Raw genomic sequence first — 57,671 nt, 5'->3', positions numbered from 1 at the left:
AACTCCAAAGGACACTTTATCAACTTCAACGGTACCGCTGGTATCTGGAGAAAACAATGCATCCTCGATGCAGGCAACTGGGAAGGTGACACCCTTACCGAAGATTTGGATTTGAGCTACCGTGCTCAGTTGAAAAACTGGAAATTCAAATATTTGGAAGATGTGGAGACGCCCGCCGAGCTTCCTGTTGTGATCAGTGCCGCCCGTTCCCAACAATTCCGTTGGAACAAAGGAGGGGCCGAAAACTTCAGAAAAACGGTTTGGAGCGTCATCAAGGCGAAGAACATTCCGTTCAAGACCAAGTTCCATGGTGTTATGCACCTCTTGAACAGCTCCATGTTCCTTTGTGTGTTCATCGTGGCTCTCTTGAGCATTCCCATGCTCTACATCAAAAATACCTACGGGCATTTGGGCTGGGTGTTCGAAGTGACCAGCTTCTTCATCGTCAGCACCATTATCCTGTTCATCTGCTATTGGTTCACCTACAAGAGTATCCAGGGCAGTAGTTTTGACAATTTTGTGGATTACATCAAACTCTTCTTTACCTTCTTCTCCGTGGCATTGGGCTTCTCTTTGCACAACACCGTGGCCGTTTTGGAAGGACACCTTGGGAAGCGAAGCGAGTTTGTACGTACCCCAAAGTTCAACATCAACAGCATTACAGACACTTGGAAGGGCAATAAATACTTGACCAAAAAGCTGTCTCCCAACATGATCTTGGAATTTGCCCTGATGGTCTATTTCCTATTCGGAATGTACAGCGCGGTTCCCTTGAACGACTACGGATTGTTCCCTTTCCACTTGATGTTGTTCCTAGGCTTCGGATTTGTGTTCTTTAAATCCTTGACATCCAAGGCTTAAAAACATGCTCTCTTACTGGCGACTGCATAAATACCCGATACTTTTTGTTATCGGCTCCGTGTTGTTCTACGCCAGTTTTGCCTATGACCTTGTCCGTACCGATTTCCTGAAACTTTTCATGCTCTTTGCGGCACTGTTCTTTCTTTGCCACAAGATCATGCAGTTTGAAAAATGGAACTTCAATTTCCTATTGGTCACCGGAATTTTGTTCCGGTTGGTGTTCCTCGTGGCCGAACCCAATCTCTCCCAAGACTTTTTCCGTTTCATATGGGATGGGGAACTCATAAAAAATGGCATCAACCCTTATCTGCACACCCCGGACCAACTTATGGAGCAGGGCAATGTGCCCATAGCCAATGCGGACGAGCTCTATGCCGGCATGAGTGAACTCAATGCAAAGCATTATAGCAATTACCCCCCAGTGAACCAATTGTTCTTTGCGCTGGCGGCCCTTTTGGGAGGCGGGAGCATCCTCGGTTCCATCATCGTAATGCGATTGACCATTATCCTTGCAGACCTTGGCATCCTGTACTTTGGCAGAAAACTGTTGAAAAACCTCAACCATGCCGACCACATGGCGTTTTGGTACCTTTTGAACCCCTTGGTGATCATAGAACTCACAGGAAACCTGCATTTTGAGGGCATCATGTTGTTCTTTTTTGTGTGGTCCCTCTACCTCATCTCGAAAAAACAATGGCTGTGGGCCGCACCTGTCTATGCAGTTTCCATCATGGTGAAACTGGTGCCCCTTTTGCTCCTGCCCATGTTCCTCAAATACCTGGGAATCAAAAAAAGTGTGATTTTCTATGGTGTGGTAGGTATTTCCAGCGCCCTCATGCTGTACCCTTTTTATTCCTCTTTTTTTATTGACCATTATTCGGAGACTGTTGGGCTCTGGTTTTCCAATTTTGAGTTCAATGCAAGTGTGTACAATGTGGTCAAAAAAATTGCCGTGGAACACTACGAGGCCAAGCCTTGGGAACTCATAGAGGCTTATGGCTCCATGATCATCAAGGCCATGCTTGTGGTCGTATTGTTGATTGCCCTTCTTCGGAAAAACCAGAAATTACAAACAGTGATCAGCTCAATGGTCTTGGCCCTGGCGTGCTACTATTTTCTATCCAGCACGGTCCATCCTTGGTATGTGGTGTTCCTGTTGGGAATCGCCATTTTCACGGAATATCGGTTTGTATTGGTCTGGTCGTTTGCCGTCATCCTGAGTTATTATGCCTATACCGACCCGGACTATACGGAAAATCTTTGGCTACTGGCCGTTGAATACATTTTGGTGATTGGCTTCTTTCTTTATGAAATGATGGCCAAAGGGCCAAAAAAGTTATATTTCTTCAAAAAATGACCCTCAATCACGGGTCTATTCGGATTAATTTGTACTTTTATACCATAATGAAAGGACAAGAATACATATCATTTACACTGAGCGTTCCAACGCCCATCAGTCCATTTTCTCCTCGTCGCCGCCCGTAAGGGTGCAAAATTATCTATGGAAATAGGTGAGTCCATTTCCGCAAAAACCAACAACTTTTTTTAATAATTTTTATCAGTCTATACGCTTGCAATGGAAATTGTAATTGCCAACGAATCACATTTTAAATACGCACAGATCATCTGTGACACCATCGCGGAATCGGCCAAGATCAGAGGGACCGGTATTGCCAAACGCACTCCTGAATACATCATGAAACGGTTACAGAACGGGAATGCCATCATTGCTTTGGATGGTGATAAATTTGCCGGGTTCTGCTATATCGAGGTCTGGGGCAACAAGGATTTTGTCGCCAACTCCGGATTGATCGTACACCCCGATTACAGGAACCAAGGATTGGCCAAACAGATCAAAAAAGCCGTTTTTGACCTGTCCCGGAAAAAATTCCCCGATGCCAAGATCTTTGGGATCACCACTGGTTTGGCCGTGATGAAAATGAACTACGAGCTGGGGTACAAACCTGTTACCTTTTCCGAGCTTACGGACGATCCCGAATTCTGGAAGGGCTGTCAGACCTGCAAAAACTTTGACATCCTGACCCGAACAGAACAGAAAATGTGCCTCTGCACCGGAATGCTGTACGACCCCAACGCCAAAAAAGTAGAAGAACCCAAAAAATTGAACAGCAAGGCATTCCAAAGACTGAAGCAGATCAAGGAAACCCTTTTTCTTAAAAAGAAACAAAAGTAAGTGTCCCCTTGAGGGGACTTTAGGGGTGTAAAAAAACACCCATGATACATAAACATCGTTTTCCATTCTTTGGGAACAAAGACAAAATAAATTCGAATGAAAAAATTAGTATTGGCCTATAGCGGCGGATTGGACACTTCCTATTGTGCAAAATACCTATCCCAGGATGAAGGCTTTGAAGTCCATGCCGTGAGTGTGAACACCGGTGGGTTCAGCAAAGCTGAAATCGAAGAAATCGAAAAAAAGGCCCTGGCATTGGGCGCCTCCACCTATACTTCCATCAACGCCATCAACACCTTCTATGACAAGGTGGTAAAATACCTCATCTTCGGAAACGTGTTGAGAAACAATACCTACCCCCTTTCCGTGAGTGCCGAACGGATCGTTCAGGCCATCGAGATCGTGAACCATGCCAAAAAAGTGGGTGCCAAATATATTGCCCACGGCAGCACAGGTGCCGGAAACGACCAAGTACGGTTCGATATGATCTTCCAGATCTTGGCACCGGACATCGAGATCATCACCCCCATACGTGACAAAAAACTGGCCAGGGAAGTGGAAATCGAGTACCTGCAGAAAAACGGGATCGATTATTCTTGGGAAAAGGCCAAATATTCCATCAACAGGGGACTTTGGGGTACCTCAGTGGGTGGTTCCGAAACCTTGACCTCCCATCTGTCCCTACCGGAAAATGCATTTCCGAGCCAATTGGAGAAAGAGCTTCCAAAAGAACTGAAGCTGACCTTCAGCAAAGGAGAATTGGTGGCCGTTGATGGGGAAAAGGGCACTCCAGTGGCCAACATTGAAAAACTTGCAGAAATCGCTTCCAAATACGCCATCGGAAGGGACATCCACGTGGGCGACACCATCATCGGGATCAAGGGAAGGGTCGGTTTTGAGGCCGCTGCCCCATTGATTATCATCAAAGCGCACCATTTGTTGGAAAAACATACCTTGAGCAAATGGCAGCAATACCAAAAAGAGCAAATGGGCAATTTCTATGGCATGTTGCTCCATGAAGGCAACTATCTGGACGAAGTGATGCGGAACATCGAGGCATTTCTGACTGATACCCAAAAGCACGTTTCCGGGGATGTGTACCTGACGCTACACCCCTACCGATTTGAACTGAACGGAATCTCATCCAAGCACGACCTCATGAACGCTTCCTTTGGAAGTTATGGGGAAATGAACAAAGGATGGACCGCAGATGATGCCAAAGGGTTCATCAAGATCTTGTCCAATTCGGGCAAAATTGCGAACCATGTAAATCAAGACCATGATTAAAGCGGGAATCATAGGAGGTTCTGGATATACGGGCGGGGAACTGATCCGAATATTGCTCAACCATCCTAACGCCAAAATCGATTTTGTGTATAGTACCACGAGGGCCGGAAAACCTATTGCTTCGGCACACCAAGATCTTTTGGGACTGACCGATCTTACATTTTCCGGAGAGATCAATCCGGCTGTTGATGTGGTCTTTTTGTGTTTGGGCCATGGCAATTCTACCTCATTTTTGAGCGAACATGCATTCTCGGCAAGTACCAAGATCATCGACCTCAGCAACGATTTCAGACTGCAGGCCGATTCCACCTTCAACGGCAAACGTTTCATTTATGGACTTCCCGAATTGAACAGGTCTGCCATTGCATCTGCCGAGGCCATTGCCAATCCCGGATGTTTTGCCACCGCGATACAACTGGGTCTGTTGCCCTTGGCAAAGGCCAATCTGTTGGCAAATGAAGTGCATGTGAATGCCGTGACGGGAAGTACAGGAGCCGGCGTAGGCCTGTCCGACACCTCCCATTTTAGCTGGAGGAACAACAACGTTTCGTGGTACAAACCCTTTACCCACCAACATTTGGGGGAAATTGGGGAAAGTCTCAAGTCCTTCGGCAACAATGTGGGCAAGCTGCTGTTTTTGCCAAACCGGGGAAATTTCACCAGAGGTATTCTGGCCACGTCCTATACCCATTTTGAAGGTTCCTTGGACGAAGCCAAAAAATTGTATTCGGATTTTTATGCCGATGCCGTCTTCACCCATATGTCCGAAGCGGAAATCCATTTGAAACAAGTGGTGAACACCAACAAGTGCCACATCCATTTGCACAAGCATGAGGACCTTTTGTTGGTGACCTCTGCCATTGACAATTTGTTGAAAGGTGCCTCTGGACAAGCGGTACAGAACATGAACCTGATGTTCGGTTTTCCCGAGACCGAAGGTCTATTGTTAAAAGCGGGGGTATTTTAAAAATTGTGTCACCCTGAGCGCAGTCGAAGGGTCACTACTTTAATGTAAGATAGATTTTTGCGTGTACAGGAATCAATAATAAGAAAACCATGAAAATAGCGATCATAGGAGCAGGAAATTTGGGACTGGCCATTGCCAAAGGGATTTTGCACACCAACGGGGCCACCACCATGTACCTGACCAAAAGGAATACCAAGGGCATCAAGGATTTTGAGAAATATGGAAACGTCACGGTCACCTCGGACAACCTAGAGGCCGTAAAAAATTCCGACATCCTCATCTTTGCCGTACAGCCGGGCCACTTTGCCTCCATTTTGGAACAGAGCAAGGAGCTCCTTACCGAAAAACATGTGATCATCAGCACCATCACGGGTTTTGGCATCGCCAGGATCGAAAGTATCATCGGTGCCGATAAGTTCATCATCCGCAGTATGCCCAACACGGCCATTTCCGTGGGCAAATCCATGACCTGTATCTGCAGCAACGAACTGGGCAAAAAACGGGTAGATCTGGCCAAGGCCATTTTTAACCGGATGGGACACACCATGGAAATTCCCGAAGAGCAAATGCAGGCCGCCACGGTGATCTGTGCAAGCGGTATCGCCTTTTGGATGCGCTTGATCCGTGCCACGACCCAAGGGGCCATCCAGTTGGGATTCGATGCCAAGGAAGCCCAGGAGCTCGCCATGCACACCTGTAACGGAGCTGCAAGCCTGTTGATCGAATCCGGTAGCCATCCCGAAGAGGAAATCGATAGGGTGACCACGCCAAGGGGCTGCACCATAGAAGGACTGAACGAAATGGAGCATCAAGGGCTCAGCTCTTCCCTCATCAGGGGCATTGTGGCCTCCTACGAAAAAATCAGCCAGATCAAAAAAGGATAAAACATTCGACCATGATCGAGACGACAAACAAAAAGACCATGAAACTATTCGACGTTTACCCCCTATATGACGTGACCCCGGTATCGGCAAAGGGCATTGAAGTCTGGGACGACAAAGGACAAAAATACCTGGATTTCTATGGTGGTCATGCCGTGATTTCCATTGGGCATACCCATCCCCATTACGTAAAGCGCATCGAGGATCAATTGGAAAAAATCGCTTTTTACAGCAATTCCGTGCAAAATCCGGTTCAAGAAGCATTGGCCGAAAAACTGGGAAAAGCATCAGATTGCGAAAATTATACCCTATTCATGTGCAATTCCGGGGCGGAGGCCAATGAAAATGCACTGAAAATGGCTTCGTTCCACACCGGAAAGGCAAAGGTCATTGCCTTCAGGAACAGTTTCCATGGCAGGACGTCCGCTGCCGTTGCCACCACGGACAACCCGAAGATCAATGCCCCCATCAACCTGCAACAGGAAGTGACCTTTCTGCCCTTGAACGATTTTGATGCGTTTGAAAAAGCCATCGCATCGGAAGGATACTGTGCCGTGATCTTGGAAGCGATCCAAGGCGTGGGCGGTCTTGACGAACCCACCACCAAGTTCTACCAATTCATCGCCGAAAAATGCAAGGAGAATGGCGTGGTCCTTATCGCGGACGAGGTACAGTCCGGTTATGGGCGAAGCGGAAAATTCTTTGCGTTCCAGCACCATTCGGACACTGAGCGGAGTCGAAGTGTCCAACCCGATATCATTTCCATCGCGAAAGGAATGGGGAATGGTTTTCCAGTGGGCGGTATTTTGATCCATGAATCTTTTGAAGCTTCCTACGGTCTTTTGGGCACCACCTTTGGTGGAAACCATTTGGCCTGTGCCGCGAGTTTGGCCGTTTTGGAGGTTTTGGAAGATGAAAATCTCGTGGACAATGCCGCAGAACTTGGCATCTATTTTAGAACAAAGGCGGCGGCCGTTCCCGAAATCATCAAGGTGAAAGGCCGGGGACTCATGATCGGACTGGAGTTTGATTTTGAAGTGGCCGACCTGCGCAAAAAACTGATCTATGATCATTATATGTTCACCGGGAGTGCCAACAACAAAAAACTGCTACGGTTTTTGCCCGCACTCAACATCACCAAGGAACACATAGACCTATTTTTTGAAGCCCTCCAAAAAGCATTGAAATGAAACATTACCTGTCCATAAACGATATTGACTCCCTCCCCGATTGGGTGGATGAAGCGATCAACCTCAAAAAAGACCCTTATCAGTTTGAAGGTTTGGGCAAACGTAAAACCTTGTGCCTGCTGTTTTTCAACAACAGCCTTAGAACCCGTTTGAGTACCCAAAAAGCGGCCATGAACCTCGGCATGGAGGTCATGGTGATGAATTTTGGCAGCGAAGGTTGGGCCCTGGAGTACGGAGATGGGACCATTATGGACAAAGGTACCTCGGAACACATCAAGGAAGCCGCACAAGTGGTCTCCCAATATTGTGACATTGTGGCCATCAGGGCTTTTGCCGGTTTGGAGGACAAGATAAAGGACGAAGCGGAGGAAGTGATCAATGGATTTGCCAAATATGCTTCCATCCCCGTGGTGAACATGGAAAGTTCCGTGGGGCATCCGCTCCAAGCGTTGGCAGATGCCATCACCTTGGCCGAGAACAAGACCAAGGACCGGCCCAAGGTCGTGCTGTCCTGGGCACCACACCCAAGGGCGTTGCCCCATGCCGTGGCCAATTCGTTCGTGGAAATGATGAAACGCCAAGATGCGGAATTTGTGATCACGCATCCCGAAGGATATGAACTGAACCCAGAGATCACCCAAGGGTGCCGGATAGAACATGATCAGGACAAGGCCTTGGAGAATGCAGATTTTGTATATGTGAAGAACTGGAGCAGTTATACAGATTATGGAAAAATCGTGAGCAAGGACCCCAACTGGACCATGACCAAACAAAAATTGGGCACGGCCAAATTCATGCACTGTTTGCCTGTCCGCAGAAATGTGGTGGTTGAAGATGCCGTGTTGGACGGAACACAATCCTTGGTGGCCCAACAAGCCAAAAACCGGATCTATTCGGCACAAATCGTCTTGAAAAAAATCTTGGAAAATCTATGACCCAGTCCCGATGAGGCCAGACACATTAAAAATCAACATATAAAATGAAACAAAAGTTATCCGTAGTTAAAATAGGAGGCAATCTCATCGAAGACCCCAAGGGATTTGAACATGTCTTGGACCTGTTTTCCAAAATGCACGGAAACAAGATCTTGGTCCATGGCGGTGGCAACAAAACCACTGAAATGAGCCAAAAAATGGGTATTGAACCTAAAATGATCAACGGAAGAAGAATCACGGACGCCGATACCTTGGACATTGCCATCATGATCTATGGCGGGCTTGTCAGCAAAAAGATAGTGGCCAAGCTCCAGGCTTTGGGCACTGATGCCATCGGGATGAGTGGTGCGGATGCCAATGCCATCAGGGCCCACAAAAGGCCTGTCATCAAAGTGGATTTTGGTCTTGTGGGCGATGTGGACTCCGTTAATGCCTATGGCATCTTCAAATTGCTCCAAGCAGGGTTCACCCCTATTTTTTGTGCCCTTACGCACGATGGACAGGGACAGTTGCTAAATACCAATGCCGATACCATTGCCGCAGAACTTGCCATTGCCATGTCCGATCAGTTCGACACCACGCTTTACTATTGTTTTGAGAAGAAAGGTGTGCTACAGGATATTGAAGATGAAAACTCGGTGATTCCCCATATCGATTCCAAAGGCTACGATGAACTTTTGGCCTATGGCATCATCTCCGATGGAATGCTTCCCAAAATGCACAATTGCTTCTACGCACTCAAGAACAACGTTTCCAAAGTCTGCGTGGGCAACAGTGGCATGCTCGAAGCCGGAAATCCTGAATACACAACGCTGACCTTATGAAATTGACCCAAGAAACATTGACCGAAAAGGCCATTGCGCTGCTGAAGCAACTCATTTCCATTCCTTCCTTTTCCGGGGAAGAGGACAAAACAGGAGATGCCATTGAAGCCTTCTTGCAGGGTTTTGACATACAAACGGAACGCCAATATCACAACATCTACGCTTTCAACAAGTATTTTGATGAAAGCAAACCCACCCTATTGCTCAACTCGCACCACGATACCGTAAAACCGAACAGCGCCTACACCAAAGACCCTTTTCATCCGCATGTTGAAGATGGGAAATTGTATGGTTTGGGCAGCAACGATGCGGGCGGATGTTTGGTTTCTCTTCTGGCCACTTTCGTCCATTTTTATGATAAGGAAGGATTGAGCCACAACATCATCATGGCAGCCACAGCGGAAGAAGAAGATGCCGGGGATAAAAGTTTAAGGGGTCTGTTGCCCATCCTCCCAAAAATTGATGTGGCCGTGGTGGGAGAACCCACTTTGATGGACCTTGCCATTGCCGAAAAGGGCCTCGTCGTTTTTGATACCGTGGTGGAAGGCACCCCTTCACATGCCGCGCATCCGAACGACAACAACTCCATTTACAACACCATATCCGTGTTGCAATGGTTCAAGGACTACAGATTTGAAAAGATTTCCGAAGCCTTGGGTGAAGTCAAGATGACCGTTACCCAAATCAATGCCGGAAAACAACACAATGTGGTACCCGCACAGGTGGATTTGGTAGTGGACGTTCGGGTGAACGACTGTTATACCAACCAAGAAATTGCAGATATGCTGCAACGGGAGGCCCCCTGCAAAATGACACCTCGATCATTGCGATTGAATTCGTCCTGCATTGACCCTAATCACGACTTGGTAAAAAGTGGTCTGGCCTTGGGCAGAAAAACCTATGGTTCCCCTACCTTGTCCGATCAGGCGGCATTGACTTGCCAATCGGTAAAACTAGGACCTGGCGACAGCACGCGTTCCCACTCCGCCAACGAATTCATTTTTGTGGATGAGATTGAGGAAGGAATCACTTTATATATTAAAATATTAGAAGGTTTTCTGAAAAAATAAAACACAAATACAAGTTTCAAGCACCAAAACCCTGTACTTGAACTTGACAATTGAACTTGAATTATTCAATATGAAACTCTGGGACAAAGGTTTTAGCACCGATAAAAAAATAGACCATTTTACCGTGGGCAACGACCGCGAACTAGATCTGGTACTCGCCAAATATGATGTGATCGCCTCTACCGCACATGCCAAAATGCTGGGCAAGGTGGGATTGATCACCGAAGAGGAAGCCAAGGACTTGGTAAAGGCGTTGGGTGAAATCGGCAAGGATATCGAAAAAGGGAACTTTACCATTGAAAACGATTTTGAGGACATGCATTCCAAGATCGAATTTATCCTGACCGAAAAATTGGGTGATACCGGCAAAAAAATACACTCGGCGCGATCCAGGAACGACCAGGTTTTGGTGGCCATGCAATTGTACCTGAAGGAAGAACTTACCGAAATCAAAGAACAGGTGAAATCCCTGTTCGACCTGTTGATGGATTTGGCCGAAAAGCATCAAAAAGTGTTGTTGCCCGGTTACACCCACCTTCAGATTGCGATGCCCTCCTCCTTTGGACTTTGGTTTTCCGCCTATGCCGAAAGCTTGATCGATGATCTGTACTTTGTACAGGCCGCCCATAAGATCGCGAACCAAAACCCGTTGGGAAGTGCTGCTGGTTACGGAAGTTCCTTCCCCATAGACCGAACGTTCACCACTGCGGAAATGGGTTTTGAAACTTTAAAATTTAACGTTGTGGCCGCCCAAATGGGACGTGGAAAGGTGGAAAAGGCCGCTGCTTTTGGCATTTCCAGCGTGGCCGCCACCCTATCCAAAATGGCGATGGACATCTGCCTGTACATGAGCCAGAACTTTGATTTTATTTCGTTCCCGAACGAACTCACCACGGGCAGCAGCATCATGCCGCACAAGAAGAATCCCGATGTGTTCGAGTTGATCCGTGCCAAGTGTAACCGAATCCAAGCGGTGCCCAACCAACTCACTTTGATCACCAACAATTTGCCCAGTGGCTATCACCGTGACCTGCAATTGGTAAAAGAAGTGATTGTACCCGCTTTGCAGGACATGCAAGCCTGTTTGGAACTGATGACTTTTAGTTTGAAGGAAATCAAAGTCAACCCCAAGATTTTGGACGACCCCAAATACGATTACCTTTTTAGTGTGGACACCTTGAACGAGCTCGTAAAAAGTGGAATGCCGTTCCGGGATGCCTATAAAACTATGGGCAAGGCCATTGAAAATGGCAATTTCAAACCCAAAAGAGATATTGAACATACGCACGAGGGTAGTTTAGGGAATCTGTGTTTGGAGCAAATTAAAGCCAAAATGGAAGTCGCACTAAAATCATGACTCTTTTCTTTTCATAGGCATATAGCCTAAAAACCATCAACCCAAAAAGGCCATTCATCAATTGGTTTGGGGCATCTGTCAATTTGCATCAAATTGACAGATGAAGTTTTATATTTTAGAATCTACATACATGATCAATAATGAAAAACCATTATTACCTACTCATGATTTGTTTTTTTCTAGCATGTTCGGATGATAGTGAGGTTTCGAGTCATGATCCCCCTGTCCAAGCGGATATCGACATTTATACCCTCCCTATAGTAGTGCATATTATCCATAATGGTGAAGAAGTTGGCGAAGGAACTAATTTATCCATTGAACGGATAATGAAACAGGTTGAAATATTAAATGAGGATTTTCGCAAAAAAAAGGATACCAGAGGTTATAACAATCACCCTGACGGTGATGACGCAAAAATACAATTTGTCCTGGCAAAACAAGACCCAGATGGAAATCCCACAAATGGTATCGTAAGAAAACAAATCAGTACGGTACCAGACCATGTCCCCAACTCAGAGTATCATAGTTTCGCCTATCTGAGTTATTGGGATTCTGACCACTATATAAATATTTGGACCGCACCATATCCCGAAAGTATGGTTGAAATTTTACTTGGGAAATCTACAGGGCCGGAAACCGACTTGCCAGGCATTTATATATTGCCTGAACCCGACAACATAGAGGGAATAATCATTAATTGGGCCGTATTTGGGGAATCAGATTTTGATACCATCCACAATCTGGGGAGAACACTTACCCATGAAATGGGACATTATCTTGGACTTATGCACACATGGGGGTCTGGAGATTGTGAATTAAACGACTATTGTGAAGACACTCCCGCAGTTGACCACGTGGTATGGGCCGCTTCGCCTTATTTAGGATGTCAAGATGAAGAAGTCCAGGTTGCCAATTATATGAACTATTCTCCTGATGATGTCATGAATATGTTTACAAAAGACCAAATTGGTAGAATGCGCTACGTTCTTGAAAACAGTCCCAGAAGGAATTCATTGTTAACTTCAAAAGGATTGGATAACCCAAAATAACCCAGTTAGGATTTGTTAGCTAGATAGGCTACACTATACCCCATTTCCTTCTTGATCCATGTCGTTCGCAAAAATCATTAAGACCTTTACTTTAAATTAGGTATCTTGAACCGTCAATTCTAGTGGTTTAGTCATACAACAAAGAATCCTGACTTCCCTTCTGGCTTTTGCCTTGGTTTGCTTTATCGCAAACGCCCAAGATATTATATCCCAAAACTTGTAAATCGTTCCCTTGAATTTGACGAAAAGCTCCCCAAAAGCCTCATCCATAAACTCAAAAGGGGTATCCATCAATTGGCGGCATCCGCATTGGTCGGTTTAACACATCTTTGTTTTTCAAATCTTACCAATGCATTGAAAAATTATGAGTAACCTACTTAAATCTTATATTAAACAAAAACATAGGGAATACCGGAAAAAAAGAAAGGAAAGAATATTTAAAGGAAACATTGTCCACTGCACCATTTGCAATTCCGAGTACAGGGAATTTGGCCCCTTTGGCAAAAAGAAAAGGAAGAATGCAAAATGCCATAATTGCGGTTCATTGGAAAGGCACCGATTGGTTTGGGAGTATATTCAAGATAGAAAACTGATCAACAAACCAATGCGTTTGCTACACTTTGCTCCTGAAAAAGTTTTTTATGGTATTTTTTCAGAAATGCCCGAGATAGATTACTTCCCATGTGATCTACATCCAAACATATACGACTACAACGGTAAAACCAAAGTCAGGAAGGCCGATATCACCAACATTCCTTTCCCTAACGACCATTTTGATTTTATTCTGTGCAACCATGTGTTGGAGCATATTCCGGATGACGCTCTGGCCATGTCGGAACTGTACCGGGTAATGAAACCAAATGGTATGGGCATATTCCAAGTTCCCATTGATTACAGTCTTGACACAACTTATGAAGATTTTTCCATAACCTCTCCCAAAGCAAGTTTAAAGGCATTTGGAAGACGTGACCATGTAAGATGGTATGGTAAAGATTATAAAGATCGATTGAAAAAGGCTGGTTTTGAGGTTATGGAGGATCCTTTTGTGGATTCGTTCTCGGAAGAAGACCAGTTTAAATATGGGTTTGACACCACAGAGCTGATCTACCTTTGTAAAAAAACTGTTTAGGGGGAATAATGCGTACGGAAGAAATACGTAAACCCCACAAAAAATCACCACAGCTCTTGCCCAAAATTGTATCTTGAACCATCAACTCATGTGGTTTCGTTATGCAACAAAGAATTTTGACCTCCCTTCTGGCATTTGCCTTGGTTTCTCTCTTGGGAAATGCCCAAGATCTGTATCCAAAAAATGAACAGGTAGATATCCAAAACTATGTTTTCGGACTTAGTCTAAACGATGAAAACAACGAAATAAAAGGTGAAGCCGAGATCACGGTTTCCTTCAAATCCGGAGCAGTTCCATTTGCCTTGGACCTTATTCAAAAATCGGGGGAATTTGGCATGGAAGTCACCGAGGTTTTGGAAGGAAAAGCACTTGCCAATTATTCATACACCAATGACAAGATCAATATTGTTTCATCTGCACCCGCTGGTAAAACCTTAACATATACCGTAAAATACCACGGTGTTCCCGAGCGTGGCCTGGTCATTTCGAGTACCAAATTTGGAAATCGTTCCTTTTTTGGGGACAACTGGCCCAATTTGGCGCGGCACTGGCTTCCGTCCGTGGACCATCCGTACGACAAGGCCAGTGTGGAGTTCCGGATAACCGCTCCCGACCATTACGATGTAGTGGCGACCGGCAAAAAACAGGAAGAGAGCCATCTGGAAAACGGTTACAAGCTCACCACATACCAAGAACCGGCCCCTGTGGCCACCAAGGTGATGACCATCGGGGTAACCGAATTTGCGTCTAGGTTTCTTGGTGAGGTCCATGATATCGAGGTCTCCGCTTGGGTGTATCCACAGAACCGTTTGGAAGGTTTTGGCGATTATTCGGTCGCGACAAACGTGCTGGACTACTTTATCAACCACATTGGGCCCTATTCGTATGCCAAATTGGCCAACATGCAGGCCAAAACGCAATGGGGCGGACTGGAAAATGCGGGCACCATCGCCTATTTTGAAAATTCCGTGACCGGGAACAAGACCGTGGAGCCCTTGATCGCCCATGAAATCGCCCACCAATGGTTCGGCAATTCGGCCACAGAGAAAAGCTGGAACCATGTTTGGCTCAGCGAAGGATTTGCCACCTATTTCTGTATTCTTTATCTGGAAAGCGTATATGGCGATGAGCGAAGAAAAGAGGAATTGGCCATTGACAAAAAAGAAATCTTTGAGTATTACCTCAAAAATCCATCCCCGATCGTGGACCTTACCATCCAAGACCCGATGAAGGTACTGAGTACCAACACCTACCAAAAAGGGGGTTGGGTACTGAACATGCTCCGCCATAAGTTAAGTGAAGATACTTTTTGGAAAGGCATCCGAAAGTATTATGCCACCTACCAAAACAGCAATGCCCTCACCGACGATTTCCGCCATGTGATGGAAGAGGTATCGGGGCAAAATCTGGAAGCTTTTTTCCAGCAATGGCTGTTCACCAAAGGTCACCCCCAACTCAAATGGAACTGGGAATACAAAAAAGGGAAGGTCATTCTCCATTTAGAGCAAATGCAGGAGCACCATGTGTTCCAATTTCCTTTGGAAGTTGGTGTGGTAAAGGATGGGCAAACCATCATTGAAACCATACAACTGGACGAACGTTCCAAAAGTTTTGAGATCAAGGCCAAGGACCGCCCCGATTCCGTGGTATTGGACCCCAATCAATGGACCTTGTTCGAGGAGATGGGGAAATTATAGCCTTGGTCATTCCGGAACCTTCTTTGGTCCTTCTAAAAATATCTATTTGATAATTAGATTGAGGAAAATTGGGTTCATTGTTAAAAAACAAAGTAAATTATTACATTTACGGCACTGAACAAACCATGAACAACCTCCACCTGACCACTTCCGTTTCCATAGCATTTGCTATGCTTTTTTGTACGTTCGTCCTTGCGCAAAAGAAAAATGCCGAATTCAAAATCCATCTGTACCAAACTGACGAAACTTTCACCATTGATGGTATCGGCAACGAAGCTACTTGGCAAAAGGCAGAGGCCGCCCAAGACTTTTTTATGGTATTACCGATGGACGACCGTAAGGCCACCCAGCCTTCAGAGGTAAAAATGGCCTATGACGACAGGCAACTCTATCTATTGGCCACATTTTTTAAAACACCTGGAAATACCTATGTGGTGGAATCGCTCCGTAGGGACTTCTCCTTTGGGGGAAACGATAATTTTTTGTTGTTCATGGACCCGTTCAATAACCAGACCACTGGGTTCAGTTTTGGGGCCAACGCCTATGGTGCACAATGGGACGGGACCATGTTCAATGGTGGCAGTGTTGACCTGAACTGGGACAGCAAATGGGTATCGGAAGTGCAGAACTATGAAGACAAATGGGTGGTGGAAATGGCCATTCCCTTTAAATCCATCCGATACGAAAAAGACGTCCGGGAATGGGGTGTCAATTTTTCTCGATTGGACCTAAGTACCAACGAAAAATCGAGTTGGACGCCCATACCCCGACAGTTCCCAACAGCTTCGCTGGCCTATACCGGCACCATGGTCTGGGACAAACCACCTCCAAAACAGGGCCTCAACTATTCCATTATTCCCTATGTATTGGGAACAGTGGGCAATTCGAGTATCGAAAATCTGTCGTTCGATGACGAGTTTAAGGTTGGGGGCGATATCAAATTGGGATTGACTTCTTCCTTGAACCTCGACCTGACCATCAATCCGGATTTTTCGCAAGTTGAAGCTGACCGACAAGTGGCCAACTTGACCCGTTTTGAACTTTTTTTCCCAGAAAGACGGCAGTTTTTCCTTGAAAATGCGGACCTCTTTGCCAGTTTTGGCTATGATGAAATCCGACCGTTTTTCTCCCGCAGGATCGGACTGGGTGTGCCCATTATTGCAGGAGCTAGGGTCAGCGGAAACCTGAACCGCAATCTACGTATGGGTGTTCTGAACATGCAAACGGATAAACTGGAAGAAACAGGGCTCCCCAGTCATAATTTTGCCGTACTCTCCCTGCAACAAAAGGTGTTCTCCCGTTCCAATATCGGGTTGATGTTCGTGAACAAAGAATCACTGGATTACAATGCCCTCTCCGATAGCTTACGCACACAGTATACCAAATTCAACCGGAACTTAGGTTTGGAGTACAACCTTGCCTCTGGCGACAATACCTATAACGGAAAGCTTTTCATGCTGAAATCGTTTGGCCCCAATGATTCTTATAACGGTATTGCCCAAGGTGCCCATTTGGCCTATAGCAGTCGAAACTGGAACTGGCGGGTGCAACAGGAATATATTTCTGAAGACTATACCTCGGAGGTGGGTTTTGTGCCCCGGAACAACTATCTCAAATTTGAGGGTTCGGTAGGATACCAATTCCTGCCTGCTAGTGAAAAAGTAGTGAGCCACGGCCCGCAGTACACCGGTTATTATTATTTCAACCCAAACATGAACGCTACGGATTATGTGTCCATTGTAGGCTATGGTGTCGATTTTATGGACCGCAGTTCACTGAGTGTTGATGTTTTTAACGAATATGTACGGTTGCTTGCTCCTTTTGACCCTACCAACACAGGCCAAGAGCAACTGGCCGCGGGTACCCGCCACCACTGGAACGGTGTATACTTGTCCTACAATTCGCGACCCAAAAGTTTGTTCACCTATAATCTAACTACTCGATTGGGCCGGTATTTCGCCAACGGGTACCGTACCAATTTGAACGCTGAACTGGGGTATCGATTTCAGCCTTATGTGAGTTTGGGTGCTGTATTGAGTTATAACAATTTAGATTTGCCAGCCCCATGGTACACTACGGATTTTTGGTTGGTGGGTACGGAGGCGGACATCACCTTTACCAACAAATTGTTCTGGTCCACACTACTGCAGTACAATGAGCAGAACAACTATTTTGGCATCAACTCGCGATTGCAATGGCGCTACGCTCCTGCTTCCGACCTTTTTTTGGTGTTCAACAACAATGAGCAGCTCTCCCCTCTTGAAGGGAACCTATGGTCGTTGACGCTCAAGTTTACGTATTGGTTCAACCGATAATACACAAATATTCGCCAATTGAAGACTCAAGGTGAGCAAGTATTTCCCTTTTAAATTGATAGCTTTTACACTTCTCTCTTTAGGGATAGGGTAGCAATCAAAATGTTCAAAAAATAAGCCACTTGCCCTAATACAAATCCTCCTAAGCTCAAAATAAAGAATCCTTGCGCCACCGGTAATCGATTCATCTGTTCGGGCCCATGGGTTCCTTGGTAATATACGAGGACGGGCAAAAGGACAAAAGGCAAAATGCTGAGGATTACATGCGCCCAATGGGGCCATTTGTAGAGCTTGACGCCTTTTTTTGAGACTATCCAATAGCCTAGACCGCAAAGGGCAAACCAAATACCAAACAGCAGGAAGAAATCGAAGTAGGCCACCACATAATAGGTGTCATGGACGTTGACATCTATCAGGCTTTGGTCCGAAAAAACATAAAAATAGAATGCCAAGGCAAAAAATACCAAGGACAACATCCAAAATCTGATATGGTATCCTAAACCCTTCAACCCTTTATTTGATCATTTTCAGATTGATGACCTCCTGTTCGGTAAGGTGTCGCCAGTGGCCCCTTGGTAAGTCTTTTTTGGTGAGTCCAGCATAAATGACACGGTCCAGTTTCACGACCTCGTATCCCAAATGCTCAAAAATCCGACGTACAATTCGGTTTCGTCCGCTGTGGATTTCCACCCCGATTTCCTTTTTGGGTGAGCCTTGGATAAAACTGATGCTGTCCACCTCTATGGGACCATCCTCCAGTTCCAGACCTGCCTCGATCTTGTGCAGATCCGCCAAGCTCAAGCCCTGGTCCAAATGCACGTGATAGATCTTTCGGACACCGTGTTTGGGATGGGTCAGTTTTTTGGTCAGGTCACCATCATTGGTAAAGAGCAAAAGCCCTGTTGTGTTACGGTCCAATCGGCCAACGGGCAGCAATCGCGCCTTTGTGGCACTGGAAATCAATTCCATTACGGTTCGTCTTCCCTTTTCATCACTGGTGGTGGTGATAAAGTTCTTGGGTTTGTTCAAAAGGATATATTCTTTCTTTTCCGGATTAAGGCGCTTGCCATCAAAACGGACATCATCGGAGCGTTTTACCTTGTAGCCCATTTCGGTAACGGGCTTTCCGTTTACCGTAACATTTCCTGCTGCAATAAACGTATCGGCTTCCCTTCGGGAACAGATGCCAGCATTGGCGATGAACCTGTTCAATCGAATTTCATCGGGATTGGATTTTTTCTGGGGTGTGACAGGTTTTTGTTTGTTGATAGGTTTCTTGGAAAAGGGTTTTCGTTGACCTTCTCCTTGGTCCCTTCGGTTACCGGAAGGCCTATTGCTTCGGTTATTGTCTGATTTCGCCATCAGTCATCAATTTTTTGCAAATGTAGTCTTTTTCAGTTCCAAAAAACCACTGTACCAAAGAATTACAGAATACGGTTCAATACCAAATCCAAATCGATCAGAAGGATACTGAAAACCCCTGCCACGATAATGAATTTCAATATATTGTGCAGCCACACATAATGTATTTTGCTCCCTGATATCCACAAGAGCACCAAGAATAGCACCAACAGGGCAATACAGGCCATAAAGTAGAGATACATGTACCCCACATCGAACGTTTTGATGAGCAATAGGGCCGGTACAAGGGTCAGTACAATCAAGAAAGTGATGATGGATTTGGACACTTTGGGACCGTAGATAATGGGAATGGTCCGGTAGTTTTGGGCCATATCGCCCGCCATGTTCTCCAGATCTTTGATCATCTCACGGGCCAAAATCAGCAAAAATAGGAACATGGCATGCACAAAGATCACTGTCTTAAAATTTTGGTAGTACACGAACACCACAAAAAATGGGGCAATGGCCAAGGTGGACGAGACCAGGTTGCCCACGAAAGGAATCCGTTTGAGCTTGTGCGAATAGAACCAAATGCCAAAAATATAGGCCGAAAAGAACAGCACCGCCTTAAAGGAGATATAACTGGCCACGAACACTGCCAAAAAATTGAGGATGAAGTAGGTCGTCAGCTTAAAACGCTGGCTCACCAAACGGTCCAACATACTCTTTGTGGGTTTGTTGATCAAATCCTTTTCCGCATCATAGAAATTGTTGATGATGTATCCACTGGCAATGGTAAGGGCCGATGCGGTGACAATTAGAAAGAGGTTTAGGTCAAACACCACTTCCCGAAGGGGGATGTCCGGCGACAGGATATAGATGGACGCCAAGTACTGCGCCAAGGTGATCATCAAAATGTTATAGCCCCTCACCACGGAAAACAGACTCAATAGCTTAAAAAGCAAGAGTTTGTTTTTTCTATTAAGCATGGGTTTGCTTTTAGAAGTTGTACACTACCTCCAGATTGTAGTCCTTGAGTGCTTTTTTGGCCTTTTCCAGATCTTCGGTGAAGCCCAGGATATAGCCACCGCCTCCAGATCCGCAGAGTTTCAGGTAGTAATCATTCGTCTCGATGCCCTGTTGCCAGAGTTGGTGGAACTTGGCCGGGATCATGGGTTTGAAGTGATCGAAGACCACATGCGAAAGTTGCTTCAGATTGCCAAACAGGGACTTCACGTTGCCGTTCAGGAAATCCTCCACACAGGCATCGGTATGCTTGATGAACTGGTTCTTGACCATGTTCCTGAAACCTTCCTGTTTCATTTTCTCCATGAAAATCTGGACCATGGGAGCCGTCTCGCCCGTCATTCCGCTGTCCAACAAAAACACAGCGCCCTTGCCATTGGTGTTTTGGGAAGGAATGCTGGTGGATTCAATATTGTCCTGGGAATTGATCAAAATGGGCAGGCTGAGATAGCTGTTCAAAGGGTCCAGTCCCGATGACTTACCATGGAAAAAGGACTCCATTTTCCCAAAGATCTTCTTGAGTTGCAAGAGTTTGTCCCGGGTCAGGTTTTCTAGTACCGTGATCTTGTCCATGGCATACCGATCGTAAATGGCGGCGACCAAGGCCCCACTACTACCAATACCATATCCTTGGGGGATGGAACTGTCAAAGTACATGCCATGGGCAATGTCGTTTTCCAGGGCCTCCATATCAAAGGAAACGAGTTCTTTGTCCAGATTTTTCAGGTAGCCCGCAAAAGCCTTTAGGCTTTCGTTGGACTTGCGTGCCATTTCCGAAGGGTTCTTGTCCCTTTTCAGGGCACCTTTGAAAAAATTATAGGGAATGGAAAGACCTTTGGAATCTTTGATGATGCCATATTCCCCGAACAGTAAAATCTTTGAATAGAAGAGTGGACCTTTCATATGCTGGTACTAAGATACAAACTATACTGTTTAATTTTCAAAAAATTACGGTGAACAAAACTATTTGATCTATCAAATCTTGTTCCTTGTCCAAAAATTTGGGCAAATAACGTAAAAAAACAGCTTAACTGTTCATTTTTAGTCGTTTATTTTGACCGCTCCTTTCCCGACCCTGTCACGTATATACTGTCCATTTTCGCAGTGCATGGCCAATTCATCATCAATGAAACGCTGCACATTTTCCTTGACGTTTTCCGGATAGAGCATGTGCACATTCGCCCCAGCATCCAAGGTGAAACAGACCGGGACCTTGCTCTCTTGCCGATATTTCCAGATTTTGTTGATGATTTGCAAGGTGTCGGGCTTCATCAGTATAAAATAGGGCATACTGGTCATCATCATGGCATGTAGGGTGAGTGCTTCGCTTTCCACCAGTTGGATGAATCCGTCCAAATCGCCACTGGCCAAAATAGGTTTTAGGCTGTCCAGGTTTTGTATCGCCTGTTGAAATCGGTTCTCTGCGTAGGGATGACCTTTCATCAGCTGGTGGCCCACAGTGCTGCTCACCTGTTTTTCCCCTTTGTGCACCAGCAAAATGGTATCTTGGTAGGTCTTGAAAACGGAATCTACCGCAAACGGGTACTCGGTTCCGTACAGATCCGAACTTTGGGGTATATTTTCATGCATCCCCCATTCCACCAAACTTCCGTCAATGCTCCTACAGGCACTTCCAGAACCCAATCGGGCCAAATAGGATGCCTTTCTATTGAAGGTCGCACGGTCCATTGTCGGATCCAACTGTCTTTCAATGTCCATCAAACAAAGCGAGAGAGCAGCCATGCCACTGGCAGATGACGCAATGCCACTGCTATGTGGAAAGGAATTGGAGGTGTCTATATCGAAATGATACGCCTTCAGAAAAGGCAGGTAAGGTGCAATCCTCTCGAAAAAAGTGAGAATCTTGGGTTTGAAATCTTCTTTGGGTTTCCCCTCGAACAACAGGTCAAAGGAAAAATCCGCATTTCCCTTCTTCTTTATAAAAGTCACTGAAGTGGTCGTGGCGCAGGTATCCAACGTAAAACTGATGGACGGATTGGCCGGTATCTGAACCGGTTTCTTCCCCCAATATTTCACAAGGGCAATATTGCTGGGCGCCCTCCATGTCACTTTCCCCGACAAGGGAAATTCCTGATAGGTATTGGGCAGAAAATCGTTCTCCGTCATTGAAAGGAAATTTGGACAAATATACGTTTGCCAAGCCCTAGCTGGAAATTGGATTCAAATAAATTCTTATTTTAGTTGCTGTTGCACCGACCATGAAAAAACGAATTCTCTATATCACCATAGGTATCCTTGTCTGCCTGCTGATCGGGTTTTTATCCAGTATCGCCACGCAGAGCTCGGTAAATGATTGGTACACAACACTCAACAAACCTTCGTTCACTCCCCCAAATGAGCTTTTTGCCCCCGTTTGGACTGCCCTTTACATTATGATGGGCATTTCGGCAGGCATAGTCTGGTCCAAGGGCTATCACCATATTTGGGTGAAGACCGCGCTCTATCACTTTGTTTTCCAATTGTTGTTCAATGCCTTATGGAGCATTGTATTCTTCGGACTGAAAAACCCACTTTTGGGGCTTGTGGTCATTTTGGTGTTGCTGACCTTGATCATGCTCACCATCAAATGGTTCCGGATCATAAGCAGACCTGCAGCCTATTTATTGGTACCCTATGTGCTTTGGGTAGGATTTGCCGCCGTACTGAACTATCGAATATGGGCCCTCAACCCCTAAGGTGAAAAGTCAAGCAAAAAGAGTGCTTCTTTGTTTTTGTGTAGCCACTCAGATTTATTTTAGTAAATTCAAGCGCACATAAATCACAAAAATGAGCCAATACATCCTTGCCCTGGATCAAGGCACCACCAGTTCCCGCGCCGTGGTGTTTGATGAAAAAGGAACCATAATCTCCGTAGCACAAAAAGAATTCACCCAAATATTTCCCAAACCCGGATGGGTAGAGCATGATCCTGACGAGATCTGGTCCACCCAAGCGGGCATGGCTGCCGAAGCGGTCAGTAAAAAAGGGCTCAAAGCGGAACAAATGGCCGCCATCGGTATCACCAACCAGCGGGAGACCGTGGTGGTTTGGAACAAAAATACCGGTCGGCCTGTCTATAATGCCATTGTGTGGCAGGACAAACGTACCGCCGATTATTGTGACACACTGAAAAAGGCTGGGAAATCGGACCTCATCCGGGAAAAAACGGGTCTCGTGATCGACTCCTATTTCTCGGGGACCAAGGTGAAATGGATCTTGGACCATGTGGACGGTGCCCGCGAAAAGGCAGAGGCGGGTGAACTGGCTTTGGGCACCATCGATTCTTGGCTCATCTGGAAGATGACCGATGGCCAACTCCACATCACCGATGTGACCAACGCGTCGCGCACCATGCTCTTCAATATCAACACCATGGATTGGGACGATGAACTGTTGGACCTCTTGACCATTCCAAAGAGCATGCTGCCCGAAGTGAAGCAATCCAGTGAGGTGTACGGACACACCTGTCCCAACTTCTTTGCTTCCAAAATTCCCATTGCGGGCATTGCGGGCGACCAACAAGCGGCCTTGTTCGGGCAGATGTGCACCAAACAGGGCATGGTAAAGAACACCTACGGAACGGGTTGTTTCATGCTGATGAACATTGGTGAAAAGCCCATCGTTTCCAAGAACAACCTGCTGACCACCGTGGCCTGGAAAATCAATGGAAAAACACAATACGCCCTCGAAGGCAGCATCTTTATTGCCGGGGCAGTGGTGCAATGGCTCCGGGACGGTCTTGGCATCATCAAAAACTCTGCACAGGTGGAAAAATTGGCAACTTCGGTCGATAGCTCCGAAGGTGTTTTCTTTGTTCCTGCCTTTGCGGGATTGGGCGCACCCCACTGGAACCAACATGCCCAGGGTACCATTTTTGGGCTGACGCGGGGCAGTACTGATGCCCATATCGCACGTGCCGCATTGGAATCCATTGCCTACCAGACCATGGATATCCTAAAGGCCATGGAGGCCGATTCCGGTATTTCCATCAAGGAATTGCGCGTGGATGGCGGTGCCACCGTGAACGATATGCTGATGCAGTTTCAGGCCGATGTGCTGAACACGTTCACCGTGCGTCCGAAGATAGTGGAGACCACCGTTATGGGTGCCGCCTATTTGGCCGGATTGGCCGTGGGCTATTGGAAAAACCCTGAGGAAATCCAAGATATTTGGCAGACCGATGTGCATTTTGAGCCTACGCAGGACCGCAAAGCGATTGAAAACGGCATCCGGGGATGGTACAGGGCCATAAAAGCACTGGAACACTGGACTGAGAATCAATAATATCATACAAAAACTAACTTCCAAACCGATATGACTCCTTTTGTTGCAGAAATTGTGGGCACTTTTTTGTTGATGCTCATGGGATGTGGCGTGAATGCCAATGTTTCCCTCCAAAAAACCTACGGAAATGGTTCCGGCTGGATCGTAATCACCACTGGCTGGGCCTTTGCGGTCTATACCGGAGTGGTAGTGGCCGGTCCCCACAGTGGGGCCCACCTCAACCCTGCGGTGACCATTGGGTTGGCCGTTGCAGGGGAATTTCCTGTTGAATCCATCGCCAGTTATATCCTTGCCCAATTTATCGGTGCCATGTTGGGCGCGTTTGCCGTTTGGCTCATCAACAAGGACCATTTTGATGCCACCGAGGACGGAAACACTAAAAGAGGCGTGTTCTGCAATGCGCCTGCCATCCCCAACATCCCTTTAAATTTGTTGACAGAGATCCTTGGCACCTTCGTTTTGGTGTTCGCGGTGTTGTATTTTACGGATGCGGTACTGTCCACCGACAATGCTATCATCGGTCTGGGTTCTTTGGGGGCGCTGCCTGTAGCCTTGATCGTTTGGGGGATAGGTCTCTCGCTAGGAGGCACCACAGGATATGCCATCAACCCGGCACGGGATATGGGCCCGAGGATTGTGCATGCACTGGTCCCGATCAAGAACAAAGGTTCCAATGGATGGGGCTATTCCTGGGTTCCTGTCGTGGGCCCCATATTGGGTGCTGTTCTTGCGGCGGGCATCGCCATGCTATTGCAATAGATCAGCTTGAAGCCACAATGCCCTGGGCGGCCAAGTAGGCCCCGGTCCAAGCATTTTGGAAGTTGAACCCCCCGGTTATGGCATCCACATTGATGATTTCCCCGGCAAAATAAAGGTCGGGGAGCAATTTGCTTTCGAAGGTCTTAAAGTTGATCTCTTTCAGGTCCACACCTCCCGCGGTCACAAATTCTTCCTTGAAGGTGCTCTTCCCTTCCACCCGGAAGGAACATGCAGTAAGTTGTTTGGAGAGGTCCTGCAATTTCTCCTTGGTGACATCCGCCCATTTTTCATCGGGTTGAATGTGGGCCGCTTGCACCAGTTTTGCCCAAAGTCGTTTGGGAATTTCAACGGCAGAAGTACGCAATACCGTTTTTTTTGCCTCCACTTCCTTTACCTTTCTTAAGAAAGCCTCCATGGAACTGGTCGTATATTCTGGGGTCCAGTTGACGTTCAATCGGAAGGAATAATGGTAATCGTGCAGCAGGTTGGCGCCCCACGCGGAAAGTTTCAGGATGGCAGGTCCACTCAATCCCCAATGCGTCACCAAAACGGGCCCTTCCGATTGCAGCACGGGTTCTGTATGGTTTGCACTTTTGAGACCAAGGCCTGCTTTTTCGGTCGCAAAAACCTTTTTGGGGAGTACTTCCACGGCCGCATGGACACTGATTCCCTGGATTCCATTTATCCGCTCATCCGTGATATTGAAGGTGAACAATGATGGAACCGGTGGAACGATGTGATGGCCCATTTGTTCCAATTGCTGCCATATCTTGGGGTTGCTTCCCGTTGCCAACAACAATTTTTTGGCCTGATAGTGTTTGTTCATCGTAGTCACCTGCCAACCTCCTTCAATTGGGTCGAACCGTTTCACCGAACTGTTCTTCAAAACCTTTACTCCCAATCGTTCGGTTTCATTGAGAAAGCAATCGATGATGGTCTGCGAGGAATCACTTTTGGGAAACACTCGTCCGTCCTCTTCTATTTTTAAGGAAACTCCGCGTTCCTCAAAAAAGGACATGACATCCATAGGGGCATACTTGTGGAAAGGCCCCAGAAGTTCCTTTTCGCCCCGAGGGTAATTGGTAGCGAGCTCCTTGGGTGAAAATTCGCCATGGGTCACATTGCAACGCCCACCCCCCGATACTTTTACCTTGGAGAGGACCGTCTTCCCCCTTTCAAAAATGGCAATCTTTAAATCCGGTGCTTGCTCCGCAATTTGGATTGCCGCATAGAAGCCCGCGGCTCCACCCCCTATAATAATGACATCGAACATCAATGGGCCCGTTCAGGATAGTTGGTAATGATTCCGTCCACTCCAAACGCTTTCATTTGTTGGATGTCTTGGGGCTCGTTCACGGTCCATGTATAGATTTTCAACCCTTCGCCATGGATCTTATCCACATTTTCTTGATGGAGTGTCTTGAAATAGGGATTGATGGCCACAGCATCCAGTTCTTTGGCCACTTGGATGGCCTCCAAAGGATCTTCTTCGGTCAGTACCGCTATTTGAATGTCCTTATTGATGCTGCGCATGGCCCTGAGTTCGTTCCATTTAAAACTGGAGATGATGAAATTCTCAGAAGACCATCCCTTGTTGTTGATATGATCATTGATGATGAAATTCACCCTATCGGCTGTTCCGGCACCCTTCAGTTCTATATTCAATGCCACTTGGTTGTTGATCACTTCCAAAACACTTTGGAGTTCCGAGATTTTGTGGCCACCCTCCAAAGTAAGTTGCTTCAGGTCCAAAATATTGTATTCCTCTATATTCCCGGTACCGTCGGCCAACCTGTCCACTTTATCATCATGGAATACCACAATTTCACCGCTACGTATTTTGAACACGTCAATTTCAATCATGTCCACACCTAGGTCCATGGCCTTCTGTATGGAAGCCAAGGTATTCTCCGTTTCGTGGCCCATGGCCCCTCTATGTCCAATGACCAAAGGTTCTGATCTCATCATACCACAACTATTAAAAAAAAGCATGGCCATACACGCCCAAAGTATGTAGGTCTTCATTCATGGTTTTTTAGCATGCTAAAAATACGATATGAAAACGAAACCGGAGCAGTCTTAAGGATTAAAACAAGGCTTGTTTCTGAAATAAAAAAATAGAATATAATAATAAATATTAATTATAATTAATGATATGATAAAATTATATTAATAAATTTATCATATTACTAACCAATAATTTAACGACTATGTTTTCAAAATCAAACTTACTGGCCACTTTGGTGGGCACAATCGTGATGTTCTTTTTGGGATACCTTGTTTGGGGTATTGCCACTGTTGATTTTTTCACCGAACATTCCTTGGTGGATAATATGAAGAATCCTCCCAATCTGGGATTGATTGCCGTTGGGAACCTAATAGCTGTCTTTGCCCTAAGCACTTTGTACAGTAAATGGGCCAGGGGTCACCACTCCCTCAGCCAAGGCTTCACTTATGGGGCCTGGATCGGGGTGTTTATGGGTGTTGGAATGGGATTGTTGCAGTATGGCACCATGATCTGGATGGATTTGACCGGACATGCCGTGGAAGCCATTCTGGACATCATTTTTTATGGAATCATAGGCGCAGTGATTGCCTTCGTTTACCAAAAAACGGCGGTCAAGGAATAGTATATGATCTTCACTTGATGAGGCTGTCTAAAAAGTGTCATTCTAAATAAAATGAAGACTCTTTTGAGATTTTAAAATTTGACAATAAGACGATAAAGATTTTTCGCCTGTCCCTTCGACTACGCTCAGGGTGACAGCTCAAAATGTCAATTCTATCCCTTTTTAGACAGCTTTTTATTTTATAAAACCGAGGATATAGGATTGAAGGGGTTGCAATTCCACTTGGATTTTCCCCTGCCCGTTTACCACAGACAACGTGGTCTTGAAATCCCCGAACAATTTGTCCTGCAAAGGGTATTTCCCATCATTCAACTGCCATTGGGCAATCACGTCTTCTGGCAGTTTCAACTCAAATACGTAGTTTTTCCCTGCATCAAAATTGGTGACGATGATGAGTTTTTCATTTTCGGACCAACGCACATAGGACAGGACCCTGTGGTCATACCCTTCGGTCCGTTCTTTATTATAGAAATGGATTTCTTGGTATTTTCCCATCAGTGCCTCACTTTGTATCGTGAAGTTCAGCAGATGCTTATAAAAATCCCGCAGGCTTTTTTCTTCTTCGGAAAGTTGGCCGCCATCAAACTTTTTATCGTTTACCCACCTTTGGTGATGGGGCACCCCGATATAATCAAAAATGGACGTTCGGGAAGGTTTGCCAAATCCAGCATCCTCGGCAGCCGGCTCCCCTACTTCCTGCCCAAAATAAATCATGGTGGGCGAGGTGCTGATGGTCGCCGAGACCACCATGGCAGGCTTTCCCAATGCCGCGTTCCCAACAAATTCAGGACTGGCGATACGCTGTTCGTCATGGTTTTCCAAAAAATGGATCATGTGGTGCTCAATATCCGCCATTCCCCTTTGCACCACGGGAATATGGTCCGTCCAACCATACCCTTTCATGATGTGCTTGATGCTGTCGTACAGCTCCACTTTGTCGTAGAGATAATCCATCTTACCCTTGTGGATGTAGTCCCGGTAAAGGCCTGGATTATATACTTCGGCCAATAAAAAGGCATCGGGGTTCTTCATTTTAATCGTGGAATTGAGGTAGCTCCAAAATTCCACGGGAACCATTTCGGCCATATCGAAACGGAATCCATCCACCCCAAAATCCAACCAGTAGAGGGTAATGTCCTTGAACTTGTACCACGAATCGGGCAGGGTCTTGTCTTTCCAAAATTCAACATGGGCCTGATGGTCCTTACCACCAAAGTCGTCGGGAAGTTCCACAAAATCCTTGGTTCCATCTGGTCTCACGCCATAATTGATCTTTACCGTTTCGTACCAATCGTTGAAATGGGGCTGTGCCAATCGCGAACCGTTACCTGTCCATTTGGCCGGGTACTCTTCAAACTTGGAATCGGACCAATTGTTGCCTGTCCCTCCCAATGGCACATAGCCACCCTGCCACTCGGGCACCTTAAAGGCTTCACCGGGGATATAGTAAAAATTGTTGTTGATGTCATATTCCTTTGAGGTGTCATCGTTGGCCCCAAAATCCGCAACCCCTTTGGGGTTGGTCTTGCCTTCATAGTTCCGGGCCACATGGTTGGGAACAATATCGATGATGACCTTCATCCCCGCATCATGGGTTCTTTGGATAAGGGCCTTGAACTCTTCCAATCGGTTGGAGGGATCGTTGGCGAGGTCGGGATTCACATTGTAGTAATCCTTGACCGCATAGGGAGACCCCGCCCTGCCCTTCACCACATCGGGATCGTCATTCGAAATTCCGTAGGCGGTGTAATCATTGATCAAGGCATGGTGCGGTACTCCGGTATACCAGACGTGTGTGATGCCCAGTCCTTTTATTTCTTCCAGGGCCTTTTCCGTAAAGTCGGAAAACTTGCCCACACCATTTTCGGCTAGGGTGCCCCAGGGCTTGTTGGTGGTATTGGTGTTGCCAAAAAGTCGTGTAAACACCTGATAGACTACGATTTTCTTTCTCATGGGCGGTTCAGCGGGCCTTTGTACGGTTTTTTCCTTGCATGAATATAACGCTCCCAACACTATCAAAAAAGCGATGAAGCGATTAGTTTTCATGCCTTCACCGTTTCCCCGGGAACCAACTGGACCGATTTGCCATGCACTTGTATGGTGAGTGGTCCTTCGCCCGTAACCCCAAAAGAGCAACCGTCCGCAGAAACAGTAACGGTGATGATCTGGTTCCTAAAATTGATCTTGAAGGAATAGGATTTCCATTGTTTGGGGATCCTAGGCCCAAAATGCAATGTGCCGTCCAGCACCCGCATCCCGCCAAAACCTTCCACAATGCTCATCCAGGTTCCTGCCATGGAAGTAATGTGAAGGCCTTCCTCCACTTCTTTGTTATAATCGTCCAGATCCAATCGGGAGGTCCTTAAGTAAAAAGTGTAGGCCTGCTCCATCCGTCCCAATTTAGCCGCCTGAATGCTATGCACACAAGGCGAAAGGGAGGATTCGTGCACGGTGAAGGGTTCGTAAAAATCAAAATGCCTTTCCAAATCTTCTGGGCTGAAATGGTCCTCAAAAAAATAGAAGCCTTGGAGTACATCGGCCTGTTTGATGTAGGGTGATCGCAGGATCCGGTCCCAACTCCATTTTTGGTTGATGGGCCGTTCGGACCTGTCCAAATCTTGCACCTTGACCATTTTCTTATCCAAAAAGCCATCTTGCTGCAAGAATACTTGGTATTTTTCCGAATAGGGAAAGTACATATTGCCCGAAACTTTGGCCCAATCCTCAATTTCAGCTGGGGACAGCTTTGCCTTGGCCATAATTCTTTCATGGTCCTTGGGATAGGATTCGCGGACCTTATTGATCTGTTCGATGGTATAATCGATGCACCATTGAGCCAAATAGTTGGTGTACCAATTGTTGTTCACGTTGTTCTCGTATTCATTGGGCCCTGTTACGCCAAGCATTACATATTGCTGTTTTTCCTCTGAAAAATTGACGCGCTGATGCCAAAATCGGGCTATCCCGATCAAGACTTCAAGGCCCATTTTGGGGATATAGTCGTAATCGCCTGTAAAGCGATGGTAATTATAAATGGCAAAAGCGATGGCCCCGTTCCGATGGATTTCTTCAAAAGTGATCTCCCATTCGTTGTGGCATTCCTCTCCGTTCATGGTGACCATGGGATAGAGGGCCGCCCCGTTGGTGAATCCCAATTTCTCGGCATTCTCGATGGCCTTCTGTAGATGGTCGTATCGGTATTGGAGCAGGTTCCAAGCCACTTGCTGGTTTTTTGTGGCCATGTAGAAGGGCAAACAATAGGCTTCGGTGTCCCAATAAGTACTTCCACCGTATTTTTCACCAGTGAATCCTTTTGGGCCAATATTCAAACGGGAATCTTTGCCCGAATAGGTCTGGTTGAGCTGAAAAATATTGAACCGAATACCTTGTTGCGCTTTGATATCTCCATCAATGGTGATATCGCTCATCTCCCAAACCTGCGCCCAGGCATCTTTCTGCTTTTGGAGCAAGCCATCAAATCCTAAAGCAGAGGCCTTGTCCAAGACCTTATTGGCGGCTTCCTGCAGTTTGTCCTTGGGATGGTTCCTGTCCACCGTGTACCCTCCAAATTTTACCAAGGTCAGGGTTTCGTCCTTGCTGAGATCAACTTTATAGGCATGCCTCACCGACGTGCCGGTTTCTTCAATTTCGGGTTCCATGTCCAATGTATCCCCATCGATATAGAGTTCGCCCTGCATAAAAGTGCAGACGGCAAAATCGGTCTTCATGGTATGCGATGCCACAAAGGCCCTGTTCCCATCCGAAGCAATATTGGTGATGTTCCAGAACTTGTCGGCCCAATTGCTGTCCATGTTCTTGATGCCCCCATCCAAATAGGGGACCACAATGACCTCGGCATCCGAGTTCAGCAGTTGTACATTATATTGTATAGCCCCGGTCTCATCCAAATCCAAGCTCAGAAACCTGAGGACCTCAACGGCCACTTCCACATCATTGGGCAGGGTGGCCACAAAGCTGCGTTTGTACCAACCCTCTTTCATGTGGAGCTCGCGACGGAAATGTTCCACCTTTTTACAGGTGTTCAGGTCCAGTGCTTCATCATTTATGATGATATCCACCCCAATCCAGTTGGGGGCGTTGAGCACCTTGGCAAAGTATTCGGGATACCCATTTTTCCACCAACCCACACGGGTCTTGTCTGGATAATAGACCCCGGCGATGTAGCTGCCCTGAAAGGTTTCCCCGGAGTACTGTTCCTCAAAATTGGCACGCTGGCCCATGGACCCGTTACCTATACTGAAAAGGCTTTCGGAGGATTTTACCTGTTCCCGGTCAAATCCTTCCTCGATAATGGACCAAGGGTCTGCTTGGATATAGTCTTGATTCATAAATACTTAAACTTGGTGAACAACTGCGCCCGCCTAACGGACAAGATGCACAAACTTAATGATTTATGGATTCCCTGATCACCAATGTGGGCTCTAAAATTTTGGTCTGGTAGGTTTCCTCCTCCTCTTCGCTTTCAATTTTGTCGATAAGCATTTTGGCGGACACTTCGCCCATTTTCTCCCCATGCTGTGCAACCACCGTGAGGCTTGGGTTGGCATACTTGGAGAGAACGCCATCCGTGAAACCGATAAAGGAGATGTCATCCGGAATCTTCAGGCCGCTTTTTTGCACCAAACGCATGCTGTAAACCGCAAATATTTCGTTCACACAGAGGACGGCATCCGGTTTTTGGGCCTCTAAGAATTCCTTGATACGGTTTTCGTCCATTTCCATAGAAGGCATTTTCAGCACCATGGATTCGTCCACGCCCAACTTGCTTTCGGACAGGGCCTTGTGGTATCCCATGCTACGGGCCTTGCTCACACTCAAATAATCGTCCGTGGAGATCAGGGCTATCCTTTTCTTGCCCTGCTCTATGAATTTCTTGGTGGCCATGTACCCCCCTAGTTCATCATCGATCACCACTTTGTCGCAATCGATCTCATTGGTGATCCTATCGAAGAGCACCACAGGGATTCCTTGCTCCGTGACCTCTTTTAAGTGATTGTAGTCCCCTTTTTGTTGTGTTTCCGAGGAAAGTGACATAATAAAGCCATCAATGCTCCCATTGGCCAACATCTCCATATTGATGACCTCCTTGTCAAAGGATTCTTCCGACAGGCAAACGATTACGTTATACCCCCTGGCATTGGCATATTTCTCGATGCCACGGATCACCGTGGTGAAAAAATGGTGCACAATGTCGGGGATCACCACGCCGATGTTCTTTGTCCTCTTGTTCTTGAGGCTGATGGCAATATTATTGGGCTTGTAGTTATAGAGCTTGGCAAAGGCCTGTACCTTTTCCTTGGTGTCCCTGCTGATCTCTTCGCTATTCTTAAGTGCTTTTGATACCGTGGATATGGATACTTCAAGTTCCCTGGCAATATCCTTTAAGGTAATCTTGGTTTTCAATTTGGTAAATTTTAATCTTTTTGGTTTGACGTTGGAAATTACTCAATAAAGGAACAAGCCATTGGAGAAAACAAGCTTTTTAACAAAAACCCAAGACGGCTTTACAAAAACTCCAAAAAGAATGTTAATCGGACCAAAGCCAAAAAACACTATATTAGCATCACTATTACGGAATTCTTTAAATAGACTTGGTTATTTTGTGATATGAATAAATCGACTCTTTAAGTTTTGCCAACCTCGCACCCACCCAAAGTTATCAACACGAAACCGTTTTCGTAATAGATTGCGATATAGTTAAATTTTGATTAACATTTTTTTTATATATGTTTAACACTTGAATTAAAATTAACTAAACTTAAAATTAATAATTTATGAAGATTACGCTACTAAAAAGCTTTTTGTTGCTTGGGGCATTCTTATGCTTTGGCATGATAAAAGCCCAGACAGTATCAGGTACCGTTTCGGATGGAAACGGTCCTTTGCCAGGGGCTAGCGTATTGGTCAAAGGAACGACCAATGGTACCCAGACCGATTTTGATGGTAATTATACCCTGAACAACATTGATGGCTCGGCCACCTTGGTGTTCAGCTACATCGGTTACAAGACGGTGGAAAGAGCTGTCAATGGCCAATCTACGATCAATGTTACCTTGGAAGAAGATGCACAGGCTTTGGACGAGGTGGTGATCATTGGTTATGGCCAAACGACTATAAAGGATGCCACGGGTGCCGTGGCGGCGGTCACTTCTGAGGACTTCAACAAAGGTGTCATTTCTTCCCCTGAACAGTTGATTCAAGGTAAGACCGCCGGTGTACAAATTTCTCAAGGAAGTGGTGAGCCCGGATCGGGAGTTGCCATTAGGATTAGGGGTACTTCCTCTGTCCGTTCCAACAACAACCCACTTTTTGTTGTGGATGGAGTCCCATTGCCTTCGGGTGACACTTCATCCGAAGGAACAAACATTGGTGTTGGATCTAGCTCCGCAAGAAACCCATTGAGCTTCCTAAACCCAAATGATATTGAGAGCATGAGTATCTTGAAAGATGCATCAGCTACTGCAATATATGGTTCGCGTGGTGCCAACGGTGTGGTCATCATCACTACCAAAAGCGGAAAAGGCGGATCTAAAGGTGGCACTTGGGAGTATTCATCAGATCTGAGCTACTCCACTCCTGCCAAAGAATTCGACCTGCTCAACGCTTCCGAATTCCTTGATGCAGTGGATGCCTTTGGAGGAACTGCTCTCAATTATGGAAATGACACTGACTGGCAAGATTACGTAACAAGGTCGGTCGCTTCGACCAACAATAACTTGGCCTACTCCCAGAACTACGGTTCTGGAAACGTCAGGGCCACTTTCAATTACGGAAAACAGTTCGGTATCATTGAAAAATCATCGCAAGAAAGGATAACTGGAAGGCTGAACGCTTCCCAACGCTTTTTGGAAGACAAATTGCGTCTTAACTTTCAAGGCACATTGTCCAGGGTGAATGACGAAGCCCCACCTTTGAGTGGTAGTGCTGGATCAACAGGTGATTTATTGGGTGCAGCTTATGCCTCCAATCCAACTTGGCCTGCAAGCCCTACCTTTAACCCCGGTGATAGGATCAACCCTCTTAACCTTTTGCAAAACTGGCAGAGTATGACCTACACCAACCGTGTATTGGTAAATTTCTCAGCCGAGTATGACATTTTGGATGAATTGACAGCCAAAGTGACCTTGGGTTATGACAAATCCGATTCCGAAAGAGAAGCTTCTTTGTCCAGCAGGTCATTCAACGTGGGCAGTGGTGCCGCAGGAAACGGTAGAGGCGCACTGAACGACCTTATCAATGAAAACAGATTGGTGGAATTGACCGTGAACTACAATACGGAATTTGAAAACTCCAAATTGGATGCATTGGTCGGTTTTTCATATCAGGATTTCAACGTAAGGGGCCGGAACGTACAAGGTTGGGGATACAGCTCACCTGACTTGAACCAAATGGCAAGTGACCTATCCAGCTCGGCTGCTGCTTTGGAAGCCATGATTTCTGGCAGGTACCAACAATATGGATATTCATTCGATGTTCCCAACAACCCAGCAGGGCTTTTTGTGAACCGTTTGTTCCCAACACCTGAAACCGAATTCCTTGGTGACGTCGGAGGTGTTGCTGTTCGATCATTGTTTACCGATAAATTTGACAATACCGACGAACTACAGTCCTTCTTTGCAAGGGCCAATTACACCATTGCAGACAAGTACTTGTTCACTGCCACTGTTAGAGCTGATGGTTCTTCAAGATTTGGCGAGAACAACAAATATGGTATTTTCCCATCCGCAGCATTTGCATGGAAAATCAATGAGGAAGATTTCATTGGTGATGCCGTATCCACACTTAAACTAAGGTTGAGCTACGGTATCACTGGTAACCAAGATGGTATTGGTTACGGAAGGTATATCAGAAGGGAAAGATACTCTGGTGGAGGCATCGGAGACGGTGGAGCAGTAAATGTTCCCGGTACCAGCACTGTTGACTTTGCCAACCCTGACCTTAAATGGGAGGAGACCACACAATACGGCGTTGGTCTTGATTTCGGTTTTTCCAATGACCGCTTGAACGGTAGCATCGATTTTTACCGTAAAGAGACCAGAGATTTGTTGTTGAGCGTGGAGGCAGCACAGCCATCCCCACAGCCCTTCTTCTTCCAAAACTTGGATGCCACTGTTCTTAACCAAGGGATTGAATTCTCCCTTAACTACGACATCCTACAAGGAGAAGACTATAGCTGGACAGCAGGTTTCAACATGGCCTACAATAAAAATGAGATCCAGGATTTTGAAGGGGCCATTCCAGCCGGAACCATCCGTGGAGCCGGTCTGACCAATGCATTTGCACAACGCTTGCAGAACGGACAACCTCTCTACTCATTCTTCCTTAGGGAGTTCACAGGGTTTGATGACGAAGGTAACCCCGTACATGAGGGAGGTGTGGACAACCAGAAATTTGTGGGCAAGAGTGCCCTTCCAGATTTCACCGGAGGTTTTTCAACTTCTGCCCGATATAAAAATTGGGATGCATCAATGTATTTCAATGGACAGTTTGGAAACTATATCTACAATAACACGGCCAATGCCTTCTTCACTGGAGGTGCTATCGGAAGCGGTAACAACGTGACCAAAAACGTGGTTGATCTTGCAGGGGTGGAAAGCCGATTTGCAGAGGCCTCTGTCTCCACAAGATTTTTGGAGAAAGGAGATTTTGTGAGGTTACAGACTGCTTCCATTGGCTATAACGTGCCATTGTCTGGAGATGGTATCTTCAAAACAATGCGACTCAGCCTAACCGGTCAAAACCTATTTGTGATCACAGATTACAGCGGTCTAGACCCTGAGGTAAGTGTAACCCCAGCATCTGGAGACCTGTTGAACGGTCTTCCCATTGCCGGTATCGACTATTCAGCATTTCCAAGGCCTAGAACCTATACGTTTGGCTTTAGTGTAACTTTTTAAAAAAATTAAGCATGAAACTAGAAACATATAAAAAATTTGTTTTTGCTTCACTCTTTATCATAGGTCTTACCCTCTCCTGTACTGATTTGGAAATTGAAGGGACAGACTCTATCATAAGTGATGGCCCAGGTGGCGGTGGCTTTTCAGGTGTTGCAGAACCTGCCACTGCACTGAACGATCTATACAACAAAGTGGGTGGGGATTTTGCCACCCAAGAGACCATGTACGCCCTTTCTGAGGTGACCTCAGATGAGCTTTTGATCCCAACAAGGGGAACCGACTGGGGGGACAATGGTGTCTGGAGACAATTGCACACCCATACCTGGACACCTGACCATGCCTTTATCAAAGGAGCTTGGAACAACCTTAATCAAAACATCTTTAGGGCATCGGAAATTATTGAAACAACAAGTTCCAGCCCAAGCATTGTAGCTCAGGCCAAGTTCCTTAGGGCATTCAACATGTTCTTTGTAATGGACCTTTTTGGATCGGTTCCCTTTAGGGAAGTTGATGAAGGACCCGAAGTAAATCCAACAGTACTTTCCAGAAGCGAAGCCTTCGATTTTATCGAATCCGATTTGAACGATGCCGTATCTGGACTGTCATCAGTAGGACCCGGTGTGGCCAACGTAGGAACCGCTTCGGTAGAAGCCGCTAAATTCCTATTGGCCAAAATATACCTCAATGCGCATATCTACAAAGGCACAGGAACTGCCGAAACAGCAGACATGCAACAGGTTATTGACCTAGTCGACGAAATCAATGCCAGTGGCTTTGATATCCAAGAAGGATATTTCCAGATTTTTGAGCCCACCGATGACTCCGAGACCATATTGTTCTTGAGAAGTGACCTTGGAGCCAGGATATGGAACAGCCTTCACTACAACCAAAATACGCCTGACAATGCTGGAGGTGGTTGGAATGGTTTCTCCACACTTGCCGAATTCTATGACCTGTTTGAAGGTGACCCAAATACGAACTATGCGGGTGACGGACAGGAAGAAAGAAGAGGTTTTGTTCCTGATGCAGCGACCGCTGATAACATTAACCTTGGTATCGGTTATGGGTTTTTGATCGGACTTCAGTACAACGAAGATGGAACTCCATTATCCAATAGACAAGGACAACCTTTGGTCTTCACCAAAGAACTCACCTCTTTGGTAGGTAACGGTGAAGCAGATGGTGTCAGGATCATCAAATACCATCCACATGACCCAACAGATACTGATGACGGTGTAAACTCTTATAGGCAACACCAAATCCTTTTCAGGTATTCCGATGCTCATTTGATGAAGGCAGAAGCCATGATGAGAATGGGTGACGACCCCACTACTTTGGTCAACGAGTTAAGGGCCAGCAGAGCGGATACCGACCCACTTCCAAGTGTAACGGAAGAAACATTCTTGGATGAAAGGGCCCGTGAATTGTACATCGAGTTTTGGAGAAGGAACGATTTGGTCCGATTTGGCCAATTTACAGCTCCTTGGAGCCTTAAAGAGGTCACTGGGGACCCGAACATGAACCTGTTCCCTATTCCAGCGACAGCCCTATTGTCCAATCCAAACTTGGTACAGAACCCAGGATACTAGAAACGAAATAGTTTAAGTTGTTTTTATGCCGCCCCTTTGTGGGCGGCATTTATTTTTATCCATTTCCAAACAATTGGCCCACCGACATTGACCCATAAACCAATGGATGAAAAAACAACAAATAAACGATTAACAAAATATTAATGCCCCAAGAATATTTTGAGATAATTACCCAACTTGGTAGATTAGGAGTTTCTTCTGGATGATGATTTACACTACAACTTAAGAGACCTATGAATGTATCCGGAATTTTCAAAAATGAATGATGAGATAGTATAAAATATTTCTTCCCTTGACAAAATTAAACATCGAATGAAACTAAAACATATCACTGTATCCTGTCTTTTGATTCTTGCAACAGCATGTAAGAACAAAGAGGCTGACAAAATGGAGGTAGAGGAAAAAGGAGAAACCCTTTTCACAATGCTACCCTCCGAAGAAACCGGCATAACCTTTGTCAATACAGTTGAAAACCAGAAGAACTTCAACATTTTCAAATACAGGAACTTCTATAACGGAGGTGGCGTGGCCATTGGTGATATCAACAATGATGGACTTCAGGATATCTACCTTACCGGGAACATGGTCCCGAACAAGCTCTACCTGAACAAGGGAAATTTTCAGTTTGAGGATATTTCTGAAAGTGCGGGCGTAGGCGGGAACAAACCATGGTCCACGGGTGTGGTGATGGTGGATGTGAACCAGGATGGTCTTTTGGACATCTACGTCTGTAACGCTGGAAACATGGAGGGCAATAACCACGACAATGACCTATACATCAACAATGGGGATTTGACCTTCACCGAAAAAGCAAACGAATACAACCTTGCCAAAACAGGGTTCACCACCCATGCCTCTTTTTTTGATTATGACAAGGATGGCGATTTGGACGTTTATATCCTCAACAACAGCAATATTCCGGTAAGCAGCCTTGGATATGCCGAACAACGCCAAGTACGGGCACAAGATTGGGAGGGGGTCCCGGACATTTTTAAAGGCGTGGGCGACATGCTTTTACGGAACGACAATGGAAAATTTGTGGATGTCAGCGAAGAAGCAGGCATTTACGGCAGCCTTATCGGGTTTGGACTTGGTGTCCTGGTCACCGATTTTAACGGGGACCTGTACCCCGACATCTATGTCTCCAATGACTTTTACGAAAGGGATTACCTCTACATCAACCAAAAAGATGGCACGTTCAAGGAAGAAATCAAGGAGTGGACCTCACACCTCAGTCTATCTGCCATGGGAATCGATATTGCCGATATCAACAATGACGGCCACAACGATATCTTCATCACCGACATGTTGCCCGAAGAAGAACATCGGGTGAAATCCGTCATGGAATTTGAAGGATACAATGTCTTTGACCTTAAACAGAGTAAGGACTTCTACCAACAATACATCCAGAACACCCTACAACTGAACAATGGCAACGGCACATTTTCAGAAGTTGCCTATTACAGTGGTATAGATGCAACGGACTGGAGCTGGGCAGGCCTCATGTTCGATATGGACAATGATGGTCTCAAGGATATTTTTGTAACGAATGGGATCAACCATGACTTGACCGATCTGGATTTTGTCGATTTTTTTGCCAACGAGATCGTGCAGAAAATGGCCCTCACGGGGAAAAAGGAATCTATCGATTCCATTATCAGTAAAATGCCCATCAAGCCACAGCCCAATTATGCATACAGGAACAATGGCGACATCACCTTCAAAAATGCCAACAAAGAATGGGGGTTTGATCTCCCCTCCCGTTCCAACGGGGCCGCTTATGGGGACTTGGACAACGATGGGGACCTTGATTTGGTCATCAATAATGTGAATACGGAGGCCTACATCTATCGAAACAATGCCGAGGCTCAGTTGGACAACAAATTTATCCAACTCAAATTCAAAGGATCTGAAAAGAATCCCTTTGCCGTAGGAACATTGGCCAAGTTCTATTTTGATGGACAGATCATCAATCAAGAACTGATTCCTTCACGTGGTTTCCAGTCTTCCATGGAATACGGTATGACCATTGGCCTTGGAAAATCCGAAGCCTTGGACTCCATTCGCATCGTATGGCCGGACGACCGCACCCAAAAACTGGAAAACGTCAAAGCCAACCAAGTGTTGACCTTCAACCATGCCGATGCAATGGAAACCTATAAAATCCCAAAAAAGAAAGCCATCAAATCTCTCCTGAACCAATTGGACACCAGTGCAATGGCATCCCACCAAGAAGATGCCTATAATGATTTCGATTATGAAGGCCTTATCTACCAAAAACTCTCGCAAGAAGGACCATCACTTGCCGTAGGCGATGTCAATGGCGATGGACATGAGGATTTCTTCATCGGAGGTGCGCAGGGTCAGGCCGGCAGCATCTACATCCATTCGGGCAATGGAAAAGTGTCCCCAAAAACTTCACCAGTATTTGAAAACGACAGGGAATTTGAAGATGTGGCCGCGGCCTTTTTTGATGCCGATGGTGATGGCGACCTGGACCTTGTCGTGGGCTCAGGTGGCAACAATGTGGGGATGCAGCGCAGTTATAGGGCAAGACTTTACCTGAATGACGGGAAAGGAAATTTCTCAAAATCCCCAACCGAACTGCCCTCCACCTTCAAAAATATTGCTACCATCTCTCCCCATGACTTTGACAATGACGGGGATTTGGACCTGTTTATTGGATCACGCAGTGTAGTGGGCGTTTATGGGATATCCCCTGACCATCTGTTGTTGGAAAATATGGGGGACGGCACGTTCACCAATGTCACGGAACGCTTGGGCTACGATCTCAAGGATGCTGGTATGGTCACCGATTCCAAGTGGGCGGACGTTGATGGGGATTCCAAAAAAGACCTCATCGTAACCGCTGAATGGGACACGCCCAAAATTTATAAGAATACGGGCAGAAGGCTCGTAAAAATGCCCAGTTCCTTGGACAGTATTTACGGATGGTGGAACACTGTGGAAGTCGCCGATCTGGACAATGACGGGGATTTGGACCTCATCTTGGGCAACCAAGGGCTCAATCTCCACTACAAGCCAACGCACGAGACCCCCATGAAAATATGGATCAATGATTACGATAACAACGGTACCATAGAGCAGATCACCACCTTGCAAAAAAATGGCGAGGATTATCCTATCCACCAAAAAAGGGAGCTTACGGAACAACTGCCCGCACTCAAAAAACAAAACCTCAAGGCCTCCGACTACGCAGGGCGGACTATCCAAGAACTTTTCCCGAAGGAAGTACTGGAGAAGTCCATCGTAAAAAGGGCAGAGGTTTCCGCCTCAGTGATTGCCATCAATGAAGGAGGTGGAAAGTTCACCATCAAAAACCTTCCGCCCAGGGTACAGCTCTCCTGCATTTGCGATATCACTTGTATGGATGTGAACAAGGACGGCAACCTCGACTTGATCATGGCGGGGAACAATTTCGAGTTCAAGCCACAATTCTCCAGATTGGATGCCGGATATGGCAACGTTCTGTTGGGCGATGGCAAACTCGGTTTTGAATGGCAGGATTTTGACACCAGCGGTTTCAAGATCCGCGACGAGGTCAAATACCTTAAGCAGTTCAAGGACAAAAATGGCAAAGTATTCGTCATAGCCGCCATCAACAACAACACACCCAAGATTTTTGCCATCAATGATTAGGTTTCGAATCGCACTGGTATTTGCTGTCCTTTTTGTGTCCTGCCAAAAAGAGGGAAGCCTGTTCAAGAATCCTTCCCCTTCGGAAACAGGCATCAACTTTACCAATACGCTCACCCCAACAAAAGAATTGAGCATATTGGACTACCTCTATTTCTACAATGGGGGCGGTGTTTCCATAGGCGACATCAACAACGATGGTAAACCCGATATTTTCTTCACTGGGAACCAGGTCAAGAACAAACTGTACCTGAACAAGGGCAATTTGGAGTTCGAGGACATTTCTGCAACTGCCGGGGTTGAGGGGAACAGCACGTGGAACACAGGCGTCACCATGGCCGATGTGAACGGGGATGGGCTTCTGGACATCTATGTATGCGCCGTGGTGGGTATCAACGGTTTTAATGGGTTCAACGAGCTATATATCAACAATGGCGACAATACCTTTACGGAAAGTGCCGCACAATATGGACTGGATTTTGACTCCTATAGTTCCAATGCCGCTTTTTTTGATTACGATCTCGATGGTGACCTAGACCTGTATCTTTTGAACCATGCCGTACACACACAAAACTCCTTTGGAAAGTTTGACCTACGGTTTGAAAGAAGATATGAAACCGGCGACAAGCTATTGCGCAACGATAATGGAAAGTTCAAGGACGTGAGCGAAGAAGCGGGCATCTACGGAGGTGTGAACGGATACGGCCTTGGGTTGGCCATAGCCGATTTCAATCAGGATGGGTACCCAGACATTTACGTGGGCAACGATTTCCACGAGGACGATTATTACTATCTGAACAATGGTGATGGCACCTTCACGGAAAGTCTCCGGAAATATTTTGGACACACCAGCAGGTTCTCCATGGGGAACGATGTGGCCGATATCAACAACGATGGCAGACCAGATTTCATATCCTTGGACATGCTGCCGGAAGATGAAGTTGCCCTAAAATCTTCGGAAGGGGACGATAACATCCAAACGCAAAAAATGAGGGTGGACCGTTTTGGCTACCACTATCAGTTTACCCGGAACATGCTCTATGTGAACCAACCGGACGGCAATTTTACAGAAACCGCCCTTATGAGCGGCATTGCCGCCACAGACTGGAGCTGGAGTGCCCTATTTGGGGATTATGACCAAGACGGCCAGCAAGACGTGTTCATCTCCAACGGTATTCCCAAAAGGCCAAACGACCTTGATTTCATCAAGTTCGTATCCAGTGAGGAGATCCAGAAAAAACTGGACAACACCAAATTGGTGGATGAAAAGGCATTGGACCTGATGCCTTCTGGAAATGTACACAACTATGTCTTCAAGGGTAGCAATGACCTTATGTTCCAAGACATGTCCGCGAATTGGATCACCAAGGACACCTTGATTTCCGGGGCCACGGCCATGGCCGACTTGGATGGGGACGGGGACCTAGATCTCGTGACCAACAACATAGACCAACCCGCGTCACTATACATCAATAAAGTGGACAAAAAGTCCAATTATTTGAAAATCAAGTTCAATTATGCCCCAAAAAACAGGTTCGGGATCGGCACCAAGGTATATTCCTATCACAATGGAAACCTCCAGTTCAAGGAGCTCTTCCCTACCCGTGGCTTTCAGGCTACGTCGGAACCCATGGTCCATTTTGGGTACGGAACTGCCCAAAAAATAGATTCGCTAAAAATCATTTGGCCGGACAGAACCTATCAGGTCCTGAAAGAGGTATCGGTGAACCAGACCTTGGTCTTGAAACCTGAAAACAACGAGCCGTTCGATTACGGCACATTGCACAGGTCCACAAAATCCATATTCAAACCTGTAGAGGGCAATCTGGGCTTGGACTATACCCATATCGAGGACAATTATACGGATTTCAACCGCGAAAAACTCATTCCCTATCAGGTTTCGGACAGAGGCCCGGCTTTGGCTCAAGGTGATTTGAACAATGATGGCAAACCGGATGTTTTCTTTGGTGGATCTAAATTTTTCCCTACACAACTCTATGTCCAACAAGACAGTGTATTTGTGCCCCAACGGTTCGATGGCATCCAGAAAGATTCCATCAGGGAAAATATATCCGCCACTATTGCAGATTTCAACAAGGATGGTAAGAACGACCTTTTTGTCACTTCTGGGGGCGGCGATTTCTTTGGGAAATCGGATGCCCTTTTGGATGCCTGTTACATTCAGACAGATTCATCATTTTCCAGTATCCAACTGCCCGAACTTTTCCAGAACTCATCCGTGGTAAGACCTTTCGACTATGATGGGGACGGGGATATGGACGTCTTTGTGGGCGGACATACATTGACGGCACAGTTTGGTGCGCCCGCCACATCCTATCTGTTGGAAAACAACCAAGGCCAGTTTCAATTGGTCGACAGTTTTGCCAAACATTCCAAAGGAATGATCACCGATGCCATTTGGAGCGATTTTGATGGCGATGGATTGACCGACCTCATCCTAATCGGCGAATGGATGTCGCCCAAATTCTTGAAAAATGAAAACGGTACCTTCTCAGAAATAGGTGCTCTGGGCCTCAAAGGCCTATGGCAGAGCATTGTTGCTTTTGACATAGATGGGGATGGCGACTTGGACTATCTGTTGGGAAATTGGGGCACCAATTCCAAATTCAAGGCTTCCAGGGAATTCCCCATGAAGCTTTATTTTGATGATTTTGACGACAACGGTCAGACCGAGACCGTGACGGCCATGGAAAAAAATGGAAAATACTATCCTTTGGAGTCCATGGACGGCCTTACGGCACAATTGGTCTATCTCAGAAAAAAATACACCACCTATAAATCCTTTGCCGGACAGACGATGGAAGAGATTTTTGGGGAGGAAACCCTGAAAAAATCCACAGTTTTGGAAGTGAACACCTTAAAATCGGGCTATCTGAGGAACGATGGTGGTAGTTTTACATTTGTCCCGTTCCAAAACGAGCTCCAGGTTTCTCCCATTATGGCATTTTTGGTGGACGATTTTGATGGCGACGGCTCTCCAGAAGCCCTCTGCGGTGGTAATTTCTTCGGCGTGAAACCGTACCATGGCCGTTTGGATTCCTTTTCCGGGGCCCTCATCAAAAATGGGGAAACCATTACCTTAGGCGCCGAACTGGGTCTCGATTTCACCAAAAAATCATTGAGGCACCTACAGACATTGGAACTGAACAACCAAAAATACTTGTTGGCCGTGTTCAACAATGATAAAGCACAAGTCTATTCATTCAAAAAATAACCAAAAGATCATGAAATTAAGGTCAAGTTTAATTGCGGTACTACTTCTGACACTGGCAGCCTGTCAAAAAAAGGAGGAACCCATTGAGATCACGCCGGAAGAATTCCACAAATCTGTGGACAAGGTGGTGGAGGTCATGATACACGATATCTTTTCCCCGCCAGTGGCCAGTAGGATTTTTGCGTATCCCAACATCGCCGCTTATGAGATCATCGCAAAAAAGGATGAAAAGTACAAATCTCTTTCGGGTCAATTGACCGGCTTGGGCGACATTCCAGACCCTAAAAACACGGAAAACATCAATTTTGAGATGGCCGCTTTGGTGGCCCATATCGATTTGAGCCGCAGGCTTATCTTTTCTGAGGAGAGAGTCTCCAATTTTAGGGACAGTCTCTATACCCTTTGGACCGCAAAGAACGAAACGATGTTCAATGCTTCCAAGGACTACGGACTTGAAGTGGCGGACCATATTGCTTCATGGATGGGAAAGGACAACTACAAGGAAACACGTACCATGCCCAAATTCTCGGTCAATTCCGACGATCCTTCGCGATGGCAACCTACCCCTCCTGCCTATATGAACGGCCTTGAACCGCATTGGGCCAAGATAAGACCCTTTGCCATAGACTCAGCGGCACAGTTCAAGCCCATACCGCCACCAGCGTTTTCCATGGAAAAAGATTCCGACTTTTATAAAGAAGTGATGGAAGTCTATGAAGTCCGAAACGAGATGACCGCCAAAGGCGATGCTTCCGAAGAAGTGGCCATAGCCAAATTTTGGGACTGTAATCCCTATGTATCGGTGACCCGGGGCCATTTGATGTTCGCCACAAAAAAAATTACTCCTGGCGCTCATTGGATCGGTATCACCAAGATTGCCTGCAGGAAGGCCAACACCGATTTTGCAATGACCGTGCATGCTTATACCAAGACGTCCATTGCCATTGCAGATGGGTTTATCAGTTGCTGGGACGAAAAATACCGAAGCAACCTCATCCGTCCCGAAACTGTCATCAACGAATATATTGACGATAGCTGGACCCCCGTGCTGCAAACGCCCCCTTTCCCGGAATATACCAGTGGACATAGCGTGGTGTCAGGTGCCGCTTCCACCGTTCTTACGAGCATTTTTGGGGACGGCTTCTCCTTTGACGACGATACGGAGACCCCGTATGGCCTTCCCGTCCGCTCGTTCACCTCGTTCAACCAAGCAGCGGATGAGGCCGCCATCAGTAGGATGTACGGTGGGATTCACTACCGAGCTGCCATTGAGGTGGGGATCAAGCAGGGACGTGACCTAGGAAAATTTATTGTGGACAAACTGGACATGACCAAGGGCTAATTCCTTATTTTTACGGATAAGTTATGAAGAAGGTTTTTATATCCGTTCCAATACTTCTATTGGTCTTGCTCTTGTGGTATCTGTTCATAAAGCCTCAAGATTATCAGGTAAGTTTTAAGGCGAAGGCCATCCCAGGGACCATTTATGAGACCGTTAAGGCATGGAACATGGGCTTTGACAGTGTTGTGCCACTTCAATTTGAAAGCCCTACCCATTTTGAACAGACCATTGTGGTAAACGATTCCGTTCATGTCTATGAATGGGACATCACCCCTATCCATGATTCCTTGAGCGAGGTGACCGTCAATATAAAAGACCTAGACCACAGCTTGAAAAACAAGGTTTCAGTACCTTTTTCGGATACTGATTTTGAAAAAGGGACCCGAAAGACCCTTATACAATTCAATGGTTTCTTGAACGATCATTTGAAAGATTTTAAAGTCTCGATCGTGGGCGAAGCAGAGCTTTTTTCCTCTTTTTGTGCCTGTGTTGCCCTCAAGACCACACCAGAAAACAAGGCAAGGGGCATGATGGCGAATTACTCCCTGCTGAATTCCTTTCTGGTGAACAATGGGGTTACCCTCAATGGCCTTCCCTTTGTGGAAGTGGAGAATTGGGACATCAAGGCCAATAGGTTGGTCTATAATTTCTGCTACCCGATCCTGCGCTCCGAAAAACTGCCCAACCATCCAGACATTACATACAAACGCATTTTTGGAAAAAAAGCCATAAAGGCCATATATAATGGTAACTATATTACTTCGGACAGAGCCTGGTATGCCCTATTGGATTATGCCCAAAAAAACAATATCGCTGTTGAGAACAAACCCATAGAAGTATTTTACAACAATCCAAATATGGGAGGAGACGAACTACAGTGGAATACTGAAGTCTATATGCCCCTAAAAGAATCCAAGTGAAAAAAATTGCGCTCATTCTCGTTTGGGTCACTATTCAGGCCTGTGCCCAAAAAACGTATTATGGAGAATTGGAGCCATTGGGCAAATTCCCATCCCAACTTGAAGAAGTGTCGGGCATTGAAGTTTCATCTTCTGGAAAGATTTGGGCCATACAGGACAGCGGCGACAAGGAGAGGATCTATCAAGTAGATATGGAAGCGAAATTGGTCCAATCCCTCAAAATAGACCACGCCAAGAACCAGGATTGGGAAGATTTGGCACTGGACAAGGACAACAATCTATACATTGGTGATTTTGGGAACAATGCGAATAAGCGAAAAAATCTGACCATCTATAAAGTGTCCCAATCCCAATTGGAAAAGAAAAAACCCAACGCCAAAAAGATTGCGTTCCACTATCCTAATCAGAAAAACTTCCCTCCAGAAAAGGACAGTCTCTATTTTGATACAGAAGGATTTTTTCATCTGGATGGCCATCTGTACATTTTCACCAAGAACAGGACACGTCCCTATTCCGGAAAAACATTGATCTACCGGGTTCCCGATACCGAAGGTGAATACACGGCGGAACCTTTAGGTTCCCTGTTCCTGTGTGGAGACCAAGACCATTGTTCGGTGACCGGAGCGGATATTTCACCCGATGGGAAGACCATTGCCCTGCTCAGCTATGGATTTGTTTTCTTGCTAACGGATTTTGAGCTCTCCGATTTTTCCAAAGCTACGATCAAAACCATCGACCTGAACTGCCAAACCCAGATTGAGTCCATCTGTTTTTTAGATGACAAAACCCTCTTGATCGCCGATGAAGAGAACAAGTATGGCGGACGGAGCCTTTACCAATTCAAGTTGGATTAAAACCCGAATCCGACCCCAAAAGCAAACCTGAGTCCATCTGAACTTTGAAAAAGGCCTGCATTTGCTGTCAAAATATCTGCGCCATTGAGGAAAAAACCGCCTCCGTAGGAATTGTGCCATTTTTGGGATGCATCACCGGGAAACCAAATCCGGCCATAATCGACCCCTCCATATATTCCCGGGGTGACAGGCAAAATCCCTGTGGGTCTGGCCCTGAAACTGTACCGCAGGTCCGAGCTTTGGTAAAAAGCGGTTTTGCCCGTGAAGCGTTGGAACCTATAGCCCCGTAATCCATCGTTGCCTCCAATGCTTGCCCCTTGGTAAAATTCAAAATCGTCCCCAATGTTGAAGTGTCCTTTCAGTTTGGTGGCCAAAACGAGTCTTCCGCTCGGGACCAACCTATGATCTATGGACAGGCTGGGCACAATGAACCCAAAGGACCTGCCTCCCTCTTCCACATTGGTCTTGTATCCGCCGAGCAGTGTGAATGCCATTCCAAGGGTCGGGAAGGCTTCATTGTCTGTATTGGAGTAGCTGTATTCGCCTTCCACTCCCAAAAAGCTCTTGTGGTTTTCTTCACCGTTTTCAACATAGAACTCGTTGATGAACCTGTTCTCCGTCTCTTCCACCTCGATACTTTCATAAGAAATACCGGCCCGCACCTTGGAACCCAGATAGCCACGCCAAACCAAAGAAGGCGTGAACCTCAGCGTCCGCAGACGCACCCGGTTATAGTCCAGACCCAACGGTTCGTCATCGTCATTGTTGACGGTCTCATTTCCAAAACCAAAAAAGTTGAGCGTGAAGTTGGGACTGGTGAACCTTGCATTCAACTCCAGATTGACGTTGTTAAAGACATGGGCAAATTCTCCTTTATATCCCAAGTCATATCCTTTGGTGGCAAAATAATAGGCACCATTGAAAGTGTGCTGCTGGGTAAATGGGTTCTTCCTGAAGCCATTGAAGGTATAGGTGTCCGTCAGCCCAATCCGAAGTCCATCATCTGGATTGAACCCAATGGCCGGCAGTATTTGGTTGCTATTGGCCTTTATCTTGAGGAACTCGTAAGTGTTGGTGTCATAATCGTCCAAACGATTGATCTTTCCTCCATAGGCTTCATCATAGGTATTTTTCTTGGCCTTGAAATCGTAGACAAATGCCTTTTTTGACTTTTCGGAAATCTGGTAGACATCATTGTTCTGTCCGCCCACCATGCGTACCTTGATTTTTGAGGTTTCTGTGGCCACTTCAAAAACATCATCATCGTCCAAACCGTACAACCAAATTTCCTTGGTGTGGGAAGGGTCATATATTTTATGGAAAAATTGGTCCGCAATCTCGCCACTTTTGATGCGGTATCCCCACACTTCCACTTTTCCGTCCGGCAGGGAAACCACCTTGAAATGGTCGTCCTTGTCCGTACCGGTCACCACGCTGTATTTGTTCAATACGGAGAAATATTCCTTCGCAGTCTCCACAAGGTTTTCCTTTCTTGCCAATAAAATCTCCTTGATCTCTGCAAGGGTTTCATCCCTCACTTCCTCGGGAAAATCCAGAAAGGCCTCATCGATTACCGATTCATCGATCTGTTGTTGGATGAATTTGGCCTGATCTACCCAAACATCCATTGACGTTTCCGATAGCAGGGCCATATCCAGTGCAAAGGTCCTGGGCGATGATGTAAAGCCCCCGACGCTCCTGATCTCTTTGTTAAAACCTTCAAAAATACGGAGTGCCGGAACCGCTCTTGAACCAAAATTCATGATCAGCCCATCGCCCCATCGCGAAAAAACCTGGTCCCTATCCCTAGGAATGGGCTTGAACACCCTATTTCCGTCCTCGGTCTTGAACTCTGCCCATCGCCATTGGTCCACATGCCGGTCCCAATCCCCGATAAGGATATCGAACAAACGGGCCTTGGCATATTCCTTTTGGTCGATGCTGTACTTTTCGTCCTCTCTTAGCTTATCGATAAGGTCGTAGGTGCTTTCTATTTTTTTGGTCTTTCCGAAACTTTCAAGATTGTTGTGCTCATCGGAAACGTGTTCTTCGATCATGTAGAGCCCATCTCCATACTCCGAATTGAAATCACCCAAAACAGATTGTTTGGGCACATAATACAATTTGGGGTTGGTGTGGTACAGACCGACAGCATCAGAAAGTTTACCCACGGTAAAGGGGGCATATGGATGTGCTCCCGTATAAAGGTCCAACAGCAATTTTTCCGTAAAGGTGTCCTCAAACTGGCCTATGATGTACTGATCCTGGAAAGCTATGGCCTGTAGATATCGCTCGGCACTCTTTCTTAGGTCCCGCATTACGTATTGTTTCCCTTCTCTATCTTCCAAGCGAAGGGAGTTGGACTGGTTGCCCCCTCCTTTGCGCACCACCTTCAATCCTCCAAAAAGGGTATCCAGGTCCACCGTCGGCACCTTGACCTTTGTGGCATAGTATTTTCTATAGCGTTCGCCCCAGAGCCATTTGTGGAACCCGCTTTTGTCCACTTCCTCATCGGTATAGACCGACGCTTCCATGAAGGGTGGAAATGCTTTCGAAAGTCCGGTCATTGCTGTGGACTTGTCTTTGGGAAGCACTTCGGTGTGAAAAATCAGTTCCTCCGAAGCAGCATCGGCCCCATAAAAATCAACAGTGGACGAACCATCTTTGTACACCTTAAGAATGGCGTACCCATTTTTCCCTGTTGAAAACTTACTTCCGTTCAGCAGTCGGGTGGCGCCGGTCTTAGCCCCTGAACCGCTCACTATCTGAGGTTTTCCATGCTCCTCTATATATTGAAGGGTATGCTCGTGACCAGAGACGAAAATCACTTTTTCGGAAAATTGGGAAAGGGTCAGTATCCTCTTTTTCAGTTCGTTGTATTTTTTATTGGACACATCCTCTACTGAAGCACCAGAGGTCTTTCGTAGAAAATTGGCCACAGTTCCCAAAACGGGAAGAGGCACTGTCCCTCCACTAGGAAATAGGTGTTGTTCAAAGGAAAACTGCCCTCCGTGCACGCCATAGGTAAACATGGGATGGTGCAGGGCTATGATCACTGTCTTGTCCAGATTTTTCTTGATCTCGCTTTCCAGTTCCTCAAAAAAACGGCCCCTGTCCTTGATCTCGCAGTTGTCGTTCATGGTGGGATGTTTGTCCCAATCGGTCAGGTACCACTCCGTGTCAATGGCAATGACCATGACGTTATCGCTGATGGCTATCTTTTCGATGGGACAGCCATTTTGGGGTTGGAACACCTCCTTGCTGCCCAATGCCTTCTGAATGTACTTTTCTTCCCGCTCCAAACCTTTCAATCCCTTGCTATACCAATCGTGATTGCCCGGAATAAAAATGGCCTTCCCTTTGAACGATTCCACCGTACTCAACTGGGCATCCAGATAATGCTTGGATTCTTTGCTCCCTTCGGGGTCATCTTTTTCATCCACAAATCCTGCCGGGTAGATATTGTCCCCCAGGAAAATTGCAGTGCTATTGGGGTTGGCCGTTTCCAGCACAGCCTTGAACCTTTTCAAGGTTGGGTTGAGGTCTCCCATGGGAGATTGCCCAGCATCGCCTATCAAGTAAAAAGTGTGTTCGATTGCTTTGTCCCCAGAATTTTCATTCTTGGAAAAGGGTGCTGCATATTTGGTCTCATAGGTGGCGCAACCACATACAGAAGCAATCAGAAGGAGCAGAAAGTAACGTTTAACCATATCCACATGAGGTTGATTCCAAAATTTTGTAATTTGGATTATTGAAACATATGATTATGTCGGAAATTGTTGAAAAAACTGAACGCTTTGCATCAAAACTGCTAACGGAAAAACTGGATCCCCGGTTTTTATACCACAACCTTCGACATACCCAACGCGTTGTTAAAAGTACTAAAGAATTGCTCAACTTCTACAGTGTGGGCGATGATGAAAAAGAACGGTTGTTGCTCGCCGCTTGGCTCCATGACGTCGGCTATGTGGAAGGCCGGGAGAACCATGAGGAGAACGGTTGCAAAATGGCCACTTCTTTTCTTGGGGAAAATGGATATGATGCCGAAGGCACGACCCAAGTATGCAAGCTGATCATGGCCACCAAAATGGGCTATGAGCCCCAAAACCTATCCGAAGAAATCATCAGGGATGCCGACACGTCCCATTTTGCCCAGAGCAGTTACTGGGAAACCACGGATTATTTGAAGGAAGAGCTCAAATTGCTCGGGATTGTGGATTTCTCCTCGAAGGAATGGAGGGAAAAAAACATCCAAATGTTCCGAAACCATCATGGTTTTTATACCGACTATGCCAAAGAAAATTGGGGAGAAGGCAAGGAACGCAATCTGAAACAGCTACTGAAAGAGAAGAAAACCGAAAAGAACATCGCCAAAAAGGAGGCGCTGAAGGCGAAGTACAAAAATGAAAGTCCTGATCGGAGCATTCAGACGCTTTACCGTGTAACGCTTAAAAACCACTTGAAACTGAGCGACATCGCGGATACGAAGTCCAACATCCTATTGTCCGTAAATGCCATCATCATTTCTTTGGTGCTGGCCAACTTGCTCACCAAACTGGACAATCCCTCGAATGCCTATCTCATCTACCCAACATTTGTTCTCATCCTGTTCAGTGTTGCCTCCATGGTGTTGTCCGTTTTGGCCACCAGGCCCAACATCACCAGCGGAAGGTTCACCAAGGAGGATGTGGAGCAAAAAAGGGTCAATCTGCTGTTCTTTGGCAATTTCCATAAAATGGAACTTAAGGAATATGAATGGGCACTTCAGGAACTGATCAAGGACAAGGAGTACGTATATTCCTCACTAACGAAAGATCTTTATTATTTGGGACTTGTACTGAACCGTAAATACAAGATACTGAGGATCACGTATACCATTTTTATGTTGGGAATGATCATCTCCGTGATAGCCTTTGGTGTTGCCTTTCGCTTTTTTGGCCCAGACCGAATAACTTTTTGACGATTAAGACCTTAACTCTTCCATCAGGTCGTCGTAGGTATAGGTGCGTTCGGACTTTTTGTCCTTTTTGTAGAGGATCTCTGCCCGTATGGCCTTCAGCCCGGTTACCCCTTGGAGCCCTTCGAGTTCCACAATCTCAATGTTATTGGTAAAATAGCCCTTGGCTTTCAAGAAGCCCAAGTACCTCATATATTCCCTTTCGTCCTTGCGCTGGGAATATACTATGGAAAGTTTTCCTTTTTGGGTCAATCGTTCGTTGGTCCCCTTGATGTATGACTTGTCTATCCGCTTTTTGATGACCTCATACCTTGCATTGTAGGTACCATCCACATCAAAACGTTTTTCGTCCATACGGAAACGGATGGCCAAGGAGGTACTGTACACCAAAATAAGGGACGCCACATCCAGTTTTACGGGCAATTTGGATTTGAGCGCATAGTATTTGTTCTCCATTTCGCACATCACCTGAAGTTGCCAAAGTCTGAGGTTGCTCAAATATAGCTTGTCAAAAACACGTTCCCTGGCAATGGAACTGCCGATATACATGTTGTGCTCCACACCATCGGTCTTGTAACGCTCAAAATAGTGGGGGAACATGGCCTGTGCCTCTTCCTGTTTTTTGTCCAGATGGGCTGCCAGTAGCATATTGGCCTCCATGACGCTTTCGTCATAGTTCCGACGGTGATCATAATAGGACTCCGTGGTGCTGTCTATCTTTTTCTCGTATTCCGCAATAAGTGCCTTAAGGCTTTTATCTTCCTTTTTGAAGTGTTTGAAGACCGGGTCGATCTCTTCTTTCACAAAATCGAAAACCGCCTGTTCCGTATGGGTGAACAGGGCCTCTCTGACCTCGGCCAGATAATTTTCCACCCGGTACACGAGTTCTTCATAAATGGGAAGTCCGTATTTCTTGACGGCCTCTTTCAAGATCTCATTGATCTCCGAAAGTTGGATCATCAGGTCCCTTTGGATGGAAAGGTTTCTTTCCTTGGAAGAATCTTTGATATCGATTTGTCCATAGAGGGGATACACGTCCTTGAACACGATTTCCCTGAAAATGGGTTGATGTCCCGCCAGTTCATCGGACATGAAACGCTTGGCCTCTTCCTGGAACTTCCAATACACCGATGGGTGGACCGTGGTACACTCATGTTGGATCACGGCATCGATCAGGTTTTCCTCTTCTTCAATGGTTCGCATCACTGCTGATATGATATAGGGCATCACATCGTCCAGTTTGTTGGCGTTCACGCTGTTCAGCTCATTGGCCTTCTTGGACACAAGCTCCAAGACGCCCAAGAGGTTGCCATTCACGGAAATGGGCGCCAATATGGCACTCCGTATGCCTTGTTCCATGAGGTTTTTATAGGGCTGCACCCCGCCTTGCGACTTTTCAAAGTATTTTTCCACATTGGAAATGGCAAAATACTTGCCTTCATCGAACAATTTTCCGTGTGAATTATCACAGAGCATGGCATCGCAGGATTCAAGATCCTTACCGTTCAGCACATAACTTTCCATGCCCTTTCCATAGATCTTGAAAAAATTGTTGGCATTGGCATCATATCCAGCAAAGCCAACATTGATATCCTTCAATCGGAACAACGACCGGAATGTGTTCTGGAAACTCTCCATGAAAGGCTCGTCCTTCTTTTTCTTGCCCCCGATCAATGTGGATTTTATTTCCGAAATGGAATGCTCCGCGGTCACATCGAACATATTGGAAATGATGAACCCTTTGGCAATAAAACTATTGGGCGGGATTTTTTCCTTCCACAGCTCCAGATTGTCAAAACTTGCCAAAAGCTCATCCACATCGTCCTGCGTCAGTTCCTTTGCCTTTTCAGTAGGAAGGACCTCCATAAAATCCGCATTGTACATGATGCGGTAACGGTTCATTACCCCATTGGCATCTGGAATATCATAGAAAAGGGGACGTTTAAAATCAAGATTGTATCCGTAATGGAACTTCAGGATCACACTACATTTCATGATGTAACTGTACTCCATGGGAATGTTCTGGATTCCCGGTTCAAAACCCTCTCCTGCGTCCTTCAAAATTTTCTGGAACCGTTCCGAGGAGTTGAACACCAAGTCTTCATAAGCCGTAGTGGCCGCCTTGATCTCATTGTTGGTGAGCATGGGTGCAAAGGTATCCTCCAGAATGATCTTGATCACATCCTTGTGTTCTTCCAAAAGCGAAAGATCACTGAAACCTTCCCTCAAAATAGGATACGGGGCCTGTGCATCCAATACATATTTGGCCCGTTCGGCCAAGTGCGTATTGGTGCTGTTCAATTGGGCATCGTAATGTTCCAACAGTTTATTGAAACTTACCAACTGAACTACAGGGCTTTCCATACCTTTATCCTGCTCCATGAAAGTGTTAGTCGAGATTGTGCCCGTAAAGTTACAAAAAGAAAAAATGCATTTCATTCTACGCCGATCTTTATGGATTAATTGCCATTTTTAAGGATATTTGGTAAAATTTATCCCATGTCATCCACCACAAGATTGGACCGGGCCTATGAGAATGCCAAGGCCATCTCTTTTGACGACACTTCCAAGTTCATCTTCTTCAGTGATTGCCACAGGGGGGACAATAGTTTTGCGGATGATTTTGCGAACAACAGGAACATCTATTTCCACGCCCTGAACCATTATTACAGGGAAGGTTTCCACTATTGCGAACTTGGTGACGGGGATGAGCTCTGGGAAAACATCAGTTTTGATTCGTTGATCGAGGCCCATAAAAATGTATACCAGTTGCTGCGCCAGTTCCATTTGGAAAAACGGCTGCACATGCTTTGGGGTAACCACGACATGGTCTATCGGGATGAGAATTACGTAAAAAAACACCTTTCCCACTATTTTGAACCCATTGATGGTTCCGATAAGGCCCTTTTTGAAGGGATCACCTATCATGAGGCCCTTATCTTGAAGCACAAAGAAACTGGACAGGAGATATTCTGCACCCATGGGCACCAAGCCGATTGGTGGAACTATGTGTGCTGGCGCATCGGCAGGTTCTTGGTAAGGATACTCTGGAAACCGCTACAGGTAGTGGGCATTGCAGACCCCACCAGCCCCGCAAAGAACTACAAGGAACTCATCCGCATTGAAAAACGCATCAAACGCTGGATCTTGAGGAAAAACATGCTGCCCACCATTGCTGGGCACACTCATAGACCACGGTTCCCAGAACCGGGACAGATTCCCTTTTTCAACGATGGAAGCTGTGTACACCCCCGGAGCATTACTGGCATCGAGATTGAAAACGGGCAGATTTCCCTCATCAAATGGCACATTGCCACCAAGGCGGACGGTACGCTGCAAATTGTACGTGTATTGCTGGAAGGTCCTGAAAACCTATCGGATTATATAGCCCCCTGACATGAACAGCCTTGAGGCCCTACTTGAACAGATCCCGATACGGCATAACCTTGTGTCCCACATCATGCTCCTTGGGATTGCGCAGGGACTTTTCCTGACCTTAGTCATTTTTGTCAGGGCCAAAAGAAAATCTGCCATCCTATTTTTTGGCTGGATGCTGTTGGTCCAATGCTTTGTGTTCCTAGATGTATACCTATGCTATACGGGTCTTATAAAATATGTGATGGGACTGAACGATTCCACAGAACCCTTGGTGCTCCTTATCTTCCCTACCCTATATTTTTTCCTCTACGCCCTCCTAGAACGCAAACCCATCACCCTGAAAAAACACTGGCCCCATTTTTTGTTGCCCGTGGCCTATGCACTGTCGCAGACCTATTATTACCTCAGCCCGATGGAAGTGAAGGTCAATGCCTATATGGGAGCCTATTATCAAAACCTTGGTTTTTTGGACATTCCCGATGGGGTGAACCATTCCTATCGCATCATTAAAGGCAAGTTTCGATGGCTGATCCTGTTCAGCTGCTCGCTCTACTTGATCCTGTCGTTCCGTTTGGTATTGAAATCCAAAAGAAACGGTTGGATGTCCGCCAAAAACATCAAACTGGACAAGTACCTTTTCTCGCAGAATACCGTAGTGATCTCGTTGATCCTATCGTTGACCCTCTTCTTGATCTTTTTCAATTTTGATGACGATGGTGGGGACCATTATATTGGCATGATCCATACCGTCACCGTATTCATCACCTCTTTTTTCATTCTTTCGGAATCCCGCTTTTTCGAAAAATCATGGATTGCAGACAAATATGAAACCGTGACGGGCAGTTCCATCGAGTTTGGGTCCGTCGAACAATTCCTGAACGAAACCGGTTATTTTTCGGACCAAGACGCCTCGCTGAAAAATCTGGCAGAAAAACTGGGCACCAATGGAAATACCGTATCCAAATTGATCAATTCACAAACAGGGATGAACTTTAACGACTACATCAACCAAAAAAGAATTGTGC

41 protein-coding genes (2 of these 41 running past the window's edge) are annotated in these 57,671 nt (G+C 46.2%); 29 read left to right on the top strand and 12 right to left on the bottom strand.

All coding sequences use genetic code 11. The features are described 5' to 3' along the window. From DB398_RS01680 to DB398_RS01610, 15 genes are all read left to right on the top strand, one after another. Positions 1-861, top strand: the 3' portion of a protein-coding gene (locus tag DB398_RS01680; protein WP_108422652.1) for a cellulose synthase family protein. The gene continues 624 nt to the left of window position 1, outside the view; 861 of the gene's 1,485 nt are visible here — the last part of the coding sequence; its start codon lies beyond the left edge, outside the window; its stop codon occupies positions 859-861. A 4-nt stretch (positions 862-865) separates the two neighbouring features. Then, positions 866-2,218: an MptA/MptB family glycosyltransferase gene (locus tag DB398_RS01675; RefSeq protein ID WP_108422651.1), complete on the top strand. Its 1,353-nt coding sequence runs from the start codon at positions 866-868 to the stop codon at positions 2,216-2,218. Positions 2,219-2,437: 219 nt separating this feature from the next. Further along, positions 2,438-3,055, top strand: coding sequence for a GNAT family N-acetyltransferase (locus DB398_RS01670; RefSeq protein ID WP_108422650.1), 618 nt, complete (start codon positions 2,438-2,440; stop codon positions 3,053-3,055). 96 nt (positions 3,056-3,151) lie between these two features. Further along, complete coding sequence (locus DB398_RS01665) at positions 3,152-4,342, top strand: argininosuccinate synthase (protein WP_108422649.1); 1,191 nt, start codon at positions 3,152-3,154, stop codon at positions 4,340-4,342. Continuing rightward, positions 4,335-5,309 (top strand): N-acetyl-gamma-glutamyl-phosphate reductase, encoded by a 975-nt coding sequence (gene argC, locus DB398_RS01660; RefSeq protein ID WP_108422648.1) that lies wholly within the window; start codon positions 4,335-4,337, stop codon positions 5,307-5,309. Before DB398_RS01665 ends, argC begins: the two co-directional genes overlap by 8 nt. An 89-nt stretch (positions 5,310-5,398) precedes the next feature. Next, a complete protein-coding gene (gene proC, locus DB398_RS01655; protein ID WP_072875795.1) occupies positions 5,399-6,193 on the top strand; it encodes a pyrroline-5-carboxylate reductase in 795 nt (264 codons plus the stop codon). Positions 6,194-6,231: 38 nt separating this feature from the next. After that, a complete protein-coding gene (locus tag DB398_RS01650) occupies positions 6,232-7,380 on the top strand; it encodes an aspartate aminotransferase family protein (protein ID WP_108422829.1) in 1,149 nt (382 codons plus the stop codon). Further along, positions 7,377-8,315, top strand: coding sequence for a Rossmann-fold NAD(P)-binding domain-containing protein (locus DB398_RS01645; protein ID WP_108422647.1), 939 nt, complete (start codon positions 7,377-7,379; stop codon positions 8,313-8,315). Before DB398_RS01650 ends, DB398_RS01645 begins: the two co-directional genes overlap by 4 nt. A 44-nt stretch (positions 8,316-8,359) precedes the next feature. Then, positions 8,360-9,139, top strand: coding sequence for an acetylglutamate kinase (gene argB, locus DB398_RS01640; protein WP_108422646.1), 780 nt, complete (start codon positions 8,360-8,362; stop codon positions 9,137-9,139). Next, entirely contained in the window at positions 9,136-10,209 is a 1,074-nt protein-coding gene (locus tag DB398_RS01635) for a M20 family metallo-hydrolase (RefSeq protein ID WP_108422645.1), read from the top strand. Before argB ends, DB398_RS01635 begins: the two co-directional genes overlap by 4 nt. A gap of 70 nt (positions 10,210-10,279) precedes the next feature. After that, positions 10,280-11,566: an argininosuccinate lyase gene (gene argH, locus DB398_RS01630; protein WP_108422644.1), complete on the top strand. Its 1,287-nt coding sequence runs from the start codon at positions 10,280-10,282 to the stop codon at positions 11,564-11,566. A gap of 140 nt (positions 11,567-11,706) precedes the next feature. Continuing rightward, the gene (locus DB398_RS01625) at positions 11,707-12,615 is read left to right on the top strand and encodes a M43 family zinc metalloprotease (RefSeq protein WP_108422643.1); all 909 of its coding nucleotides are present in this window, start codon (positions 11,707-11,709) and stop codon (positions 12,613-12,615) included. 604 nt (positions 12,616-13,219) lie between these two features. Beyond that, complete coding sequence (locus DB398_RS01620; protein ID WP_159076279.1) at positions 13,220-13,744, top strand: class I SAM-dependent methyltransferase; 525 nt, start codon at positions 13,220-13,222, stop codon at positions 13,742-13,744. Positions 13,745-13,845: 101 nt separating this feature from the next. Next, positions 13,846-15,441, top strand: a complete 1,596-nt coding sequence (locus tag DB398_RS01615; protein WP_108422641.1) for a M1 family metallopeptidase — start codon at positions 13,846-13,848, stop codon at positions 15,439-15,441. Between the two features lie 125 nt (positions 15,442-15,566). Then, positions 15,567-17,756 carry a DUF5916 domain-containing protein gene (locus DB398_RS01610; protein WP_108422828.1) on the top strand — a complete coding sequence of 730 codons (2,190 nt, stop codon included), beginning with the start codon at positions 15,567-15,569 and terminating at the stop codon, positions 17,754-17,756. Between the two features lie 65 nt (positions 17,757-17,821). Here the strand turns inward: DB398_RS01610 and DB398_RS01605 are convergent, their stop codons facing one another. The 5 genes from DB398_RS01605 to DB398_RS01585 all read right to left on the bottom strand — a co-directional run bounded on the left by DB398_RS01605 (position 17,822) and on the right by DB398_RS01585 (position 22,250). Next, complete coding sequence (locus DB398_RS01605; RefSeq protein ID WP_108422640.1) at positions 17,822-18,232, bottom strand: hypothetical protein; 411 nt, start codon at positions 18,230-18,232, stop codon at positions 17,822-17,824. 37 nt (positions 18,233-18,269) lie between these two features. Continuing rightward, complete coding sequence (locus DB398_RS01600; protein ID WP_108422639.1) at positions 18,270-19,118, bottom strand: pseudouridine synthase; 849 nt, start codon at positions 19,116-19,118, stop codon at positions 18,270-18,272. Between the two features lie 62 nt (positions 19,119-19,180). Beyond that, on the bottom strand, positions 19,181-20,086 hold the full coding sequence (locus tag DB398_RS01595) for a geranylgeranylglycerol-phosphate geranylgeranyltransferase (protein WP_108422638.1): 906 nt from the start codon (positions 20,084-20,086) through the stop codon (positions 19,181-19,183). A 10-nt stretch (positions 20,087-20,096) separates the two neighbouring features. Then, positions 20,097-21,026, bottom strand: coding sequence for a mevalonate kinase family protein (locus tag DB398_RS01590; RefSeq protein WP_108422637.1), 930 nt, complete (start codon positions 21,024-21,026; stop codon positions 20,097-20,099). Between the two features lie 138 nt (positions 21,027-21,164). Next, positions 21,165-22,250: a diphosphomevalonate decarboxylase gene (locus tag DB398_RS01585; RefSeq protein WP_108422636.1), complete on the bottom strand. Its 1,086-nt coding sequence runs from the start codon at positions 22,248-22,250 to the stop codon at positions 21,165-21,167. A 92-nt stretch (positions 22,251-22,342) separates the two neighbouring features. On the opposite strand from DB398_RS01585, the gene DB398_RS01580 reads away from it, so the two are divergent. The 3 genes from DB398_RS01580 to DB398_RS01570 all read left to right on the top strand — a co-directional run bounded on the left by DB398_RS01580 (position 22,343) and on the right by DB398_RS01570 (position 25,166). Then, the gene (locus DB398_RS01580) at positions 22,343-22,819 is read left to right on the top strand and encodes a TspO/MBR family protein (RefSeq protein WP_108422635.1); all 477 of its coding nucleotides are present in this window, start codon (positions 22,343-22,345) and stop codon (positions 22,817-22,819) included. Positions 22,820-22,910: 91 nt separating this feature from the next. After that, the gene (gene glpK / locus DB398_RS01575) at positions 22,911-24,407 is read left to right on the top strand and encodes a glycerol kinase GlpK (RefSeq protein ID WP_108422634.1); all 1,497 of its coding nucleotides are present in this window, start codon (positions 22,911-22,913) and stop codon (positions 24,405-24,407) included. A 30-nt stretch (positions 24,408-24,437) separates the two neighbouring features. Further along, a complete protein-coding gene (locus DB398_RS01570) occupies positions 24,438-25,166 on the top strand; it encodes an MIP/aquaporin family protein (protein ID WP_108422633.1) in 729 nt (242 codons plus the stop codon). Position 25,167: 1 nt separating this feature from the next. Here DB398_RS01570 and DB398_RS01565 read toward each other — a convergent pair whose 3' ends face one another. Further along, the gene (locus DB398_RS01565; protein ID WP_108422632.1) at positions 25,168-26,439 is read right to left on the bottom strand and encodes a BaiN/RdsA family NAD(P)/FAD-dependent oxidoreductase; all 1,272 of its coding nucleotides are present in this window, start codon (positions 26,437-26,439) and stop codon (positions 25,168-25,170) included. Then, the gene (locus DB398_RS01560) at positions 26,439-27,134 is read right to left on the bottom strand and encodes a glycerophosphodiester phosphodiesterase (RefSeq protein WP_108422827.1); all 696 of its coding nucleotides are present in this window, start codon (positions 27,132-27,134) and stop codon (positions 26,439-26,441) included. Before DB398_RS01560 ends, DB398_RS01565 begins: the two co-directional genes overlap by 1 nt. A gap of 242 nt (positions 27,135-27,376) precedes the next feature. On the opposite strand from DB398_RS01560, the gene DB398_RS01555 reads away from it, so the two are divergent. Further along, entirely contained in the window at positions 27,377-27,796 is a 420-nt protein-coding gene (locus DB398_RS01555; RefSeq protein ID WP_108422631.1) for a hypothetical protein, read from the top strand. A 174-nt stretch (positions 27,797-27,970) separates the two neighbouring features. Here DB398_RS01555 and DB398_RS01550 read toward each other — a convergent pair whose 3' ends face one another. The 3 genes from DB398_RS01550 to DB398_RS01540 are packed head-to-tail and all read right to left on the bottom strand — an operon-like array spanning position 27,971 to position 33,220. Next, on the bottom strand, positions 27,971-29,842 hold the full coding sequence (locus DB398_RS01550) for an alpha-amylase family protein (RefSeq protein WP_108422630.1): 1,872 nt from the start codon (positions 29,840-29,842) through the stop codon (positions 27,971-27,973). Beyond that, positions 29,839-32,145 carry a glycoside hydrolase family 65 protein gene (locus tag DB398_RS01545; RefSeq protein WP_108422629.1) on the bottom strand — a complete coding sequence of 769 codons (2,307 nt, stop codon included), beginning with the start codon at positions 32,143-32,145 and terminating at the stop codon, positions 29,839-29,841. Before DB398_RS01545 ends, DB398_RS01550 begins: the two co-directional genes overlap by 4 nt. Positions 32,146-32,200: 55 nt before the next feature. Continuing rightward, positions 32,201-33,220, bottom strand: a complete 1,020-nt coding sequence (locus tag DB398_RS01540) for a LacI family DNA-binding transcriptional regulator (RefSeq protein WP_108422628.1) — start codon at positions 33,218-33,220, stop codon at positions 32,201-32,203. A 371-nt stretch (positions 33,221-33,591) separates the two neighbouring features. Between DB398_RS01540 and DB398_RS01535 the strand changes: the two genes are divergently transcribed. The 7 genes from DB398_RS01535 to DB398_RS01505 all read left to right on the top strand — a co-directional run bounded on the left by DB398_RS01535 (position 33,592) and on the right by DB398_RS01505 (position 48,311). Further along, positions 33,592-36,714, top strand: coding sequence for a SusC/RagA family TonB-linked outer membrane protein (locus tag DB398_RS01535; protein ID WP_108422627.1), 3,123 nt, complete (start codon positions 33,592-33,594; stop codon positions 36,712-36,714). 11 nt (positions 36,715-36,725) lie between these two features. Further along, on the top strand, positions 36,726-38,303 hold the full coding sequence (locus DB398_RS01530; RefSeq protein ID WP_108422626.1) for a RagB/SusD family nutrient uptake outer membrane protein: 1,578 nt from the start codon (positions 36,726-36,728) through the stop codon (positions 38,301-38,303). A gap of 312 nt (positions 38,304-38,615) precedes the next feature. Continuing rightward, complete coding sequence (locus DB398_RS01525; protein WP_108422625.1) at positions 38,616-41,963, top strand: CRTAC1 family protein; 3,348 nt, start codon at positions 38,616-38,618, stop codon at positions 41,961-41,963. Then, on the top strand, positions 41,956-45,195 hold the full coding sequence (locus DB398_RS01520) for a VCBS repeat-containing protein (RefSeq protein ID WP_108422624.1): 3,240 nt from the start codon (positions 41,956-41,958) through the stop codon (positions 45,193-45,195). The genes DB398_RS01525 and DB398_RS01520 overlap by 8 nt, the downstream gene beginning before the upstream one ends. A gap of 10 nt (positions 45,196-45,205) precedes the next feature. Further along, positions 45,206-46,537 carry a vanadium-dependent haloperoxidase gene (locus DB398_RS01515; RefSeq protein WP_108422826.1) on the top strand — a complete coding sequence of 444 codons (1,332 nt, stop codon included), beginning with the start codon at positions 45,206-45,208 and terminating at the stop codon, positions 46,535-46,537. 23 nt (positions 46,538-46,560) lie between these two features. Continuing rightward, on the top strand, positions 46,561-47,457 hold the full coding sequence (locus tag DB398_RS01510; RefSeq protein WP_108422623.1) for a GyrI-like domain-containing protein: 897 nt from the start codon (positions 46,561-46,563) through the stop codon (positions 47,455-47,457). Next, complete coding sequence (locus DB398_RS01505; RefSeq protein WP_108422622.1) at positions 47,454-48,311, top strand: NHL repeat-containing protein; 858 nt, start codon at positions 47,454-47,456, stop codon at positions 48,309-48,311. The genes DB398_RS01510 and DB398_RS01505 overlap by 4 nt, the downstream gene beginning before the upstream one ends. On the opposite strand, the gene DB398_RS01500 is transcribed toward DB398_RS01505, so the two are convergent. Continuing rightward, positions 48,308-52,021, bottom strand: a complete 3,714-nt coding sequence (locus DB398_RS01500; RefSeq protein WP_108422621.1) for a metallophosphoesterase — start codon at positions 52,019-52,021, stop codon at positions 48,308-48,310. The two genes, DB398_RS01505 and DB398_RS01500, sit on opposite strands and share 4 nt — an antisense overlap. Positions 52,022-52,077: 56 nt before the next feature. On the opposite strand from DB398_RS01500, the gene DB398_RS01495 reads away from it, so the two are divergent. Continuing rightward, positions 52,078-53,271, top strand: coding sequence for a Pycsar system effector family protein (locus DB398_RS01495; RefSeq protein ID WP_108422620.1), 1,194 nt, complete (start codon positions 52,078-52,080; stop codon positions 53,269-53,271). Positions 53,272-53,274: 3 nt separating this feature from the next. Here the strand turns inward: DB398_RS01495 and DB398_RS01490 are convergent, their stop codons facing one another. After that, on the bottom strand, positions 53,275-55,650 hold the full coding sequence (locus tag DB398_RS01490) for a GAF domain-containing protein (RefSeq protein WP_108422619.1): 2,376 nt from the start codon (positions 55,648-55,650) through the stop codon (positions 53,275-53,277). A gap of 117 nt (positions 55,651-55,767) precedes the next feature. On the opposite strand from DB398_RS01490, the gene DB398_RS01485 reads away from it, so the two are divergent. Next, positions 55,768-56,664: a metallophosphoesterase family protein gene (locus DB398_RS01485; RefSeq protein ID WP_108422618.1), complete on the top strand. Its 897-nt coding sequence runs from the start codon at positions 55,768-55,770 to the stop codon at positions 56,662-56,664. A 1-nt stretch (position 56,665) separates the two neighbouring features. After that, positions 56,666-57,671 carry the 5' portion of a helix-turn-helix domain-containing protein gene (locus DB398_RS01480; protein WP_108422617.1) on the top strand. The gene runs 170 nt beyond the window's last position, so the window shows 1,006 of its 1,176 coding nt (coding positions 1-1,006); its start codon is at positions 56,666-56,668; its stop codon lies beyond the right edge, outside the window.

The organism is Flagellimonas amoyensis, from assembly GCF_003058265.1.
Taxonomy (GTDB): Bacteria; Bacteroidota; Bacteroidia; order Flavobacteriales; family Flavobacteriaceae; genus Flagellimonas; species Flagellimonas amoyensis.
Note: the sequence above shows the minus strand (reverse complement) of the source record. Positions and strands in the feature narration are given on the sequence as shown.

Bases quoted from the DNA above. Each gene is read 5' to 3' on its own strand.
- DB398_RS01625 (WP_108422643.1), top strand. From the start codon at position 11,707: ATGAAAAACCATTATTACCTACTCATGATTTGTTTTTTTCTAGCATGT.
- argC (WP_108422648.1), top strand. From the start codon at position 4,335: ATGATTAAAGCGGGAATCATAGGAGGTTCTGGATATACGGGCGGGGAA.
- DB398_RS01615 (WP_108422641.1), top strand. From the start codon at position 13,846: ATGCAACAAAGAATTTTGACCTCCCTTCTGGCATTTGCCTTGGTTTCT.
- DB398_RS01550 (WP_108422630.1), bottom strand. From the start codon at position 29,842: ATGAAAACTAATCGCTTCATCGCTTTTTTGATAGTGTTGGGAGCGTTA.
- DB398_RS01495 (WP_108422620.1), top strand. From the start codon at position 52,078: ATGTCGGAAATTGTTGAAAAAACTGAACGCTTTGCATCAAAACTGCTA.
- argB (WP_108422646.1), top strand. From the start codon at position 8,360: ATGAAACAAAAGTTATCCGTAGTTAAAATAGGAGGCAATCTCATCGAA.
- glpK (WP_108422634.1), top strand. From the start codon at position 22,911: ATGAGCCAATACATCCTTGCCCTGGATCAAGGCACCACCAGTTCCCGC.
- DB398_RS01605 (WP_108422640.1), bottom strand. From the start codon at position 18,232: ATGTTGTCCTTGGTATTTTTTGCCTTGGCATTCTATTTTTATGTTTTT.
- DB398_RS01585 (WP_108422636.1), bottom strand. From the start codon at position 22,250: ATGACGGAGAACGATTTTCTGCCCAATACCTATCAGGAATTTCCCTTG.
- DB398_RS01555 (WP_108422631.1), top strand. From the start codon at position 27,377: ATGTTTTCAAAATCAAACTTACTGGCCACTTTGGTGGGCACAATCGTG.
- DB398_RS01650 (WP_108422829.1), top strand. From the start codon at position 6,232: ATGAAACTATTCGACGTTTACCCCCTATATGACGTGACCCCGGTATCG.
- proC (WP_072875795.1), top strand. From the start codon at position 5,399: ATGAAAATAGCGATCATAGGAGCAGGAAATTTGGGACTGGCCATTGCC.
- DB398_RS01645 (WP_108422647.1), top strand. From the start codon at position 7,377: ATGAAACATTACCTGTCCATAAACGATATTGACTCCCTCCCCGATTGG.
- DB398_RS01610 (WP_108422828.1), top strand. From the start codon at position 15,567: ATGAACAACCTCCACCTGACCACTTCCGTTTCCATAGCATTTGCTATG.
- DB398_RS01530 (WP_108422626.1), top strand. From the start codon at position 36,726: ATGAAACTAGAAACATATAAAAAATTTGTTTTTGCTTCACTCTTTATC.
- DB398_RS01570 (WP_108422633.1), top strand. From the start codon at position 24,438: ATGACTCCTTTTGTTGCAGAAATTGTGGGCACTTTTTTGTTGATGCTC.
- DB398_RS01665 (WP_108422649.1), top strand. From the start codon at position 3,152: ATGAAAAAATTAGTATTGGCCTATAGCGGCGGATTGGACACTTCCTAT.
- DB398_RS01510 (WP_108422623.1), top strand. From the start codon at position 46,561: ATGAAGAAGGTTTTTATATCCGTTCCAATACTTCTATTGGTCTTGCTC.
- DB398_RS01485 (WP_108422618.1), top strand. From the start codon at position 55,768: ATGTCATCCACCACAAGATTGGACCGGGCCTATGAGAATGCCAAGGCC.
- DB398_RS01525 (WP_108422625.1), top strand. From the start codon at position 38,616: ATGAAACTAAAACATATCACTGTATCCTGTCTTTTGATTCTTGCAACA.
- DB398_RS01515 (WP_108422826.1), top strand. From the start codon at position 45,206: ATGAAATTAAGGTCAAGTTTAATTGCGGTACTACTTCTGACACTGGCA.
- argH (WP_108422644.1), top strand. From the start codon at position 10,280: ATGAAACTCTGGGACAAAGGTTTTAGCACCGATAAAAAAATAGACCAT.
- DB398_RS01560 (WP_108422827.1), bottom strand. From the start codon at position 27,134: ATGATGAGATCAGAACCTTTGGTCATTGGACATAGAGGGGCCATGGGC.
- DB398_RS01520 (WP_108422624.1), top strand. From the start codon at position 41,956: ATGATTAGGTTTCGAATCGCACTGGTATTTGCTGTCCTTTTTGTGTCC.
- DB398_RS01635 (WP_108422645.1), top strand. From the start codon at position 9,136: ATGAAATTGACCCAAGAAACATTGACCGAAAAGGCCATTGCGCTGCTG.
- DB398_RS01490 (WP_108422619.1), bottom strand. From the start codon at position 55,650: ATGGAGCAGGATAAAGGTATGGAAAGCCCTGTAGTTCAGTTGGTAAGT.
- DB398_RS01500 (WP_108422621.1), bottom strand. From the start codon at position 52,021: ATGGTTAAACGTTACTTTCTGCTCCTTCTGATTGCTTCTGTATGTGGT.
- DB398_RS01535 (WP_108422627.1), top strand. From the start codon at position 33,592: ATGAAGATTACGCTACTAAAAAGCTTTTTGTTGCTTGGGGCATTCTTA.
- DB398_RS01595 (WP_108422638.1), bottom strand. From the start codon at position 20,086: ATGCTTAATAGAAAAAACAAACTCTTGCTTTTTAAGCTATTGAGTCTG.
- DB398_RS01580 (WP_108422635.1), top strand. From the start codon at position 22,343: ATGAAAAAACGAATTCTCTATATCACCATAGGTATCCTTGTCTGCCTG.
- DB398_RS01545 (WP_108422629.1), bottom strand. From the start codon at position 32,145: ATGAATCAAGACTATATCCAAGCAGACCCTTGGTCCATTATCGAGGAA.
- DB398_RS01620 (WP_159076279.1), top strand. From the start codon at position 13,220: ATGCGTTTGCTACACTTTGCTCCTGAAAAAGTTTTTTATGGTATTTTT.
- DB398_RS01670 (WP_108422650.1), top strand. From the start codon at position 2,438: ATGGAAATTGTAATTGCCAACGAATCACATTTTAAATACGCACAGATC.
- DB398_RS01675 (WP_108422651.1), top strand. From the start codon at position 866: ATGCTCTCTTACTGGCGACTGCATAAATACCCGATACTTTTTGTTATC.
- DB398_RS01565 (WP_108422632.1), bottom strand. From the start codon at position 26,439: ATGTTCGATGTCATTATTATAGGGGGTGGAGCCGCGGGCTTCTATGCG.
- DB398_RS01590 (WP_108422637.1), bottom strand. From the start codon at position 21,026: ATGAAAGGTCCACTCTTCTATTCAAAGATTTTACTGTTCGGGGAATAT.
- DB398_RS01600 (WP_108422639.1), bottom strand. From the start codon at position 19,118: ATGGCGAAATCAGACAATAACCGAAGCAATAGGCCTTCCGGTAACCGA.